Origin of the sequence: Williamsia sp. D3, from assembly GCF_000506245.1 — a bacterium.
GTDB lineage: Bacteria > Actinomycetota > Actinomycetes > Mycobacteriales > Mycobacteriaceae > Williamsia > Williamsia muralis.
This window is the reverse complement of the sequence record NZ_AYTE01000023.1, coordinates 1-57,671: the sequence shown is the minus strand read 5'-3', so window position 1 is coordinate 57,671 and position 57,671 is coordinate 1. Positions and strand designations below refer to the sequence as shown.

General features: G+C 61.5%; 50 protein-coding genes and 5 pseudogenes (1 of these 55 running past the window's edge). 22 read left to right on the top strand and 33 right to left on the bottom strand.

Annotated features, from left to right (window positions below):
* On the top strand, nt 1–2,236 hold the 3' portion of the coding sequence (locus W823_RS44850; RefSeq protein WP_051406546.1) for an RND family transporter. Its footprint begins 875 nt before the window's first position; the window shows 2,236 of its 3,111 coding nt (coding positions 876–3,111); the start codon falls outside the window, past its left edge; its stop codon occupies nt 2,234–2,236.
* 253 nt (nt 2,237–2,489) lie between these two features.
* On the opposite strand, the gene W823_RS44845 is transcribed toward W823_RS44850, so the two are convergent.
* The 11 genes and pseudogenes from W823_RS44845 to W823_RS44800 form a co-directional block, all read right to left on the bottom strand.
* Nucleotides 2,490–4,133 carry a long-chain fatty acid--CoA ligase gene (locus W823_RS44845; RefSeq protein WP_023958994.1) on the bottom strand — a complete coding sequence of 548 codons (1,644 nt, stop codon included), beginning with the start codon at nt 4,131–4,133 and terminating at the stop codon, nt 2,490–2,492.
* Nucleotides 4,134–4,166: 33 nt separating this feature from the next.
* Nucleotides 4,167–4,853 carry a hypothetical protein gene (locus tag W823_RS44840; protein ID WP_023958992.1) on the bottom strand — a complete coding sequence of 229 codons (687 nt, stop codon included), beginning with the start codon at nt 4,851–4,853 and terminating at the stop codon, nt 4,167–4,169.
* A 48-nt stretch (nt 4,854–4,901) separates the two neighbouring features.
* Nucleotides 4,902–5,834 (bottom strand): MlaD family protein, encoded by a 933-nt coding sequence (locus W823_RS44835; RefSeq protein ID WP_023958990.1) that lies wholly within the window; start codon nt 5,832–5,834, stop codon nt 4,902–4,904.
* A gap of 23 nt (nt 5,835–5,857) precedes the next feature.
* A complete protein-coding gene (locus W823_RS44830) occupies nt 5,858–6,895 on the bottom strand; it encodes an MlaD family protein (RefSeq protein ID WP_023958988.1) in 1,038 nt (345 codons plus the stop codon).
* Nucleotides 6,895–7,314 (bottom strand): hypothetical protein, encoded by a 420-nt coding sequence (locus tag W823_RS58905; RefSeq protein WP_235189566.1) that lies wholly within the window; start codon nt 7,312–7,314, stop codon nt 6,895–6,897. Before W823_RS58905 ends, W823_RS44830 begins: the two co-directional genes overlap by 1 nt.
* Nucleotides 7,315–7,675: 361 nt before the next feature.
* Nucleotides 7,676–7,783, bottom strand: a pseudogene (locus W823_RS58900) (MCE family protein); the annotation flags it as partial.
* Between the two features lie 152 nt (nt 7,784–7,935).
* Nucleotides 7,936–8,934, bottom strand: coding sequence for an MlaD family protein (locus tag W823_RS44820; RefSeq protein ID WP_023958986.1), 999 nt, complete (start codon nt 8,932–8,934; stop codon nt 7,936–7,938).
* On the bottom strand, nt 8,931–9,929 hold the full coding sequence (locus W823_RS44815) for an MlaD family protein (protein WP_023958984.1): 999 nt from the start codon (nt 9,927–9,929) through the stop codon (nt 8,931–8,933). Before W823_RS44815 ends, W823_RS44820 begins: the two co-directional genes overlap by 4 nt.
* Entirely contained in the window at nt 9,930–10,964 is a 1,035-nt protein-coding gene (locus tag W823_RS44810) for an MlaD family protein (RefSeq protein ID WP_031332473.1), read from the bottom strand.
* Between the two features lie 8 nt (nt 10,965–10,972).
* Nucleotides 10,973–11,836: an ABC transporter permease gene (locus W823_RS44805; RefSeq protein WP_031332472.1), complete on the bottom strand. Its 864-nt coding sequence runs from the start codon at nt 11,834–11,836 to the stop codon at nt 10,973–10,975.
* Nucleotides 11,837–11,846: 10 nt separating this feature from the next.
* Nucleotides 11,847–12,554, bottom strand: a complete 708-nt coding sequence (locus W823_RS44800; protein WP_023958978.1) for an ABC transporter permease — start codon at nt 12,552–12,554, stop codon at nt 11,847–11,849.
* Between the two features lie 694 nt (nt 12,555–13,248).
* Between W823_RS44800 and W823_RS44795 the strand changes: the two genes are divergently transcribed.
* On the top strand, nt 13,249–14,127 hold the full coding sequence (locus W823_RS44795) for an SDR family NAD(P)-dependent oxidoreductase (protein ID WP_369792625.1): 879 nt from the start codon (nt 13,249–13,251) through the stop codon (nt 14,125–14,127).
* Here the strand turns inward: W823_RS44795 and W823_RS57305 are convergent.
* The 7 genes from W823_RS57305 to W823_RS44760 form a co-directional block, all read right to left on the bottom strand.
* On the bottom strand, nt 14,083–14,541 hold the full coding sequence (locus tag W823_RS57305) for a hypothetical protein (protein ID WP_174548773.1): 459 nt from the start codon (nt 14,539–14,541) through the stop codon (nt 14,083–14,085). The two genes, W823_RS44795 and W823_RS57305, sit on opposite strands and share 45 nt — an antisense overlap.
* A gap of 148 nt (nt 14,542–14,689) precedes the next feature.
* Nucleotides 14,690–15,100, bottom strand: coding sequence for a DUF302 domain-containing protein (locus W823_RS44785; protein WP_023958972.1), 411 nt, complete (start codon nt 15,098–15,100; stop codon nt 14,690–14,692).
* Nucleotides 15,101–15,138: 38 nt separating this feature from the next.
* Nucleotides 15,139–15,369 carry a DUF2892 domain-containing protein gene (locus W823_RS44780; RefSeq protein ID WP_023958970.1) on the bottom strand — a complete coding sequence of 77 codons (231 nt, stop codon included), beginning with the start codon at nt 15,367–15,369 and terminating at the stop codon, nt 15,139–15,141.
* 706 nt (nt 15,370–16,075) lie between these two features.
* On the bottom strand, nt 16,076–17,143 hold the full coding sequence (locus W823_RS44775; RefSeq protein ID WP_023958968.1) for a BtrH N-terminal domain-containing protein: 1,068 nt from the start codon (nt 17,141–17,143) through the stop codon (nt 16,076–16,078).
* Nucleotides 17,144–17,279: 136 nt separating this feature from the next.
* On the bottom strand, nt 17,280–18,482 hold the full coding sequence (locus W823_RS44770) for an NAD(P)/FAD-dependent oxidoreductase (RefSeq protein ID WP_023958966.1): 1,203 nt from the start codon (nt 18,480–18,482) through the stop codon (nt 17,280–17,282).
* Nucleotides 18,479–19,867 carry a cytochrome P450 gene (locus W823_RS44765; RefSeq protein WP_023958964.1) on the bottom strand — a complete coding sequence of 463 codons (1,389 nt, stop codon included), beginning with the start codon at nt 19,865–19,867 and terminating at the stop codon, nt 18,479–18,481. Before W823_RS44765 ends, W823_RS44770 begins: the two co-directional genes overlap by 4 nt.
* Nucleotides 19,868–19,890: 23 nt before the next feature.
* A complete protein-coding gene (locus W823_RS44760; RefSeq protein ID WP_023958962.1) occupies nt 19,891–20,211 on the bottom strand; it encodes a 2Fe-2S iron-sulfur cluster-binding protein in 321 nt (106 codons plus the stop codon).
* Nucleotides 20,212–20,331: 120 nt separating this feature from the next.
* On the opposite strand from W823_RS44760, the gene W823_RS44755 reads away from it, so the two are divergent.
* A complete protein-coding gene (locus W823_RS44755) occupies nt 20,332–21,342 on the top strand; it encodes an AraC family transcriptional regulator (protein ID WP_031332468.1) in 1,011 nt (336 codons plus the stop codon).
* 105 nt (nt 21,343–21,447) lie between these two features.
* Here W823_RS44755 and W823_RS44750 read toward each other — a convergent pair whose 3' ends face one another.
* Entirely contained in the window at nt 21,448–22,038 is a 591-nt protein-coding gene (locus tag W823_RS44750) for a TetR/AcrR family transcriptional regulator (protein ID WP_031332467.1), read from the bottom strand.
* Between the two features lie 308 nt (nt 22,039–22,346).
* On the opposite strand from W823_RS44750, the gene W823_RS44745 reads away from it, so the two are divergent.
* From W823_RS44745 to istB, 7 genes and pseudogenes are all read left to right on the top strand, one after another.
* The gene (locus W823_RS44745) at nt 22,347–22,799 is read left to right on the top strand and encodes a PaaI family thioesterase (protein ID WP_023958954.1); all 453 of its coding nucleotides are present in this window, start codon (nt 22,347–22,349) and stop codon (nt 22,797–22,799) included.
* On the top strand, nt 22,796–23,986 hold the full coding sequence (locus W823_RS44740) for a cytochrome P450 (protein ID WP_235189561.1): 1,191 nt from the start codon (nt 22,796–22,798) through the stop codon (nt 23,984–23,986). Before W823_RS44745 ends, W823_RS44740 begins: the two co-directional genes overlap by 4 nt.
* A 482-nt stretch (nt 23,987–24,468) precedes the next feature.
* A pseudogene (locus W823_RS44735) lies at nt 24,469–25,095 on the top strand (TetR/AcrR family transcriptional regulator).
* A 118-nt stretch (nt 25,096–25,213) separates the two neighbouring features.
* Nucleotides 25,214–28,230: pseudogene (locus W823_RS44730) on the top strand (RND family transporter).
* A 201-nt stretch (nt 28,231–28,431) separates the two neighbouring features.
* Nucleotides 28,432–28,560, top strand: a pseudogene (locus W823_RS44725) (IS256 family transposase); the annotation flags it as partial.
* Nucleotides 28,561–28,698: 138 nt separating this feature from the next.
* Nucleotides 28,699–30,051 carry a DDE-type integrase/transposase/recombinase gene (locus W823_RS44720; protein ID WP_023955293.1) on the top strand — a complete coding sequence of 451 codons (1,353 nt, stop codon included), beginning with the start codon at nt 28,699–28,701 and terminating at the stop codon, nt 30,049–30,051.
* The gene (gene istB / locus W823_RS44715) at nt 30,048–30,899 is read left to right on the top strand and encodes an IS21-like element helper ATPase IstB (RefSeq protein ID WP_023955291.1); all 852 of its coding nucleotides are present in this window, start codon (nt 30,048–30,050) and stop codon (nt 30,897–30,899) included. The genes W823_RS44720 and istB overlap by 4 nt, the downstream gene beginning before the upstream one ends.
* 306 nt (nt 30,900–31,205) lie before the next feature.
* Here istB and W823_RS44710 read toward each other — a convergent pair.
* The 5 genes and pseudogenes from W823_RS44710 to W823_RS44690 form a co-directional block, all read right to left on the bottom strand.
* Nucleotides 31,206–31,493 (bottom strand): annotated as a pseudogene (locus tag W823_RS44710) (MarR family transcriptional regulator); the annotation flags it as partial.
* Nucleotides 31,494–32,128: 635 nt separating this feature from the next.
* Nucleotides 32,129–33,079 (bottom strand): acyltransferase, encoded by a 951-nt coding sequence (locus W823_RS59650; protein ID WP_161634018.1) that lies wholly within the window; start codon nt 33,077–33,079, stop codon nt 32,129–32,131.
* A 54-nt stretch (nt 33,080–33,133) separates the two neighbouring features.
* The gene (locus tag W823_RS44700) at nt 33,134–33,892 is read right to left on the bottom strand and encodes an SGNH/GDSL hydrolase family protein (protein WP_081729784.1); all 759 of its coding nucleotides are present in this window, start codon (nt 33,890–33,892) and stop codon (nt 33,134–33,136) included.
* A gap of 51 nt (nt 33,893–33,943) precedes the next feature.
* On the bottom strand, nt 33,944–34,141 hold the full coding sequence (locus W823_RS44695) for a hypothetical protein (protein ID WP_152538084.1): 198 nt from the start codon (nt 34,139–34,141) through the stop codon (nt 33,944–33,946).
* Between the two features lie 63 nt (nt 34,142–34,204).
* On the bottom strand, nt 34,205–34,423 hold the full coding sequence (locus W823_RS44690) for a hypothetical protein (protein ID WP_023958942.1): 219 nt from the start codon (nt 34,421–34,423) through the stop codon (nt 34,205–34,207).
* An 884-nt stretch (nt 34,424–35,307) separates the two neighbouring features.
* Here W823_RS44690 and W823_RS44685 point away from each other — a divergent pair.
* Nucleotides 35,308–35,787 (top strand): protein-tyrosine-phosphatase, encoded by a 480-nt coding sequence (locus tag W823_RS44685; protein ID WP_235189560.1) that lies wholly within the window; start codon nt 35,308–35,310, stop codon nt 35,785–35,787.
* Nucleotides 35,788–36,390: 603 nt separating this feature from the next.
* Here W823_RS44685 and W823_RS44675 read toward each other — a convergent pair.
* The 3 genes from W823_RS44675 to W823_RS44665 form a co-directional block, all read right to left on the bottom strand.
* Nucleotides 36,391–37,167, bottom strand: a complete 777-nt coding sequence (locus tag W823_RS44675) for an enoyl-CoA hydratase (protein ID WP_023958933.1) — start codon at nt 37,165–37,167, stop codon at nt 36,391–36,393.
* Complete coding sequence (locus tag W823_RS44670) at nt 37,167–38,237, bottom strand: enoyl-CoA hydratase/isomerase family protein (RefSeq protein ID WP_023958931.1); 1,071 nt, start codon at nt 38,235–38,237, stop codon at nt 37,167–37,169. Before W823_RS44670 ends, W823_RS44675 begins: the two co-directional genes overlap by 1 nt.
* Before the next feature lie 126 nt (nt 38,238–38,363).
* The gene (locus tag W823_RS44665) at nt 38,364–39,035 is read right to left on the bottom strand and encodes a PaaI family thioesterase (RefSeq protein WP_023958929.1); all 672 of its coding nucleotides are present in this window, start codon (nt 39,033–39,035) and stop codon (nt 38,364–38,366) included.
* Between the two features lie 241 nt (nt 39,036–39,276).
* On the opposite strand from W823_RS44665, the gene W823_RS56650 reads away from it, so the two are divergent.
* From W823_RS56650 to W823_RS44645, 4 genes are all read left to right on the top strand, one after another.
* Nucleotides 39,277–40,086, top strand: coding sequence for an SGNH/GDSL hydrolase family protein (locus tag W823_RS56650; RefSeq protein ID WP_023958927.1), 810 nt, complete (start codon nt 39,277–39,279; stop codon nt 40,084–40,086).
* A gap of 855 nt (nt 40,087–40,941) precedes the next feature.
* Nucleotides 40,942–41,610, top strand: coding sequence for a response regulator transcription factor (locus W823_RS44655; protein WP_038253448.1), 669 nt, complete (start codon nt 40,942–40,944; stop codon nt 41,608–41,610).
* Nucleotides 41,571–42,794 carry a sensor histidine kinase gene (locus tag W823_RS44650; protein WP_023958921.1) on the top strand — a complete coding sequence of 408 codons (1,224 nt, stop codon included), beginning with the start codon at nt 41,571–41,573 and terminating at the stop codon, nt 42,792–42,794. Before W823_RS44655 ends, W823_RS44650 begins: the two co-directional genes overlap by 40 nt.
* Nucleotides 42,791–43,870 carry a hypothetical protein gene (locus W823_RS44645; RefSeq protein ID WP_023958919.1) on the top strand — a complete coding sequence of 360 codons (1,080 nt, stop codon included), beginning with the start codon at nt 42,791–42,793 and terminating at the stop codon, nt 43,868–43,870. The genes W823_RS44650 and W823_RS44645 overlap by 4 nt, the downstream gene beginning before the upstream one ends.
* Before the next feature lie 33 nt (nt 43,871–43,903).
* Here the strand turns inward: W823_RS44645 and W823_RS44640 are convergent, their stop codons facing one another.
* Together W823_RS44640 and W823_RS44635 are read right to left on the bottom strand one after the other, a co-directional pair.
* A complete protein-coding gene (locus W823_RS44640) occupies nt 43,904–44,149 on the bottom strand; it encodes a LuxR C-terminal-related transcriptional regulator (RefSeq protein WP_031332464.1) in 246 nt (81 codons plus the stop codon).
* 201 nt (nt 44,150–44,350) lie between these two features.
* Nucleotides 44,351–44,956, bottom strand: a complete 606-nt coding sequence (locus W823_RS44635) for a sigma-70 family RNA polymerase sigma factor (protein ID WP_152538083.1) — start codon at nt 44,954–44,956, stop codon at nt 44,351–44,353.
* A 1,055-nt stretch (nt 44,957–46,011) separates the two neighbouring features.
* Here W823_RS44635 and W823_RS58430 point away from each other — a divergent pair.
* Nucleotides 46,012–47,271 carry a hypothetical protein gene (locus W823_RS58430; protein ID WP_152538082.1) on the top strand — a complete coding sequence of 420 codons (1,260 nt, stop codon included), beginning with the start codon at nt 46,012–46,014 and terminating at the stop codon, nt 47,269–47,271.
* A gap of 563 nt (nt 47,272–47,834) precedes the next feature.
* Here W823_RS58430 and W823_RS59315 read toward each other — a convergent pair.
* Nucleotides 47,835–47,966, bottom strand: coding sequence for a hypothetical protein (locus tag W823_RS59315; RefSeq protein ID WP_255326198.1), 132 nt, complete (start codon nt 47,964–47,966; stop codon nt 47,835–47,837).
* Nucleotides 47,967–48,083: 117 nt separating this feature from the next.
* On the opposite strand from W823_RS59315, the gene W823_RS58140 reads away from it, so the two are divergent.
* The 4 genes from W823_RS58140 to W823_RS44615 all read left to right on the top strand — a co-directional run bounded on the left by W823_RS58140 (nt 48,084) and on the right by W823_RS44615 (nt 50,408).
* Nucleotides 48,084–48,233, top strand: coding sequence for a hypothetical protein (locus W823_RS58140; protein ID WP_023958903.1), 150 nt, complete (start codon nt 48,084–48,086; stop codon nt 48,231–48,233).
* Nucleotides 48,234–48,321: 88 nt separating this feature from the next.
* Nucleotides 48,322–48,780 carry a VanZ family protein gene (locus W823_RS59645; protein ID WP_152538081.1) on the top strand — a complete coding sequence of 153 codons (459 nt, stop codon included), beginning with the start codon at nt 48,322–48,324 and terminating at the stop codon, nt 48,778–48,780.
* Between the two features lie 360 nt (nt 48,781–49,140).
* A complete protein-coding gene (locus tag W823_RS44620) occupies nt 49,141–50,076 on the top strand; it encodes a 1,4-dihydroxy-2-naphthoyl-CoA synthase (protein ID WP_023958901.1) in 936 nt (311 codons plus the stop codon).
* Nucleotides 50,077–50,144: 68 nt separating this feature from the next.
* Nucleotides 50,145–50,408, top strand: a complete 264-nt coding sequence (locus tag W823_RS44615; RefSeq protein WP_023958899.1) for a hypothetical protein — start codon at nt 50,145–50,147, stop codon at nt 50,406–50,408.
* A gap of 351 nt (nt 50,409–50,759) precedes the next feature.
* Here W823_RS44615 and W823_RS44610 read toward each other — a convergent pair whose 3' ends face one another.
* Both W823_RS44610 and W823_RS58135 read right to left on the bottom strand, forming a co-directional pair.
* Nucleotides 50,760–51,719: an alpha/beta hydrolase family protein gene (locus W823_RS44610; protein ID WP_051406547.1), complete on the bottom strand. Its 960-nt coding sequence runs from the start codon at nt 51,717–51,719 to the stop codon at nt 50,760–50,762.
* Between the two features lie 533 nt (nt 51,720–52,252).
* Nucleotides 52,253–52,396, bottom strand: a complete 144-nt coding sequence (locus W823_RS58135) for a hypothetical protein (RefSeq protein ID WP_161634017.1) — start codon at nt 52,394–52,396, stop codon at nt 52,253–52,255.
* A gap of 388 nt (nt 52,397–52,784) precedes the next feature.
* On the opposite strand from W823_RS58135, the gene W823_RS44600 reads away from it, so the two are divergent.
* Nucleotides 52,785–54,530, top strand: coding sequence for an ABC transporter ATP-binding protein (locus W823_RS44600; protein ID WP_023958893.1), 1,746 nt, complete (start codon nt 52,785–52,787; stop codon nt 54,528–54,530).
* Nucleotides 54,527–56,401, top strand: coding sequence for an ABC transporter ATP-binding protein (locus tag W823_RS44595; protein WP_023958891.1), 1,875 nt, complete (start codon nt 54,527–54,529; stop codon nt 56,399–56,401). Before W823_RS44600 ends, W823_RS44595 begins: the two co-directional genes overlap by 4 nt.
* Nucleotides 56,402–56,406: 5 nt before the next feature.
* Here W823_RS44595 and W823_RS44590 read toward each other — a convergent pair whose 3' ends face one another.
* Nucleotides 56,407–57,261 (bottom strand): oxygenase MpaB family protein, encoded by an 855-nt coding sequence (locus tag W823_RS44590; protein ID WP_031332458.1) that lies wholly within the window; start codon nt 57,259–57,261, stop codon nt 56,407–56,409.
* Between the last annotated feature and the right edge of the window lie 410 nt (nt 57,262–57,671).

The window sequence follows — 57,671 nt, the reverse complement described above, 5'->3', positions numbered from 1 at the left end:
TATAAGCCGGTATCACGAGGGCATCCGGGCGGGCGATGCCCCTGACGTGGCCATTGCGAACGCCACGGCAACGATCGGTCGCGTGGTGCTCGCGTCCGCAGCCACAGTTGCCTTTGCTTTCTTAGCGATGGCGTTCGCCAAGCTCAGCGTGTTCAACACGCTCGGCCCGGCGTGCGCGATCTCTATCGCCTTTGGCTTCCTGGCAACCGTCACTTTGCTGCCCCCCGTGCTGTCGTTCGCGGCGAAGCGTGGTGCGGGGCTACCTCGTCGTGACCTCACCAGGCGGTACTGGCATCGGGTGGGAACGGGGGTGATCCGGCGGCCGGTCCCGCTGCTCGCGGTGAGTCTAGTGGCACTGATCGCTCTCGGCCTTATCGCGACCACCATGACAATCACCTATGACGATCGGGAAGGTCAGCCGTCGGATACCGGAAGCAACGAGGGATACGCGCTGCTGAACCGGCATTTTGCCAAAGACACCATCATCTCCGAGTTCCTTCTGGTGGAGTCGAACAAAGACATGCGCACCGGCCAGGGACTGGCCGATCTTGAACAGATGGCGTCGCGCGTCGCGCAGACGCCCGGTGTCACCCGCGTCATCGGGGTGACTCGCCCGACGGGCGAGAAGCTTGAGCAGGCTGAGTTGTCATGGCAGAACGACCAGATCGGTAGTGGTATCACCGAACAGACCGGTGACGCACAGTCACGGAAGGGCGAACTGGAGCTACTGAGGACCGGGTCCTCACAACTCGCCGACGGTCTTGCTTTGCTGAACGAACAAATCACCACCAACCTCGCGCCGCTGTCGGGGTTGCTCGAGCAGGCCTCGTCGGCCGGCGAGGAACTCAGCCAGTATCGTCCGCTCGTCGATCAGCTGGCTGCTGCGGCGCCCGCACTCGATGAGTTCTCCCAACAAGCTCCTGAACTGTCTCGAGTGGCACGACAGGCACAGTCGGCTGCCGACTCCGTCGCACCTGCGTTGAGTGCACTCGATGCTCCCTGGTGCGTTCAGATCCCGCAGTGTTCGGCCTTGCAGGCACAGACCTCGGATATCCGCGCATTGGCCGACAACCAGTCCCTCGGTCGTTTCGCGGACTTCGCTACCCAGCTCGGTGGAGTTGAGGGCCCGGGAACGGCGGACCTCGCGCAGTTGCAGAGCTCATTGAACGTCCTCGACTCCGCGCTGCAGACGATCAACGGCCAGGACCTCGGCAGTCGGTTGTCACAGCTCCAGACGGGCGTCCGAGCGCTCGCCGACGGGTCCCGACAGCTTTCCGGCGGTGTGAGCGCATTGGTGGACAGCAACCTGCAACTGCTGGCGGGCCTGTCTCAAGTGGCCGCCCAGCTACGCGCGCCCGCCCGGGACATCGGCAACTCTGACTCGGCAACGGGGTTCTACCTACCCGCCGACGCGTTCAAGGATCAGCAGTTCAGCCAAGTGGCGCGCCAGTTCATCTCGCCGGATGGCAAGACTGCTCGCTTTGTAGTGCAGACCGCCTACGATCCGTATACCGCGGATGCTATGACGTTGGCGAACAGTCTGTCGAAGGTGGCCGAGGACGCCATGCCGAACACCACGCTGCAGGGTGCGCGCGCATCTGTCGCCGGGTTCCCGGCGATCAACGCCGACATCCAACGACTTCTGGCGTACGATTTCAAGTTACTCGGATTCGGAACGCTCCTGATAGTCGGCTTGATCCTAATGCTCTTACTCAGGGCGATCGTCGCACCGATCTATCTACTGGCCACCGTTGTACTCAACTACGCAGCCGCTCTGGGCATCGGTGTCCTTGTCCTCCAACACATTTTCGGCAATGAAATAGCGTGGCCCGTCCCGCTGGTGTCCTTTATCGTCCTGGTTGCAGTGGGGGCCGACTACAACATGCTGTTGGTTTCCCGGCTCAGAGAGGAATCGACGGCCAATGTCCGGCTCGGAGTGCTACGCACCGTTGCATACACCGGCTCGGTCATCACCTCGGCCGGTTTGATTTTCGCGGCGAGCATGTTCGGACTCATGCTGGGATCGATCGACGTGATGGTCCAGATCGGCTTTATCATCGGTATCGGGTTACTCCTGGACACCTTTCTCGTTCGCACTATTGTCGTCCCTGCGCTGGCAGCATTGCTCGGTGAGGCGAGCTGGTGGCCAGGGCGGCTGCACCGCGCGGCCGTGAGCCGGGATTCCACCGAGGTAGGACCCTATGCCAGAGGACCTTTGACGACGTCTAATCGCTGATGGCGGGGTGAATCTACATCAGGCGCGCGAGGGTTGACAGGAACTCTCGGTTCCTGCTGTGAAACGGACCCACGATCAATTGCCCATTCTCGCTAACGCTTTCGCTACACCCGTGCCGTGGTGCTCGGTAGCAGTGTGAGTCATCGCTGCGGACGCCTGGCCTGAGTACTTCTAAGCGCACCGGCCCGGGCCGAGGCGGTGAACACCAGACGGCGGCGGTTCAGCGAACCGCCGCCGTCAGCGAGAAACGTGTTCAGTTCGGCACGACGACCAGACTCCCGTCGGCATGTTGGGAACGCAAAGCTCTTTTGTCGAACTTGCCCACGCTGGTGCGGGGCACCTGGTCCACGAACGCCCAGTTCTTGGGAATCCACCAACGAGGGATCTCGTCGGGGCAATTCTCGAGGAACCACTGGCCGAGTTGATCGGCGGTAACCTCGCTGCCGTGCGTCCGGACGACCACGGCTAGGGCCGTCTCCTGCCATCGATCGTGAGGGATAGCGATCACGGCAGCCTCGGCCACCTGAGGATGGCCCATTATGGTGTTCTCGAGCTCCACCGATGAGACCCACTCGCCACCCGACTTGATGACGTCCTTCGTTCGATCGGTGAGCGTCAAATAACCGTCTTGGCTGATGTGGCCAACGTCGCCGGTTCGCAGCCAGCCGTCACGGAAGTTGTCGCTGTCTTCGTCCATGTTGTAATAGCTACCGGTGATCCACGGCCCCCTCACTTCCAATTCCCCCACGGACCTGTCGTCACGTGGAACCGGCATACCTGCCTCGTCGGTAAGACGCATCTCAACGCCACAGATGGCACGGCCCTGACGCTTGCGATACGACATATCGGATTCCGATGCGACACCGGCCGGTGGTCGACTCACCGCGGCGAGTGGCGAAGTTTCCGTCATCCCCCACGCTTGGATAATCGGGACGCCGAACCTGTCCGCGAATCCCTCGATCAACGACTGCGGCACCGCCGCACCCCCGCAGGCGACCAGACTGATCGACGACAAATCCAGGTCGGGGTGCGATGACCCAAACTGCAATAGATCGTTCCAGATGGTCGGAACGGCACCCGCTTTCGTGGGCCGATGTGTCTGAATCATGTCCGCCAGAGGAGCCGCTTGCAGGAATCGGTCGGGCAGAAGCAAGTCGGCACCCGCCATAAGGGCCGCATAGGGGAGGCCCCAGGCACTGGCGTGGAACATCGGCACCACGGGCAGGACTCGGTCACCTTCCTCCACGGCGAGCGCATTGCCGGTACAGGCTGCCATCGAGTGAAGGAACACCGAACGGTGGCTGTAGACAACGCCTTTGGGGTCTCCCGTGGTTCCGCTGGTGTAGCACATAGCCGCCGCCGATCTCTCATCGGGTTCTGCCCACGGAAAGGCCGGGGACTCCGCAGCGAGCGCGTCCTCATAACGAATGATTTCGACGCCGTTGCCCTCCAGCGCCGACACCTCCCCACCGCCGGCGACGAACACGACACGTACGGTCGACAGGCCCGGCAGCAGCGGCGCCAGCAACGGCACCAGCGAACTATCCGTAATGATGACCCGGTCCTCAGCGTGGTTCGCGATGAACGACAGTTGGGACGCAGACAACCGCAGATTCAGGGTGTGCAGGACGGCACCCATGGCGGGAACCGCAGCGTACGCCTCGAGGTGCTCCTGATTGTTCCACAGCAAAGTGGCGACCCGGTCATCGTCGCCCACACCGGCACGACGCAGAGCATTGGCCAGCTGCCCGCAGCGTTCCTCAAGGGGCCCGTAAGTCGTGGTTCGAGCCGGTTCGGCGCCGCCGTAGGTGATCACCTGCCTGCCGGCGTGATTCGTCGCGACGTGGCGAAGGATCGACGACACCGTCAAAGGTACGTCCTGCATCGTGCTCTTCATGAATAGAAATACTCCTTCTGCGGCACAGCCGCCTTATTCAGCTGGGCCGTAGTCCTGGATCTGCCAGCTCCCAGCCGTTTTCGACACAATTACCTTTAACAACGTCGGCAGTTCACTCGGTTGTGGGTTCTGCACGTTCTGCGTCTTCTGGCTCGCGAAGACCATCACCGTGTACTCGCCGTCGGTGTCACCGGTGACGCTGGTGGCCAGAACGCGGCCCGACGCTTGCACCTGGGCTTGCTGCATGATTTGCGTCAGCGTCGGTCGAACCTCGTCGTAGCGCTTGATAAGCGCCTCACCTGCGTTCTCCTTGACCGCTGCAAAAAAGGCGTCGGTGTTTTCGTAGCTGTAGGTCAGGGACTTGGTCGTGTAATCCGAGGCGGCCTCCGCCGCCGCGGCCCGTTGCGCGGCTTCGTTTTCCAATGTCGACTTCGCGTCGTCGGCCTCGAGGTAGAGGTAGGCGAACACGCCGACCAGCACAGCGAGCACCACGATCACGGCCGAAACGGCCACGGCAGCACGTGATTGCGGCAATGCTGACCAGCGCCGCGCACTCGGCGAGAGGGGGGCGACGTCGCTGTCGTCAACCCCCGCCGTGGCTACAGAAGCAGTTGGGGCGTTTTCGTCCACCAGTAGATCGCCATCCGTCGTCGCTGCTGCCGAGCCGTCCTCGACCTCAGTGGGCTCAGTAGGCGGATTGGTCTGCTCGTCATTTGTCATCTGGACCTTCTTGTTACTTGCGGTGGATAGTCGCTCGCGGACAAGTCGTCATCGTGGTGACTGCGACACCGTGATGGGGACCTCGGCACGACCTGGTCGCGACGTCGGGAAGGTTCGGGCGAGGAGGTCGCCGATCGATCCGAAGTCGACGTAGGTGTCCGCGACCTTCTCGGTCGCCGGTTTCACCGCACGGGTGATCGTCAGCAGATCCGGCTGCAGGATCTGGATATAGCCGCTGAGCTTTTCCACAAGCTTCAACACGGGAGGCCACTTGTCGTACGAGGTGGTTGTGAACTCGATGAACGCCCGCTGAATTCTCGCCAATCCGTTCACGGCGTCAGGGGTACGCACAGCTGCCTCAGTGAGGACGTCCCCGACGTTGGACATGAGGCCGAGCAGGAACTCGGCGTTGTCCGCGGTCACCCGGACGGACCCATCCTTGCCGACGAAATCGACTAGGCGGTACATCATGTCGCCGATCATGTCGAGGTCTCCCTGCTGTCCGGCGACGGCCTCGGCGACGGTCTTGTTGATGGACTCGATCGATGCTGGGTCGAGCCCATCTGCCACTGCAGCCATCTTCGGCAACACCTGGGGCACCGATTGCGACACGTGCACCGCCTCAGCGGGCACCACGTCTCCGTTGCGGAAGTACCCGCTGGTAGCCGTGCCCGCGGGCACGAAGTTGATGTACTGTTCCCCCGCAAGTGACAGATTCTGGATAGACATCACACTGTCCTGGGGAATCTTGTTATCGGAATCGATCGCCATCTCGACCTTAAGTGCCGAATCCACGACGTTGATGGAGGCCACCCTTCCGACGGGTATCCCCCGCACCATCACCGGCGACGTGTCCAGCAGACCGCCCGAGCTGTCGATGAAGGCGGTTAACGAGTACTCGGAGCGGGTGGGGTTCACGCGAGCCACGCCGACGACAAGGTAGCCAAGCCCTACAACGAACACGACGGCCAAAGCCACCATAGATATGAGCGTGCTGCTGCGGTTCACGGCATCATTCCGATCGATTTCAACACGGTAATAAACGATTCGGCGTCCCGCCGCGCCAGGTTCCGGCCATCGATGGAGATGTCCGAAAGGTTGATGTCGGGCGACCCCACGAATGGAATCAGTTTGTCGCGGATGACGCGTGTTGCCTGCTCCGTGAAGGACTTTGAGTAAATGTCGGAGTTGGCGATCGAAGCAATCACCGGGGCGATCGCAGCCACCGACTCCTTGATGCGTGAGTACTCCGGATCCACGATCCTGCCCGCGGCCACAGCGAAATCACGCAAGTTGGCGATGAGTAACGCGACGTCGATCAGGGAGTAGCCGAGGCCATAAAAGTTGCGTCCACCCTTAGTCAGCATCCGGTCGATTCCCGATGGATCAGCCAAGATCACCTTCAGAGTCCGATCAGCCGACCTCAACACTACGTCGAGCTTGTCAGTGTTCGAGGAGACCTCCGAAACGGTCTCCAGCGTTGTCCGATACAGGGCGTCGAATTCCTGCGGGTCCTTGGGGAACGTGGTGTTCAATGTCGAGATGGCGGTGTGGATCTTGTCGAGCTCACCGCCGCCGAGGACATTCGCCATTCCGCGCATGACGTCCTCGACATTTGCTGCCGGCTCGGTCCGTGCCAGCGGGATCACCGAACCCGACCGCAGCAAGGCACCCGTCGACGGCTCGGCTGGGGGAAGGATGGCAACGTAGATCTCACCGAGGAGAGTGTCTTGACGCAGTTCGGCTCGCGATTCGCCCGGCAGCTGAGTCTTGTGATCGATGCGAGCTTTGACGACCGCATGCCCGTTCTCGTACGTGACATCTTCGACGGTTCCGACGCTGATCCCCTCCGACAGGACTTTAGCGAGGGCTGGCAGGTTGAGTGCGCTGGTGAACTCCATCTGGATGTCGTAGCCGTTGCCGTCGGAGGTCCCTATGGTCGGCGGATTGTCGGCGTTGATCCCACATGACGTGACGAACACCATCGCTGCCATCAGTGCGACTATCGTGGGTCCGAGGCGTGCCCGGTTGACCGAGATCATCAGGCCCCTCCACCCATCATCCCGGCGATCGTTTTTGATGCATCGCCGGGCCTGCAGACGCCGTTTGCCACTGGCGCGGCGCAGCCACTGACGAGGCTTCGCAAAGGCAGCGACACTGCGAACGCCTGCACGATCGACTTGGCATCGGGGTGTTTGACGATGAGGTCTGCCGTGCGGGCTGCTACTGCTGCCATCATGTCCGGCTGCTCTCCCATGCCGGCGATGAGCGGAACGGCAGCATCACCGATCGCGAATACCGGGGGGCCGAAATCTGTTGCGAGCCGCGAGAGAATCGGTACGAACGTCCCCGCGTACTCGACTGCTGCACCGAACGTCTGGCCGAACGCGACGATGACATTGATGGCACCGACGAAGTTGTCGAAGAGGGCGGTCAGCTCTTTGTCGTTCTCGGTTGCCACCCCCGTCAGTGTTGCGAGGTTCCCGACGATCCTGCGAATCTGTCCATCCCGCTTGGCCGGGTCGTGATGAGCGTGGCAGAGTCCTTGATGATCCCGGCCACGTCGCCCTGTGTCCCTTCCAGATTGCGGGAGACGAGCTTGAGGGACTGCAGGACGCGTCGGTGTTTCTACCGTTGTCCTTGACCAGGTCCTCGGACAAGTTGCTGATCGAGTCGAGCGTCTGACTGACGCCTAGCGGGGTTCTCGTCTTACTCAACGAAATGCACTGATTCGTCTCGTATCGGGCTCCACCGGAGTACGGCTTGGTGAACTCTATCTGACGTTCGGTCACGATGGATGTCGACACCATAGTCGCGCCGACGTCGGCGGACAGCGGCACGCTCTTGTCGACCCGCATCTCGACCCTTACACCGGACTGACCTTTATTCTGTTGCACCCCAACGACGCTGCCCACCTTCTTGCCGAGCATGGCGACTGCGTTGCCTTCGAAGAGGCCCGATGCATCGGTGAACTCTGCGCACAAGGCACGCGTGTCGTCGGACGCTGTCCGCCCTATCCCGATACCAGCGATGACCACAACCACCACGGCGATCAAGAGCAGCAGCCTCCGGACCCAGGTGGTCAACATTTGTCGTCACCACTCGGAATGCACACACGAACCTCTGGTTCTGTGGTGGCCGGCGCACCCACCGGCGCTGCCTGGAGGAGTACGCCGAGGCGCTGAGTGATCTGATCGACCTGTGTTAGGGCATTGGAGTAGCCCGGCAGCTCTGTCGACACCTTGTCCAGGAGCGTCTTGAACTGTTGCACGGACGGTTCGATCCCATCGCGGTACGCCACGAGCGGCCTCGTCAGAAGTTTGAACAGACGCCTGAGGTAGTCGAACCCGTCGCGGACGTTCTGGATATCAGGTCCCAGAGTGCTGGCCAGGAAGCTGAGTTGACGGAGAAAGTCGACCAGCACCTGCTTTTGGTCGGCGAAAGCTTCGACGTATTCATCGGACAGAGCGACCGTTTTGTCGAGCTGACCGTACTGTCGCTCTAGGAGGTCCATCAGACTGCTGGTGTTCCTCAGTGCGTCGGGAATGTTTGTGTTGCCGTCGGAGAACGCATTCTGCAGCAGTGTTGCGGTTTGACGGAGATCGACGCCGTTCACATCACGAAACACCGGCGTCGTCGTCTCCAGCGTGTTCGAGATGTCGTAAGTACTCGATGTCTGAACAAGGGGGATTGCCCCCGAGAGCGCGGTCGGTCCTGACCCTGGGTCCAGATCGAGAACTCGCCCGCCGATCGGCGTGATCAGGCGAACCGCTGCGGTAGCGTCCGAACGGACCGATACCGAGTCGTCGAGTCGAAATTTGACTGTGATGAACGTTCCTGTGAGGTCCACCGACGACACCTTCCCTTGTCTTATCCCCGCTATACGCACCTGATTACCCGACTCCAGCCCGCCGGTGTTGACCAGCTGGGCCGAGTACACTTTTTGGCCGGGCGGTGCGATATACACGGCCCCTGCGATCACCAGACCGACCACCACGGTCACCACCACCACACCGGCGACGATGAGGTCGCGCCTGCGTTCAGGCTGGTGATGCGATCGATTTCGACTAAACAACCTCACTTACACACCACCAATCGTTGCCCCATAAGCGCGATCCTCGCTGTATCCGGCAGAGGCAGAGGACCTTTCGAACATCGCGCCTCGCTCGGCGTGGAGTTCGTCGCAGCGGCCAGCGAGTCCATAAGGGGCTTGAGCAGTACCGCGCCGTTGAGTAGACCCTCCAACTCCCCGGGTTCTCGCGTCAGACGCTGATAAATCGTCGCGAAACTCTGGTCGTACGTTGACTCAAGTTGCTCGCCGGTGATGACCGTCTTCGACATGGACCGGTTGACCTCGCGTAGCGACTCTCGCAGCCGGTCACTCACGCGGCTGAAGGCGTCGACGATCGATCCCAGCTTGTCGACAAGTTCGACCATCTCCGCCGAGCGGCCTTCGAGCTGGTCGGAGACCTGGCCAAGGCTCGTCACAATATTCGTGATGATCTCAGACCGCTGGTTCCCGTAGGCAGTGATGTTGGCGACCTGCTTCAAAACAGGCGATATGCCCCTTCCATCACCTTGAGCAACGCGCAACAAATTGGACTGCAGTTCATTGATCTCGTCGGCATTAAGCGTGTCGAACACCGGCTTGAACCCGTTGAACAAGGTGGACACATCAAATGAGGGAACGGTCTTGTCGAGCGCCACCTGTGTGAGTGCCCCCTGTGTTTTTCCCTGTGCCGCACCGATCAATTCGACATATCGCTGTCCGAGAAGATTCTGATACCGCACGGCGGCGGTGGTGTTCGATGTGATCGTGACGTCGTCGTTCAGTTGGAAATGAACGACCGCCGTGGGTCCTTTCAGGTCGATCGCCGTCACATAACCGACCTTGACTCCCGCCAACCGCACACCGTCGCGAGGCTTGAGCCCGGATGCATCGGAGAAGACCGCAGATCGTTCAGAACTCGGTCCGTCCGAGCTGGGTTCGAGGATGGCGATGATCACGTAGGTGAGAACGCCGATGACTGCGGCGAACGCAACGATCTTGATGATGGTGGGAGTTAACGACTTCATCTACCTCGGTCCTCCTGCTGCAAGCGCGCTCTGCAGCGCAGGTGACGTCTGCACTACCAGGGCGACCTGAAGCTGTACTCGCTCGCCGACCTGCGGCGTGGCTTTGTCGATGCTGTCCAAGATTTGCGGGATGGTGTACACGGTTCGCACCAGCCCCGATGCCGACCTGGCGACCGGCCTCGCCAGATCGAGACCCACGTCCAGTAGTGAACTCAACGCCGGATAGTTTTTGCTCAACAGTCCCCCGAGTCCGCCGAACAAGACCGCGCCGGTGTCGTTGAGGTTGCCCTTTGTCTGTTTGATGGCTTCGTCAGTGGCGAAGAAATCAGCGACGTCAACGTTTATCAGAATGCCTGGAACGAACGGCGTCATGAAATCGGCTACACCCTGGGACAGATCTGCTGCGATCGCCAAATCCTGGCCCACTGGCCGCTGTTGAACGTCCCGAGTGATCTGTGCAATCTGGAACATGAGCTTGCCGGCGTCGGCAAACGTTTGGGAATCATCGACAACAAACTTAACCACGGAATTGAACGCCGGCTGATCGAGAGCATTGACAAGCTTGGAAAGCTTACGAATCAGTGTCGAAACCGACGTTTGTTCGGACTGCTGCTTGTTGACATAGACACTGCCGCCATCACTGATTAACTCTCCCCGTCCGGGGTCAACAATCTCCAGTGCCGTTGGCCCCAGCGCGCTGGCAGACGTGTAATTCACCGCCAGGCCCTGACGCAACCGGATGTCGTCGTTAGCTCCGGTGAGCTCAATTCTCACAGATGTGCTTTGGTCGCGCACCGACACCGAGGACACCTTGCCCACGGTAAAGCCCCGATACTTCACCTCCGATCCGCCCTTCAGCCCGTCACCAATCGCGTCGGTGGTTATCGTCACTGTCTTGCTGTCTACAAATTTTCCGGTTGCGTTTCCCACCAGAAAATAGGCGGCAACCACCACGACGACCAGGACACCGATCCCACGCAGGGTCAAATTTGTTATTGATGGCGCGCGCCCTGACGGATCTTTATAAACAGCCACTTCAACCCCTACCCCGAAATCCTGACGCCCGAATCGAAGCCCCACATCAGCAGGGTCAAGATCATGTCCTCCACAACAATGATGATGAGACTGCTACGGATCGCTCGACCAGACGCGCGGCCGACGCCCTCTGCTCCACCGGTGGCGTAGAAACCCTGGTAGCTGTGGACGATGACGACCGATACTACGAAAATGAGGACCTTGATGACCGAGAACACCAGATCCTGCGGTTTGAGGAACGCATTGAAATAGAAGTCGTAGGTGCCACCTGACTGGCCGTGCAGAAGGATGACGACCAGCTTGGCTGCGGCGAAACTGAGTATCAGCGTCACGATGTAGAGCGGGATGATGGTGGTGATCGCTGCAACCACGCGCGTGCTGACGACATATGGAATCGGCCGCACCGCCATCGATTCGAGTGCGTCTATCTCTTCGGCGATGCGCATCGATCCGATCTCCGCAGTGAGACGACAGCCGGCCTGGGCTGCGAAGCCGATCGCGGCGATAATCGGTGCCAACTCCCGAGTGTTGGCGTACGACGAGATGAACCCGGTAAGAGATCCCATCCCCACCAGGTCCAGCGAGGCGTAACCCTGGATGCCGATGGATGCCCCGACAGCCATTCCGAGAATGACAAGCACGACTGCGGTACCCCCGCCGACCAGAATAGCGCCTCGCCCCCAGGCAAACTCCTGTATGTACAAGAGCGTCTGTCGTCGATATGTGGTCGCGACGTGGCGGATTCCGGCCACGGTGTCAAAGGTGAACGTGGTGATGTGCCCGAGTTGTGCGGGGACTTCGGCGAGGGGCGTCACAGAACGAGCGATCGGACGAGTGACAGAAGTCAAGCGGGTGGAAGGTACTGCGGTCACGTATTCTCCGTCATCCGATGGTCTGCGGGACGAACATGATCGTTAGCTGGGTGATGAATACGTTGATGACGAAGCACGCCACCACCCCCAGAACTACGGTGGCGTTGACAGATTGGGCCACACCCTTCGGGCCGCCTTTTGTGGACAGACCCCGGTGACATGCGATTGCCACGACAACGAGACCGAATACCAACGACTTGACCAGTGCCACAAGGATGTCCGCCGATGACGCGAACGAGGCGAACGAGGCGACGTAACTTCCGGGCGTGATGCCTTGGACGTTGACGCTCAGGATGTAGCCGGCCACGAGGCCGGTAAACACGATGAGCATGCACAACATTGGAGCGACGATGAGAACCGCGACGAACCGCGGTGCGACGACTCGACGGGTCGGATTGAGTCCGAGAGTTTCCATAGCATCGATTTCTTCACGGACGGTCCGTGCGCCAAGGTCAGAGGCGATGGCCGACCCTGCCGCACCACCGAGCAGTAGGGCTGTGACGATCGGTGCCCCCTGCTGAATGATCCCGAGTCCACCAGCGGCTCCGGCGATCGACGTGGCCCCGACCTGCTGGGTCAGACTTCCGACCTGCACCGAGACGATGACGCCGAACGGAATTGCCACCAGGATCGCCGGCAACGTCGTGACGGTGATGACGAACCAGGTCTGTGTGACAACCTCCCGAAAAGGAAACCGTCCGGTGACAATGTCGCGCACGGCCCACCGCAGTGCCTGGCCGGCGAGGGCAATCGTATTTCCGAAGGTCGCAAGACTGTCTGTCGCACGACCAGCAAGTTCCGTAGCGATACTGATTCTCCTTCACCTTGCTGAACATCCCACCGCGATGGGTGTTCGCACGGTACCAGGTACTTGCAGTACTCCATTCGCGGTTTGGATATTTCTGCCCGAACTAACCAGCCGCACGACGGAACACCGGCCCCGTTGACCCTCGATGACGCACCGACCCGTCCCTGTGTGCGGCAGTGGCTCTGCGGGGCTGGCAGGTCTGCTCCGAGTTCGTTATTTCGGTTGAGCACGACCGGGCTGACCTAAAGCATCGGATGCACGCGTGTTCGTGTGAGCAGCGCGTAACGTAGGGTCGCCCGCCGGTTCTGAGTTCGACTTTTCAGGTCCCCTCGTTGCAAGCCGGGACCTGTGGCCACAGCGGTCCACGTTTACATTCTTTGATCGCCAGCGCTCGCCTGACGTACAGAGATCGACACTTTGTGCCGTCAGGCATGTAAATCACCTGCAGCACAACTTTGTTCGGGGAAAAGATGCGGAATCGGTTCCGGCTGCGCTGGATTCGCTAGTGAAGCCAGCGGCAGCGATCGCGCCGACAGACAGCGTTTGCACCCCAGCGGACGGCGGGCACTGGTGCTGCGGGGCCTCGTGATCTACGGTTCCACCCATGGTGACAGTAGCCGTGAAATACGTGCCAGCCCGAGTCGCGCATACAGCTTTACAACGGCCACGCACGCCGGTCGAGCTCGTCAACACACTTCGCACCAGATCGCCGGCTAGACGGTTACAAAACTTGACCGTCCTCGTCACTGGCTCGTCGTCGGGCATCGGCGCTGCGGCAGCTGAAGAGTTCGCCCGTCGTGGAGCCCACGTCCTGACGGTGGCGCGTCGTGCCGACAGCCTCGACGAACTCGTCACGCGTATCCGGGCCGCGGGCGGCTATGCCGACACCTGTCCGGCGGATCTCTCCGATACCGACGACACAGCTCGCTTGATCCAGTACGTGCTCGAGGAATACGGCTGCCCGGACATCGTCGTGAACAACGCCGGGCGGTCGATTCGCCGCGAGGTCCTCGACTCGACTGATCGGCTACACGATTATCAGCGCACCATGGCGGTCAACTACTTCGGTCCCGTGCAACTGACGTTAGGGTTCCTACCTGCCATGAAGGAGCGTGGCAGCGGTCACTTCATCAACGTGTCCACCTGGGGTATCCCGATGGGCGCCATGCCGAAGTTCTCGGCATACGCGGGATCGAAGGCCGCGATTACCGCTTTCGGACGCAGCATAGCGTCGGAGTTGCGCGGCACAGGGGTCTCTGTGACGACAGTCTTTTTCCCGCTCGTCCGGACACCGATGATCGAGCCCACCGACGAATACCACCACACTCCCGCGCTCACTGCGGCTGAAGCTGCGGCCTGGCTTGTGCACGCGGCTGTGTACCGCGATCTGGAGGTCATGCCGCGAGTGGCACGGCTTCTCCGACAAGTGGGCGCGGCATCATCGAGAATCGCGGACGGGCTTGTAGAACGCAATGCGCCCTGACGTGTGTGCCCCAGATAGTGGCCCCGGCGAGGTGATTAACTTGCTCGGGGGCCGATATGCGCGGACACGGGATAGCTGACTCATTCGGTGCGATCCACCGGAGCCGCCGAGACCGTCTTGGCTTTCCCGGTGAGCGACGCACACTGCGCTGACGTAGGTGTCGTGGAGATTGTCGGCGAGCTGGGGATCGAGGCCGCTTTCGGAGAGCGCGTCGGCCACCATTGCTGTGGTGACGTCGGCGCTCTGGTGGTGCACACGCTGCCCCGGGGCGGTGTAGATCGGTCCGAGTGCGCTGTCGCCGGTCTTGTCATGTGCAGCGGCAAAGACACGACGCAGCCTGCGAGAGACCTCTATGTGGTGCTGTTGCTGGTGCTCGGGAACATCTGCGCCCTCGTTGAGCACTGCCAAACTCATTTGCTGCCAATCAATCTCGATGTCGGCGCCGCGCGGCGTTGAGCAGCCACCGTGAGGCGGCCAAGGCGAACGGGCATGCCGGGTCAAGATAGAATGTCCCTGCGCTCATAGGTACTCGTTGCGGTCGCGGACTGTTGGACGTGTTTGCTCACGTGGAGGCTATGGCTTCCAATGCGGCGATAGCGGCCGAGAGTTTGGCTGACGCGTCGGTGGCCACCGGTGCAAGTTCGGCTTCCCCGGAGACCTCGACCATCAGGTCGGGATTCATCGCTTCGACGATCTCGTTTGATCGATTGGTGGCGTCGGTGCGGACCACGACATTGCAGGGCAACAGCAGACCGATCTGCCGATTGACTCCCAGAGCGCGATGAGCCAATGGTGGATTACAAGCCCCCAGGATCAGGTAATTTTCCATGTCCACATCGAGCTTTGTTTTCAGGGTGTCTTTGACGTTGATCTCGGTGAGGATCCCAAAACCCTGATCGGCCAATGCGGCGCGGGTTCGTGCGACCGCCTCGTCGAACGGGAGGTTGAGGACGGTGGAGATTGCCAGTGACATAACAGCTTTCCTTCAGGGCGGGTTGAACGTGATCGGATTTAGCGGAGGTCGGCGCGGCGTTGTAGTCCCAGGCGGTGCATCAGCAGGCTGGCCGGGCACCAGCCCACGGCGGCGAAGAGCAGCAGGTTCACCGCTACGAAGGCGGTCAGCACCAGCCACCAGCTCGACACACCGGCCGCCAGGGCCACGCTGAGGAGAATCATCAATCCCGCGAGCAGTGGCACCGCTCGTTCGACGGTCCACGTAGGTGCGGTTGTTCGACTGTTCATCGCGCCCTTGACCGCAGCCGAACTGGAGAAACTGTTCCTAGCCCTAGCCTAACCAGGCTGGCCAAGCGTTGGCGCCCAGCATGGCCTTGACCTTTTGCGACGGAACGACCCAACATTATGAAAGTGCCCAAGCTAAGAGCCTCGTGTCGCAAGTCCGCGCTTTCTACAATGCCGGACTTTTCGGAGCACCGCGCCTCAGCGATCGACATCGGCGAGGTGGCACGGGGTTCGCAGTTAAGAATCTTCGAGCTGCGCACGCAGCGCGACGAAATGAACAGCCGGATCAAGCGTTCGCACCCCCCGCCTTCGGTCGTTCTTGAAGCAAGTTGGGCGAGGGGGCAGAACTCGTAGGAGCTGTTCAACACGGAGAAGTCTATCGACGGGTCACCAATCGTAGCGTAGTACAAGATGTTTGGCCTAGTCGTCGCAAACTTCCCTCCGTCTCGGGCGGGAGCGGAGCAGCGACACTGGACCTTTGCGCTGTCGGGATCGGACGGTAAATCCGTTGGCGCCGCTCGATATACTGAGTTCAATGTGTGGAGGTCACCCATGAATGGTCGATGTCTGTTGCGAGGCAGCGCGCCACTTTGAGCCCGGTCGAAGACCAGTTCCGTTCAGGCGGTGAGGAATTCGCGTGTGCGCAATGTGCTCGGGCAGAATAGTCCAGGGTCATACGCACCGGGGTGTGTGCGGGATAGTACTGAGGTCAGCGTGCTATTGCACTCAGCGAGCTCGAAGCGGACTCAAGGGACTCGACTAGGTTCAGTTCGAGCTCTGGCATACGGCCGGCCGACATGGCCACTGTTTCCGCGCGAGCTTGCGCGTCGATTTCGCGTTGGACCCCCGCACGTGCGGTGTCGGTCCATGCCTGTGCACAACGGTCGGCGGCCACGGCGAGGTCTGCTGTTGCGGGGTCGCCGGTCAGGCGCGCGATGTCGGCACATCCGTCGGCGAGCAAGCGGCGGAACAGTCCTCCGCCAGTCCCTGCTTTTTCGATGAAGGCGCTTAGGCTGAACAGGAATATCTCGAGCTGGTCTACGGGGAGGTCGGTCCAAATCGGGATGTCGGCCGCGAGTTGAGCGGCCGCAGCTAGGCCTTCGGCGCCCTCGGCCGTTGCAGTCGGGTCGACGATTCCTGGCTGTGACGGGTGCCGCATGCTGGCGGCCGATTGGCTAAACGCTTCTGCTGCCACTTGCGCCAAGTCTGGCAGTTCGTCTGACCACGTGATGCGGTACGTGCAGTGGCGTGTCGGTTGCGGAAAGGATGTCGAGGATCGAGCGCGCGCCAGTGCCTCGAGTGGGACCTGCTGCACCTCGGCGCGGTCATTGTCTACGACGTAGGCGATACCTCTAGCCTCGTCGTAGCCGATAATCACGATGTCGTGTCGACTCATCTGTAGCTGGACCCGCAGGTATGGCAGCTCGGCGATGTCGCCCCATATGAGACTGGGTCTGCCTGTGTCGATCTCGTCGCGGATCCACGACCATCCTTCCTCGGGGTCGTCGGTGGTAAGCATTTGGACCTTCGCACCGAGGCGGCGGGGCAGATCGAGCTCGAAGTCGGCGCCTCGGCCCACCAGGTAGAGCGGTGGGACGAGGTCGTCCGATCGGAGGTAGGACAGTCCTAGAGCGCCGCCGAGGGCGAACACCAGGCCTTCATCGGGTGGGCCATCCCATCCCAAACCGTGCCAGTGCAGAAGATCGCGCATTGCGCCCGAACCACAGTGTCCCCCCATCCGGTGGGGGTAATCCTCGATCACGGTTGGGCGTTGCATCCGTACTCCTCACGGGGTCAGTCGGTCAGGGCTTGGTCGGGCGGGCAGGCATTGGTCGGCGTTCGTCGCTGGAGGTTTCTTCGACGCTTGCCGTGTGTACCTCTCATCGTGCTGGTGAGTCAGGGGATGTACTGGGTCATACCGGTATTGGTGAGCTCAGTTCGGTTCGGTCGGTGGGGAGTTGCTGGGTGATGGCCCGTTTACTGAACATGAAGTCCCGCGGTCGGTTGATGCAGTCGGCGGCGAGGAGTTCACCTGCGCGCAGGTAAAAGCACGTGAAGTCGCCGTCTCGGGTCGGATCGCCGCGCAGGACAATTTCATCGTACCCGGAGTTGAGACCGGCGATCTGGAGTTTGAGGTGGTATTGATCGGACCAGAACCATGGAAGCGCGGCTATTTTCTTGTGTTTGCCGCAAATTGTGGCGGCGGCGACTTTGGCCTGCTCGCCAGCGCTCGGCACGGACTCTAAGCGTATGCGGCGGCCGTAGCGGGCCATGTCGTGAATTGCGCAATCTCCGGCGGCCACGATATCGGGGTCGCTGGTGCGTGCTTGGTCGTCGATAACGACGCCGTTGTCCACGGCAAGCCCTGCGGCGGCTGCCAAATCGGTGTTCGGCTCAATACCGATGCCGACGATGACGAGGTCGGCAGGAATTGATTCCCCATCGGCCAGGATCACCTCTCGGACCCTCCCGTCGCCGGACATGGCCTCGACGAGCGTGTCCGTTCTGATGTTGACGCCTTTCTCCCGGTGGATCCGGTCGAAGAATGCCGACACCTCAGGCGCGGTGACACGCTCGAGCACGCGGCCGGTCGCTTCGAGCACGGTGACCTCCAGACCCAGCGCTCGCAACGAGGCCGCCGTCTCGAGACCGATGTAGCCACCTCCGACGATCACGGCGTGGCAACCGGGGCGGGTGGCCTCACGGATCCTGGTGACGTCCGCTGCAGTGCGTAGGTAGTCGACCCCGGCCAGGCCGGCTCCCGTGGTAAGTAGTCGTCGAGGACGGGCACCGGTGCACAGCGCGAGCTTGTCGTACCGCAGTGTGTCGCCGTTATCTAGGATCACATGACTAGCCGCGCGATCAATCGTTTCTACGGTTGCATCGAGGAGATGGATGCGCTGCTTGGCGTAGAAGTCTGGGCTGCGGATCGCGAGGTCGGCGAGTGCGCTGCGGTCGGCGAGGTAAGCCTTCGATAGCGGAGGGCGATGGTAGGGCAGGGTCGACTCGTCCCCGATGAGGACGATCTCGTCGGTCCACTTTTCCTGGCGCAGGCTGGCTGCGAGCTGGGCGCCGGCGTGGCTGGCCCCGACGATGATGGTTCGCTGCATTGTCATGTGCTCGATTTCGGGGTGAGGCGGACCATCATCTTGCTGATGCCTCGAACGAAGTTGGACTGCACATATTCAGGTTCACCGATGACCTCGATGTTCTCGAAGCGAGGGAGCAGTTCCTCCCAGAGAATCCGCAGTTGCAATTCGGCCAGCCGGTTGCCCATACAACGGTGGACCCCAAAGCCGAAGGAGATGTGGTTGCGGACGTTGGCTCGGTCGATGATGAAGTCATCCGGGCGATCGAACACGCGCTCGTCGCGGTTGCCCGAGGCGTACCACATGACCACTTTGTCGCCCTTGCGAATGAACTGCCCGTTCAGCACGGTGTTGCGTGTGGCGATCCGACGCATATAGGCCAACGGTGTCTGCCACCGGATGATCTCCGAGTTCATGTTGGGGATCAGGTCGGGGTTTGCTTTGAGCTTCTCGAATTGATCCGGGAACCGGTTCAAGGCGAGCACACCGCCACTCATCGAGTTCCTAGTCGTGTCGTTGCCTCCGACGATCAGCAACAAGAGGTTACCCAGGAACTCCATCGGTCGGTTGATCAAATCCTTGGTGTTGTCGTTGCTTTGCAGCATTGTGATCAGATCGAACCCGGGTTCTTCTCCGGCAGCGGTCCGGGCAGCTTTGTCGTGCCAGTGCTCGCTGAGACCTCGCGCCATCTCGCGCATGCCCACGAAAGTCTCGTCAAGGTCGGACGGACCGCCGTTGGTCTGTTCCATCGAGGTCGCGAGATCTGACCACTCGACGAGCTTGCGACGATGCTCGTACGGAAAGTCCAGGAGAGTCGCGAGCATTCGAGCGGTCAACTCGATCGAGACCCTTTGTACCCAGTCGAACGGCTCGTCCACGGGAAGGTCATCGAGGACCTCTTGGACGCGCGATCGAATCAGCCCTTCCATTTCCCGCAGATTCTTTGGCGCAACCACACCCTGCACGGCGGCCCGCTGCCGGTCGTGGCGTGGCGGGTCCATAGCAATAAACATCGTGATGTCCAGAAAACGAGGCGGGGTCCCGATTACGATCAGTGGTTCGGCGGAGAAGACCTCGTGGTTCTTGTCGACCGCGACAATGTCGGCATGGCGGGTGATGGACCAGAACGGTCCGAACGCGCTATCGGGCAGGTAGTGCACCGGCGCTTCGTTGCGCAGGCGTTCATAGTAAGACTGCCAGCGTCCCTGCCGGTAGAGGAAGGGGTTGCTGAGGTCGATGTCGGCGAGGTCGACGTCCTCGACCGGGGGTATGGGCCGCTCGACGAAGATCTTCTCCCCGTCCGTTCTGGTCACCCACCGGCGGGTCTTGTCGTACAGGTGCGCTCCCTGGATCTGCAGATCCACCGGGATGACCGACTGGACTTGTGCGGTGATTGTTTCAGAAACCTTCACGATGACTGTCCGTTCTCTCGTCGTTACAGCTGGTACTCGGGGAGTTCGACGATCAACCCGTCCCACTGCTCAGTTGCCGTCATCTGGCAGGACAGCCGCGAGGTCGGTTGACGCTCGGGGTGCATCGCGAGCATCTCCTCCTCACCTGGGCCAGAGCGGCCGACGTGCTCGGACCACTGCGGATCGACGATCACATGGCAGGTGCCGCATGCTGCCTCACCTCCGCAGTCGCCGTCGATGCCGGGCACCGCGTTGTTGGTCGCGATCCGCATCAATGACTGGCCTGCTTCGACGGGCGCTTGGTGCTTCTCGCCGTCGTAGGAGACAAAGGTGACAATTGCCATAACCAACTCCTGTTACGTTGTCCTTGGTGTGGGGACTACTTCAAAGTGTCGTGGAGCACAAGCGCCGCGGCTATGTTCACTCAAGTCATTAAGTTGTGAATTCGGGTCAGGACCCACCATATGAACAGGGATTCGTTAGTTCCCCCGCTGGTGTTCGTGCAGATGCTCGAGAGCCAGGCGCTCGACCCGGACGCCATCGCGCGGCTTCGCGCCATCATGACTCGCGCCGGCGCTGACGAGGCGACGCTGCTCGAGCGTGACATCCCGGCACCGCTGCAGTGGTTTCGGCAGGTCTATCCCGAGCTCGACATCGACCAGGCAACGCTGCTGGGTTTTGCGTTCGCCGAACAGGCCCGTCTGACGTCGTTTGGAGCCCTGAGTGTTCCGCTGGTCAGTGCGGGCTCGATCACCGAGGTCGTAGAATTACTCACCTACCTGCCGTTGATTTCGACAGCTCTTCGCCCGCAGTTGCATCCTGGTGACCATGGCCTCACGGTCGGGCTCACCGCATACACCGGCGACCGAGCCCTGGACTGCCTTACTGTCACGTACAGCGGCGCAACGTTGTTGCGGCTGCTCGACATGCTCGTCGGTGACGCCCCGACCGTCACACTCCACATGAACTGGTCAGCACCCACCGCCCTGGCCACGCATGAAAAGGATCTGGCCGTCGCCGGGCGCCTGCACTTTGACGCTCCGATGTCCTACCTGTACGTCCCCGCTGACACGCTCGACGAGGTGTGCCGGTTCTCCGATCCCCTCGCCTATCGGCTCGCGGTCGCGGACCTGAAGCGGACCCTTGACCAGAGAAGCGGAGATGTGTCGTTCTCCGAAAAGGTCAGGCAGCTGTTAGAGAAAGATCCCAGACAGCCCCATAGCCAGTGGGTCGCGGACGAGTTGGCGGTATCGACAAGCACACTCAAGCGGCGCCTGTCTGCGGAAGGGACGACCTTTCGTGAGCTGCGCGAGTCGTGTCTGCGTGAGAACGCGATGCTGATGTTGCTCACCCGATCAATGTCGGCAAGTCAGATCGCCACCGAGCTCGGATACAGCGATCTGACCAGCTTCTCGCACGCCTTCAAGCGGTGGACCGGCCACTCTCCGAGCGAGTTTTTACACTCCCGTCCGTGAGCAATCCCCACCACCCATTGTGATTTGCCGCGGTGTCGGCCTTTTGGCTGTTGGTACTCGTGGGTCTGGGTGCGCTTCAGTTGGTGCCAAGGGCCGCGATCTTTGTCAGCCTGGCGCGGGAGGTTCCTCGAGTCCTAAATAGCGCAGTGCAACTCGTGAGATCTGGCGTCCTGTTGTCTGACGATCGCCAGCAGGCAAGACAAGGTGACTCACGGTCAGCCGGACGAGCGCGTCGACTCCGTCAGCGACATCGTCACCGTCCAGTTGCGGAAAGTGCGCGGCGAACCAGCGCACCAGCTCGTGCGAGGCGATCTGAAGCAAAGTGGTCGAGGACGTCAACAGCGGCAACATCCCTGTGCCGCGTGCGGTTTCCTCGCTGACGTCGGCAGGATTGGATGTCAGGACCGCTTTGAGCAGAGGGCTGGCAGTGGCCTCATCCAGCGTGAATCGCACCGAACAGACGATGGCCTCTGCGGCATCGCCGCTGTGTTCATCGAGAACTCGACGAATCCCCGTCAGGAACCGTTCTCCCTCACGCACCACCAGGGCGTCACCCAACCCCTGCTTGTCCCCGAACTCTTTGTACAACGTCGGCCGAGAGACCCCGACCCGCGCGGCTATCTCAGCCACGCGCACCCGATCCCACCCCTTTTCCACGGTCAATATGTGAGCTGCCGAGAGCACTTGCTCGCGCATGTGCCGTCGGAACGACATGCGCATCGTCTCGCTCGCCATGGCGACACTCTAAACACATGACCGATTTTGTCCATTCTTGACCAGAATGCAGTGTTCAGCGCGGTGCCGCGCCAGGCGGCCCGACGTTGACATTCTAGGTAGATCTGACTGCACTGTTGACAGTTATGGTTCATTTGTAGTGCTGTTACATCAGCGAACTTCCTCGGCCCGATTGGAGCGGTGTGACAGATGGCCCAAGTGGGATAACAGGTTCGCCGGATTCACCTGCCGATCATATCGACCCCGTGCTGGCTGGCTGGGCGGCTGGAATGGTAGCTGACCTGCCCGACGGTACGCAGCTACCTGCGCACTCCCCTGGCTGCCTTGGTTGCGGGCCTGACAATCCTCACGGACATCACCTCGAGGTACATCGCGACGGCGACCGCGTGCATGCGGCGCTCACCTTCGACGAACGCCACGTGGGAGCGCCCGGTATAGCCCATGGCGGTGCGGTGGCCACCGTCTTTGATGACCTGTTCGGATTTACGCTTTTCATCGTCGGCGAGCTAGCCGTCACCCGCTCGCTGCAGGTCGAGTACCTCGCACCCGTGCGACTGGGAACTGACTACACGGTCGTTGCAAAACTGGACCGACGCGAGGGCCGTCGACTCCATGTCGATGCGCACCTATCCGAGCCGGGCGGCCGCGAGATCGCCACGGCATCAGCGTTGTTCATGACGGTGACCCTTGAGCACTTCGCGCGCGCACTCGAGCAGCCATGAGCACCGACGCGAACGGCGCTAGTCTGCTCAGGGAAGCACTTCTAACCGACCACGGCAGTGCCGGCCCCTACGAGTCCTACCAGCGACTACGCGCCGCTCATCCAGTCCTACAGACGAGTTCAGGGGTAGTGGTGCTCAGCCGACACCGCGACTGCGACAGCGCTCTGCGCGACCGCACCTTGGGCAAGGCCGACGAGTCACTGGGGTTTGGGCTCACTGAGGTGCCCGACGCGCTACAGCGCAGAGCCATGCACCGCTTCCGACGCACTATGCTTTTCCGCAACCCTCCCGATCACACCCGGCTTCGCCGGTTGATCACCGACGTCTTCACCACGCGCCACGTCGAGTTGCTGCGCGCCGGTATCGTCGCGACCATCGAGCACCTGCTCAGTGAGATGGCAGGCAAATCGACCGTCGATGTGATGACCGATCTCGCACTGCCCCTTCCCGTGAACGTCATCGGCGATCTGCTCGGCGTGCCCGCCGAAGGACGAGATCTAGCCGCCAACTTGGTGCGCGACCTGGTAGCACCCTTGGAGCCGATGTCCGATGCACAAGCCATTCGGCAAGCGGCCCACGCCGAGGATCAACTGGCTGAATACCTTGGAACGCTGCTCGCAGACAAGCGCATTCACCCCGCCGACGATTTACTCAGCAGACTTGCCGCAGCGCACGGCGAGGACAGCCTCGACGACGACGAATGCGTCGGTACCGCAATCTTGCTGTTCGCCGCCGGCTTCGAGACCACCACCAATCTCATCGGCAACGGGCTGGCAGCACTCCTGGCCAACCCTGATCAAGCCGACCTCCTACGCCGACGACCTGCGTTGTCCGCCAATGCTGTCGAGGAGCTCTTGCGCTATGACGCCCCCATTCAGACGAACGGACGTACCGTACTCGAACCGACTCAGATTGCCGGGGTCGACCTTGAGCCAGGCCAGGTCGTACTCATCTTGCTCGGTGCAGCCAATCGCGACCCTGACCACATCAAATGCCCCGACACCCTCGACATCACCCGCACTGTCTGGCGGCCGCTGTCGTTCGGTGCAGGCATCCACTTCTGCCTCGGTGCCGCGCTCGCCCGTATGGAAGGCGCGGAGCTGTTTCCGCGACTACTGAACCGATTCCCCGAGCTCGCCGCAACTGGAGAGGCGACATGCGACCGGGGCTCTCGTTCCGCGGTCTGATCTCACTCCCAGTGACCACCCAATGACAACTTCCGCGCCGGCTAACCTCGACAGGCTAGATGAGTCTGCGGCTGCGCAACGCGACGCGTCCGGACGCCCTGCACCCGACCCGGCCTGTGCCCGGTTCGCCCTCCTGCCCAAGACGTCCTCACCAGAGCTGGATACTCGGATTCACTTGTGTGCGCGTGCAACCATGGCGCGCTGCCAGGCCCTTGCTGCACACCCGGACAAACCCTTCAGCAGTACCCACCCCAGCCCTGCCGCCAAGCCCCGAATTGATCTACCAACCCTTCGCCGAAGGTACCCCGGAGGCGGGCACCGTGGCGCCGACCTTCCTGCCGGGTCGGGGTGTCGAACAGGTGAATTGCACGACTAGCCCGGCGGACACTCCTCGACTTTCGCTACTATCAGTAGCACTTCGTGCGAACGAAGATCGCCAGGCGCCCGAGAGCAGTCTCGGGGATGGGAGTGTGGGTGCGGTGATGGCGGCCAGGCGCGACGCGGGTCCTCGGTCCAAGGACGTGATGGATGACAAAGACCCGCGTTTGGTTCGTTCACGCAATCGGTTGGTTGATGCGGCATCTGCCCTGTTGAAGACCGGCGGGGTTGATGCAGTCACGGTCGGGGCGGTCTCCCGGATGTCGTGGGTGGCTCGAACGACGTTTTACCGGCATTCGACGGCAGCACCGATTTGTTGGCTGCGGCGTTCGAACGATTGTTGCCCCCACGCCGACGTCCCTGACGCGCACGGACCAATCCGCGACAGTTTGGTGCGGTTGGTCCGTGCTCAGGCTGCGTTGATCGAGCAGGCGCCACTGCAATTGACCACCTTGGCGTGGCTGGCGATGGTGCCCGAGGAGCCCGGGGAGCAGCAGAACACCCTCGCGCCGCTGCGCGCTCGTGTCATCGCGCAGTACCGGGAACCGTTCGATCAGGTGTTGCAGAGCGCCGCCGCCCAGAAGGAACTCGACGAGTTCGATCCCGGCGTGGCCATCACCCAGCTCGTGGGCCCGCTGGTCTTCGCGCGGCTGTCCGGCCTTCGCTCGATGAGTGGCGCAGACTGCGAACAGCTTGTCGACGATTCTCTGGCCGCCCACCGTCGCGACTGACCGAAGTCCCGCGTGCCGAACCATCCCTCCTTTTCGCTACATGTTGTAGCGTAGTGATACCGATTGATTCATTTGTCGAAGGGTGTGCGATGCCAACGCAGCGATGGATGCGTGAGCAGTGGTGAAGCTTCGGCGATCAACCGGCCGCGGTGAGTACAGCCGGTCGCTGGGTCAGGTGGGACGCTTCGTCTTGTCGCACAAAGCGCTGGTAGCGGGCGTCTGGGTGGCTGTTGCCGTGGTGTTGGCTGTGCTGTTTCCCCAGTTGGAAACAGTTGTGCGCCAGCAGTCGGTGGACCCAATTCCTAAGGGAGTGCCGTCGTTTCAGGCGCTCGATCGCATGGGCGAGGCGTTCGACGAAAAGGGCGCAAAGACCACGGTGTTCGTGGCAATGGAAGACCCGGCCGGACTCACCGAGCCCGCCCGCCAACGCTATGACGACCTCGTGGTCCGGCTCCGCGCCGACCGCGACGATGTGCAGGCCGTACGCGACCTGCTCGCCGACCCGATCACTGCCCGACAAGCGCTCAGCGAAGACGGCAACGCCTGGTACCTGCCCGTCGGGGTCAGCGGCAGCCTCGGCGGGCCGACGGCGGCCCACGCTGTGGAATCGATCCGCGAGACTGCAGCAGAGGTCTTCGCCGGCACCAGCACCACGGTCCACGTGACTGGACCAACAGCGACCTTCAGCGATCAAATCGTCACTGCTGAAAAGGATCTGGTGATCATCACCATCGCCACCGTCGTGCTGATCGCCATAATCTTGCTGATCGTATATCGGTCAGTATTCACTGCGTTGCTGCCGCTTTTGGTCATCGGTATCAGTCTCGCCGTAGCCCGCGGAGTCCTGTCTGCGTTAGGTGAACTGGGCATGCCAGTCTCGCAATTCACCGTTGCGTTCATGACTGTCATCTTGCTTGGCGCCGGTGTGGACTATTCGGTTTTTCTGGTCAGCAGATACCACGAACGGCTGCGCCAAGGCGCCGCCGCGTCCGACGCTCTCATCGATGCCACCGCCACCATCGGCCGGGTGATCCTTGCGTCGGCAAGCACTGTTGCTCTCGCGTTCTTAGCCATGGTCTTCGGGCAGCTCAGCGTCTTCGCCACCCTCGGCCCCGCCTGCGCGGTGGCGATCCTCATCGGATTCCTCGCCACCGTGACATTGTTGCCGCCAGTGCTGTTGTGGGCTGCGCGTTGGGGGTGGGGTGCCCCGCGCAAAGATCTCACGCGGCGCTACTGGAACCGCATCGCGGTCCTCGTCGTACGCCGCCCGGTGCCGTTGCTGGCCGTCAGCCTCGTCGGGTTGACGTTCCTCAGCCTCACCGCGCTGGGCATTCAGATCACCTACGACGACCGAGACGGTCAACCGAAAACCACCGACAGCAACGAAGGTTACGCACTGCTCAACCGGCACTTCCCGCAAGACATCACCATCGCCGAATTTGTCGTCGTGGATTCGCCCACCGATCTGAGAACAACCAACGGACTTGCCGACCTTGATCAGATGGCAGCTCGGATTGCGCAGATCCCCGGCGTCACCCGTGTGGTCGGTGTCACTCGCCCGACCGGGGCCAAACTCGAACAAGCCCAACTCTCCTGGCAGAACGGGCAGATCGGCGATCGCCTGTCCGGCTCAGTAGGTGAGGGCCAAGCCCGCAAAGGCGACCTCGAACAATTGCGTTCTGGTGCAGACCAACTCGCCGACGGCCTCGAACAACTCGACATACAGATCCGCACCAATCTCACCCCACTGGCCGGCATTCTTAACCAAGTCACCACCATCGGGGCCGAAATAGGTCAATACCAACCACTTCTACAAACACTGACCGCCGCCGCACCCCAACTCGACCAAGCCGCGCAGAACGCCCCTCAGCTAGCAGCCCTGGCCGAACAGTCATCAGCCGCCATAGCCACAATCACCTCAGTGCTCCCGTTACTGGATAACTCAGCGCTGTGCACTCAACTACCCCAATGCAGCACCCTGCGCCAACAAGCCCGCGATCTCGCCGCACTCCGCGACAGCGGGTTCTTCACCCAGATCACGACACTGTCCACCCAGCTCGCGCAGATGGACACCCCCCTCACCGCGGTCACCAACCAACTCAACGCCACCGTCGCCACCCTCGAGACCACTCTGGGAACCATCGGGGCCCAAGACCTGCCAACCAAACTCGCCCAACTGCAGACCGGGGTCTCCCAACTCGCCGCCGGCTCGCGAACACTCGTCGAAGGCGTATCTGCACTCGTCGACAGCAACCTTCAACAACTCGCCGGCATGGCCACCCTCGCCGCCCAACTACAGACCACCGCGCGCGAAACCCGCGGCTCGGACTCGGCCACCGGCTTCTACTTACCCAAAGATGCTTTCGCTGACCAGCAATTCGCCGACGTTGCGCGCCAATTCATCTCCCCGGACGGACACACCGTGCGCTACGCCGTCCAGACAAGCTTCGACCCCTACAGCGCGGACGCCATGCGCCTGGCCAGCACCATCGCCACCGTCGCCAACGACGCAAAACCCAACACCACCCTGACCGACTCCACCGTCTCCGTCGCCGGCTTCCCCGCCATCAACGCCGACCTGCAACGACTGCTCACCAACGACTTCCGCCTCCTGGCCCTGGCCACCCTGGCCATCGTCGGCATCATCCTGATCATCCTGCTGCGCTCACTGGTCGCACCCATCTACCTACTCGGCACCGTCGTACTCAACTACACCGCAGCATTGGGCATAGGCGTCCTGATCTTTCAGCACATACTCCACACCGACATCGCTTGGCCCGTACCACTATTAGCGTTCATCGTCCTGGTAGCCGTCGGCGCCGACTACAACATGCTGCTGGTCTCACGATTGCGCGAAGAATCACATCACACGTCCGAGTCGGAGTGCTCCGCACCGTCACCAACACCGGCTCAGTCATCACCTCAGCAGGCCTCATCTTCGCCGCCAGCATGTTCGGCCTCATCGCCGGCTCCATCGGCATCATGACCCAAGTCGGACTCATCATCGGCGTAGGTCTTCTTATCGATACTTTCATCGTCCGCACCATCGTGGTACCGGCCATCGCCACACTCCTCGGCAACGCGAGCTGGTGGCCCCAAAAACCAACGCCCACTCCCACCCACCACCGCCACTGACCCCACCCCGCAGACAAGAGTAGGCCGACGTCGACGAACAGATCCAGTACTTCCCGGACCCGACCAGGGCCTTCGAACACTTCCGCCACTTGACAAACACAGAGGCACCAAATTCTCAGGCCCCACCGGGACTGTCTGAATAACGGTGGATCCGGTCCTTGATTCAACACGCCGAGCTGAGCTTGGCGGGAAGGATCGACGATGACCGAAACACTTGATCCCATGGCAGAGACTGAGGTGGATCAGAAGCAGTTGGCCGAGCAGCTCCTGGCTCAGGCCAAGGAGCAGGGCGTGGAGTTGATGGGCCCGAACGGACTCCTCAATCAACTCTGACGGCGCTCATTGAAATTCCCCAGTAACGCTCACTGAAATTCCCCACCCGTGTGGCACCGCCAACGAGGGCGGGTCTCCCTCGATGCTGATGGTCTCTGACCACTCATCAGCTACTCGAAGGAGACCCGCTTTCTCATGCTTACATGGGAGGACGATATGGAAGTACACGCCCTGCACAAACGAGGGTTGACGATCTCGGCGATCGCCCGCCACACCGGCCGAGACCGCAAAACGGTCCGCGCCTATCTCAACGGCACCCGCTCGCCCGGCGAGCGGGCGCGCAGCGCCGTCGATGCGTTCGAGGTGTTCGTCGCCTACATCACCGCACGCTTGATCGACGACCCACATTTATGGGCCCGAACGTTGTGCGATGAGCTCGAAGACCTCGGCTACACCCAGTCCTATCAAACGCTGACCCGCCAAATCCGCGCTCGGAACCTGCGCCCGGTCTGCCCGCAATGTCAGACCGCGACCAGCCGACCGAACGCGATCATCGACCACCCTGCGGGTGAAGAGACGCAATGGGATTGGGTGGACCTACCGGACCCACCGCCGTCGTGGGGCTGGGGTAAGACTGCGCATCTGCTGGTTGGGTCGCTGGCCCACTCGGGGCGTTGGCGGGGCTTCCTGGCCGCCGATATGACCCAGCCGACGTTGATCGCCGGCCTCGACCGGGTCACCCGCCAGCATGGCGGCCTCACGAAGGTGTGGCGGTTCGACCGGATGGCCACGGTCTGCCATCCCGATTCGGGTTCGGTGACAGCATCTTTCGCAGGCGTGGCCAAGTACTACGGAGTCAGTGTCGCGATCTGCCCGCCCCGGCGCGGGAACCGCAAAGGCGTCGTGGAGGCAGCCAACCGGGTCGCCGCCCAGCGGTGGTGGCGGACCCTGGGCGATGACGTCACCGCCGAGCAAGCCCAGAAGAGTCTGGACACGTTCTGCACCCGCCGAGGAGACACCCGCGTCCGGGTCACCGCTGACGGAAGGTCCACCGTCGCAACAGTTGCCGATCGTGAACCCCTAGCATCGCTGCCGAGTGCACCCTATCCGGCGATGATGACCGAGACCCGGAAGGTGAACCGGCAGGCGTTGGTGGCGTGGAAAGGCAATCAGTATTCGGTGCCGCCGGAGCTCGCGATGGGCGAGGTGACCGTAACCCATCAGCTCGGCGACGCCCACATCGATATCGCCACCGCCGGCGGGATCGTCGTCGCCCGCCACCGCCTCGCCGCTGAGGGGTCGGGGGTGATGGTCCGCGATCACGGCCACGTCCATGCGCTGAACACCGAGGCGATGGCCACGGCCAACACCGGTGGACCTCCGCACCGCCGCAAACAACGGATCCCACCCGGCAAGAGCGCGCTCGCTGCTGCAGATCTATTGCTGAACAACAACTCCCACACGGTAGCCACGGCCGACGAGTCTGCCACCGTGATCGACATGAGCGCTTATGAGCGCGCCGCACAGAACAGGACCACGCTGCGATGACCCGCACCAAAACAACAACCACCACCAACGCGGTGCCTGAGCCGGCGACGCAAGCTGAGATCTCGGTCTACCAGCAACTGCGGCACCACCTGGCGGTGCTCAAACTCCACGCCGCCGCGGAGGCCTTACCGGGGATGCTCGAGCGGGCACAGGGCGAGGGGTGGTCGATGACCAGCACCCTCGAACAACTCCTGGCCGTAGAAGTCGAAGAGAACCAGGCCCGGCGCCTGGCCGGCCGGTTGCGGTTCGCGAGCCTGCCCACCCCAGCCACCCTGGACGGGTTCGACTACGACGCCGCTCCCGGCGTGGACCGCCAGCTGATCGCCGAACTCGGCACCTGCGGATACCTCGAATCAGCGACAAACGTCCTGCTCATGGGTCCGCCAGGCACAGGAAAGACACATCTGGCGGTCGGGCTTGCCCGAGCGGCGGTGCACGCCGGGTACCGCACCTACGTCACCACCGCTGCCGATCTGGCGGCCCGCTGCCACAAAGCGGCTATCGAAGGCAGGTGGGCCACCTGCATGCGGTTCTATGCCGGGCCGACACTCTTGGTGATTGATGAGCTGGGGTATCTGCCGTTGCCTGCCGAGGCTGCCTCTGCGTTGTTTCAGGTTGTGGCACAACGATATTTGAAGACGTCGATCGTGATCACCACCAACCGCAGCATCTCCGAATGGGGCGAAGTCCTCGGCGACACGACCGTCGCAGCGGCCATGCTCGATCGGCTCCTGCATCGCTCGGTAGTCCTCAAACTCGACGGCGATTCCTATCGCCTGCGAGACCACCACGCCCGATCAGAAAACCACCGCACCGCCGCCGGAACCATCCGCCGGCCGCTACAGTAGACCCACCTCACGGGTGGGGAATTTCGATGAGCACCACTGGGGAATTTTCCTGAGCCCCGTCATCGCCAACTACTAGTTGGCGCCCACCGGGCTGAGAAGACTTGACTGCTGCGGCGCCTCGCCCGGTAACCACCTCGCGGCGCCAACCACACACGGCCTGATTCACAGACACTGCACGCGCGATCTCGGAATCCAACCGTTCAAGAGACCCGACACTCGCGAAACGTACTGTCCATCGAAGCGGTCAGTACGACATATTGCCGTCGCATCGATCAGCGAGCTGCCCTTGTGTGGGCACCGGGAGCGTCACGCTCGTGGTCGTCGAGGTGGGTGACCAGGTAGGCGCGCACCGCGAGCACATGACCCCTTGGCCGCCACGTGCAACTTCTCGCGACCCACGTCGGTGACGCGGCATTCCCGGTTGCGCAGGGTCCGGCACTGGTCTTTGGCCGTCCGCTCGATGAATCCGGCCTCCACCAGCCTGTCCACCCGGCGAGAGATGGTGCGTTCGCTGGTGAGCGCGCCATCAGCGAAATGGCTCATCCGCATGTGGTCGTGTTCGGACAGAAGAACCAGGATGCAGTAATCGGCAAAGGTGAGCCCCGACGCGGTGGCTCAAAGCGAGCGTTCTCTGCGCGCCACACATTTGAAATACCTTACCGCCTTTCTAGATCAAGCTGGCCGGCTGCATGGCTCCCTCATAGGGGTTCAACATTTCGGCTGTCGCCGCAAGGCGCCGCTCATAAGCGGCGTTGCACTTCAAGCCATTAGCGACCTTCCAGCATAAAGATGCGTTAGGTGCAGTTTGGGGGAACTGTCGAAGACGTCAACGACTGCGTCAACTTGACTCAGGTCGAGACGTTCACCAACTCATCAGCAACGTCCGCTAAGGCCACTAGATTGAGGCGGTCCGTCCAAAGATCCCGTCGCCCTGAGACGGTGGTGCCACCTAATGCACGCCGCAGGACGCGGTGGTCGGCAAGCCCTTGATTCAGAACACCTGGACGATCACCCTGGTGAACCGCTGTGCTTAGGCGTCGGCCGCTCGCGCGAACGTGTGTTTGAATCGGTCAACCCCGTGGTCGCACTCGGCGCGGGTGTGGAGTCGCCATGTTTGCCCGACGTTCTCGATGCCCCGGACCCCACTTTCCATCGGAGTGCCGGCTTCTCTACAAGAAACCAACTGGCCACCGCGAGCGGGATTGTGCCGGCGATGCTCGCGCCGACCATCACGACGACACCGTATTCGTGCAAACCGGCGAGGACAACGAGCTGTTGCACCACCCAGCCGTAGATGTAGACGCCATAACTGATGTCGATCTGGCCGCCGTCCACGCGCTCGACAAGCATGCGGGGGAACTTCGCTGCGATCCAGATGCACGCGTACGCGATACCCAGCGGCGCGACGACGCTGCCCAAACCCGCCAAGACGGCGCCCACAGAAACGATGAGCGCGCCGACCATGACCCACGGTGACGCCGAGATACGTTCCCGAAACATGTACACGGCGGCGCCGGCGAAGAAGTAGGTGCCGAGCAGCATATTGTTGAGATGTCCGTTGCCGGGGTAGCGTCCGAATGCCGGGCGATGCTGGCGAGGGTGAAAGCTGCGAAGACCCCAAGCACGACCCATCTGTTGCGGAACGGAGGGATCGTGAACAGCGCGGCGATCATTATGTAGCAGGCGAATTCGTACACCAGCGTCCACAGTGGACCGTTCCATGCGCCGGGGTAGGGCGCTCCGTCGAGGGTGTCTCCGACCGTCCACTGCCGGATCAACAGAGTGACGTTCTTGACGACGTAGCTGATCGCACTGTCGATCGACCAGCCACCCCGGACTGCGCCAGCAATCGGGGCCGCCACGAACGCGGTGAGGACGAGGCACACCCAGAAACCAGGGAAGATGCGGAGGACTCGGGCGCGAAAGTATGGCACGAGGTCGTTGCGAATCGTGCCGCCGGGCTTCTCATTGAACCTCTGCTTGCTCGCCGTAATGAGGAACCCGCTGATCGCAAAGAATGCCGCGACCGCGAACTCCCCGAGTTTGAGATCCCCCAGCTTCGGGTCGCTACCGAACCCACCCACGGGCCACGAATGAGACACAATTACCAACGCCGCAAACAGCAACCGCAGCGAGTTCAAACTGTTTGCACGCGAGTTGAAGAAATCCCCCAGAGTCATGCGCAGCATGATGCCGTACCTACGGTTACGGCGCCCACCGAGAAGCAACACCGCTCATCCATCTGACGCGTCCTCCCAGTCGATGTTGGGTTTGCAGGCGTCGCGGATCATCAGACCCCGATTGACTAGGGCCGACCGAAGTCCCTTAGCGTAAAGCTCGTTGCCTTCCCTGTTGAGGTGCAGCTCGTCGGCCGTGTAAAACGAACCGTCTGGTATCCATCGGAGGTCGATGGGGTCAATAAACGGGACACCCGTTGCCGCAGCGCCCGACCGGATCGCGTCGCGCAATTGCTTCACGTGAGCTTCTGACTGCCCCGGTGCAAGTATTGGCCCAACCGCGACGATCTGCGCGTCCGGTGCCTGGGTTTTCAGTTCGGTAAGTGTGTGTGCGGCCTGCCGCTGTACGTCAGCCTTCCCTACGTCAGAGTTGCCACCTTGCACGATGAGCAGGTCGGGGTCGCTCTTTACCACCTCAACGACGCGACCGGCGAAGCGTCGTGTTCCTGCGCCCGTCCCCGAGTTGATATACCCCGTACCGGGCTCCCCTTGCAGATTCAGGTTCCAGCACAACTGCGATGCTAGCTTTCTTGCCCAGACGTCAGCGGACCCTGGATCGACTCCAAGACTGTAGGAATCGCCGAGGACCGAGGCTTCGATGTAGTCGTACCGAGTGGGCTGGGCAACAGGTGTGTCCGAACCGCGGCTTGCCCCACCCTTGGACGGTGCGTCGCGAATGACCGCGAACAGGAGTAGCCCTAGGAACGCCATCGCGAGAACTACAACCGAACTGGCGGCCAGGCGTCGAGAACTCATGCTTTGAAATTATCCCTGCTATTCGTCTCTCAAGCACATCGGGATAACGACTCATCCCTCAACGACTTCCTCGGTCGTGAGGATCTGACGCAGAGCATCCTCGTATTCGGTTGCGAGTTGGCGCGAGGGCACGGCGATGCGGGCCGGCAGCCGACGGGCAGGGCCTGGCCTTTGGCGTGAGGGGGAAAATGGTACCCACTTGGCCCATTCCTGCGCGAGGTTCAGCAGACGTTCCTCGACGTCGCTCACGACTTGCATCGTCCCGACTGCGCAAGCTATTGGCGCTGCTAACCGTCCTATTCTCTATTCCGACTACAAGAATCGTTCGGCGACAACGATTCCCGCGCCTGCCATGGCAAACGCCAGGCAGACCAGGAGTACGCCGGAGATCGCCTTCGCTGGGTGGGTCGTTCGGATTGTCTGATGTACGGGCTCGTTGGGGAGGATGAAGACCCTGCAGATCAGGAGACTCCCCGCCAGCGAGATCGGTACGGTCACAGCGAGGATGGCAAGCGCGATCCAGATAGACACGCCCGAATGATCGCACACGCTCGCCTGAGAGGGTATTGCGGACAGATCGTTCACCCTTCGTGCTACGAGCCTGTCCGGCCATGACGTGTCAACAGGCACAGCAATTGACCACCCGTTTCTTAGTCCGGGACCCGTCAAGCCCAGACTCATTTACAAACGACAATCAACTGCGGATCCGCGAACAGTAGTCGCGTTCCGACACCAGACGAAAACCCTGATAGGTCGTCACGATTTAGTTCGTCGCCGGTTGGGTGTAGAGGAACCCTGCGAGGTGCCCGGCACAGTGCTTTGAGAGACCAACTGCCCGAACCCGAATCGCGCGCGTCCTGCCACGGCGCCGTCTACCTGGCGAACTTTCCCTGGCTGTATAGCGGAGAATTCGGCTGTCTGAGTTGATTACCCGAGACGACGTTACCGCAGGCCGGCAATGAGGACGTCGCACGCGTCAGCGTCCGCGTGCCGTGCGGTGGCCAGGGCAGTCGCAGTCACACCGACGCTACCGCCTTGCTGGACAGTGTTTTTCGAATGGTGCCGCGCATGAGAGTCGGACCCACTCTCGCGGCCATCCTGAGTAACGGACGAAAAGCCACGGTGTCCGCTCGTCGCGACCATGGCAACGGAGCGCCTGGGTGAGACCGTACAAGCCACAGACCGCCACTGGACGCAGTACCCGTGAGCACTGCACTGGACCGGCGGAGCGGCCAGCCTCCCAAAATCACGTGCTCGAGCTAGTGTTGACAGCCACAGAGGAGGTTGGCACGTGAAGTACGGGGTCGTCTTATCGATTGCTTGCACTGCCCAAGCCTAATCTCTCGTGAATGATCTGCTGGCGGTCGTGGCACCTGGCATCGTCGTTTCATCCGCTGAGACCGCATACTGAACCGGTGAAAATTCTTGTGGTGTGCACCGGGAACATCTGCCGGTCGCCGATTGCGCAGCGGATGCTCGAGCAGCGGAGCACTGACCTCGGCTTGGACTGGACTGTCTCCAGCGCCGGCACCCGCGCAATGAACGGCCACGACATGCACCCCGAGAGCGCCCGGGCTCTGAGGGACCTCGGTCTCGATCCGGGCACCTTTGCCTCCCGGCTCCTGACTCCGCCCCTCATCGCCGACAACGACCTCGTCCTGTGCCTGGCCCGCGAACACCGGGCCGCCGCCCGCCAGCTGGCGCCGATCCGCTGGCGCAGCATCATCACTCTTCGCGAAGCGGGGCTCGACCCAGCTCTCGGCACCGACCCCAACGCCGCGTCCCTCGACATAGCCGACCCTCTGGGCAAACCCGCCGCCGAGTTCGACAGGGCAGCAGCTGAGATCGCTGACGCGGTCGAGGCGGCGATCGCAGTGATCGGCCCGAGGCGGTAGCTGCCACTCAGCGCGTATCGGCCGCACACACCTCACACAGCTCGTAAGCGGATCGTGGCCGTCTGCTGCACACGATGCACCAGGCATCCGCGACCACCGCAAACCGTCGATGCGCCCAGTAGAAGCCAGCGAGCAGGATCGTCAATGATACGGCGATCAACATCACGCCCCCTAGGATCACCGACCCAGTTGCCAGGAGGCAGAACCCAGCGACAAATGGCACGCCGCCAATGATCACCGGCATGTAGACGGCCGGGTTTCGCGGGTCCAGTGGACTCGGTCGCTTGGCGGGTGCCACTAACTGGGCGAGTAGGTGTACGCGACGAACATTATCGCGGTGATCCCCGCGAGCAAGATCGCACCTGTCAAGATGCGTACGCGCTGAGCCTGCTTGTAGATCTTTCGTGAACTCACGGCGATGATCATTGCCGTACTGAGACACGTTGCGCCACTTGTGATCTCTTTTTAGTACGAACGTGCTACACCGGTATGACTCTTACGTTCACAAGCGAGCTTCACGGGCAGCTTTTGACTCACCACTGGAATTGCAAATTCCTTGCGCGCGTTTGCAAGTACAACATTCTGCGATGCAGACAGATCACCTCAGCGATGGCCGAACCGCGCCTCGCGCTTCTCCACAAATGCAGCCATACCCTCGGTCTGATCATCGGTCGCGAACGTAGAGTGAAATACGCGCCGCTCGAACAGGACGCCTTCGGTCAGTCCCACTTCCTGTGAGCGGTTCACTGCCTGCTTGGCCAACATGGTGATCGGCAGCGACAACTCCGCGATGGTGTTGGCCACCTCGATCGCATCTTCTAGGTACGACTCGGTGGGTACCACCCGCGAGACGAGCCCTGCGCGCTCAGCCTCGTCGACCTTCATACGCCGGCCTGTCAGCACCATGTCCATGGCCTTGGCTTTACCGATAGCGCGTGTAAGTCGCTGTGAGCCACCGATTCCCGGAATCACACCCAGGTTGATCTCGGGCTGGCCGAATACAGCGTTCTCTGCGGCGATGATTATGTCGCACATCATGGCCAGCTCGCATCCGCCGCCGAGGGCGAACCCGGCCACCGCAGCAACCACCGGAGTGCGGACCTCGGTGAGGTGTCCCCAAGCGCTGAAGAAGTCTTCGGAGAGCATGTCGACGTACGACTTGTCGGCCATCTCCTTGATGTCAGCGCCAGCGGCAAAGGCACGTTCGGAGCCCGCGATCACGATGGCACCCACAGACGCATCGGCGTCATACGCCTGCGCGGCTCCAACCACCTCGGTCATCAGCTGAGAGTTCAACGCGTTGAGGGCTTTTGGCCTGTTCAACGTGATGATGCCGACTCGGCCCCGCTGCTCGGTGGTGATGGTCTCAAAGCTGCTCATCAGAACGCTCCATTCGTCAGTACAAGATCGTTGGGCACGGGGGCGAAGAAGTCGGCAACCACGGCGGGATCAACCTCGGTCAGTCCTCGCGGTGACCACTTCGGCGAGCGGTCCTTGTCGATCACCTGGGCCCGGATCCCTTCCGCGAGGTCGGGATGGGTCAGGAAGTGGATCGACACCCGGAACTCGCTCTCCAGGGCTTCTTCGAGAGTCGTGTCGGCCGATATCTGCCGCAACGACCGGATGGTCACCTCCACTGACGTGGGCGATTTGGCTCCCACCACGTTCGCTGTGTCGTGAGCATCGGTTTCGTCGTGTCCGCGCAGGCGTTCGACGATGCCGATTCCGGTGTCGGCCGTGAAGGCATCGTCAATCCAGTGGCGCTTGGTGAGCAGATCGGATTCAGGAGGAGCAACACAGAACTCTGCGATCGCTTCATCAACAGGCTGAGACGTGAGAGCGGACACAAACTTCTCGATGTTCTCCGACGGCAGGAAATGGTCGGCAAATCCGATGGCGATGGCATCGGCGCCGCCGATCTGTGCCGCAGTCAGGGCCAGGTAGGTGCCCAGCTCGCCCGGCGCGCGCGCAAGCAGGTAGGTGCCACCCACGTCCGGGGAGAATCCGATCCCCACCTCGGGCATTGCCATCCTCGTCCGATCGGTGACGATCCGAGTGTTGGCGTGAGCGGACACTCCTACTCCCCCGCCCATGACGATCCCGTCCATCAGGGCTACGTACGGCTTTGGATAGTGGGAGATGTACGCGTTGAGGATGTACTCGTCCCGCCAGAAGTGCCCTGAGGGGGTATTGACTGCATCGTCCAAAGTGGTTGCAGCCGAGGCGTCTCGGTGGATGGCGACGATATCTCCGCCGGCACACAATCCGCGTTCGCCGGCGCCATCGAGCAACACGGCCTCGACCGCGTCGTCATCGGCCCACTCTCGCAGCGCCGCGTGGATGGCGGTCACCATCTCGTGCGTCAGCGCGTTGATCGCCTTCGGCCGGTTCAGGGTGATGCGGCCGATCCGACCCTCGGTTCGAACAAGGACGCTGCTCTCGTCTGACATGACTCTCCATTGATCGACTGCCGGGCGCCTCACATAGTTGCATATCCTAGTATTGGCAGTCCAGGGCACCTGAGGAGCCGCACATCGCGTTGCTGGCCGCCAAGCACCCGACAGCGCGGCGAGCGATCAGGGTTGGCCCGGTTTCAGCTTGATGAACAGCCCATCGGCTTCGGCGCACAGCACATCCCCGTTGTGCAGAGTGGCCTTGATGAAAACCTTGCGTCCTTCGATCCGGTCTACCCACGACCGGATCGCGAGCTCGGTGTTGAGCGGGGTGATCGCGCGGTAGTTGACAGTCAGATATGCCGTCCTCGTGACACCACCCGAACCGAGTGCACCGGCCATACCCATCAAGTCGTCGAACGCCACCGCCACCTGACCACCGTGGGCAGCGTTGTTGCCGCCGAGGTGGTAGCGGCGGAATGTCATACGCGCGCTGACGTTTTCGGCACTCGCCTCGTCCAGTTCATACGGAGGCAGTGTGATGTTGCCTCGCGCCGGCAGATCGATCCGCCCGCCGGACGGTGCACGCCACTCATCGATTGCGACCTCGTCCAGCTTCTTGTTCAAAACCTGGAGCGTCTCGATCACCTCGGTGGTGAGTTCTTCGCTGGGACACGCCGCCTTCACCCGGTCCATGAAGGTACGGACTTCCTCGATGAACTCGCCGTACCGCGGACCTCCGCGCGTCAGGTCGATGTCGAACGTCGGCCGGAAACCACCCTCGTGGTGCACCTCATCCGCCTGAGCGCTTTCGAACTTGGCGGCAGATTCTTCGAGCGGGCTGTCCTGAGTCATGACCTCGACACTATAGATCTGGGTAGAACACGTTTCGCCTGCCTCTCCTCGTCATGCCGACAGTCGGATCGTCCATGGACTGATGCCGTTCGCAGCTCGACGTGCGTCGGAAGCTCGACGTGTTGATCGGCAGACGCAGAGTATGTTTGTGACCGTCAGTGTCACGGACGCGTAGCTCGAATGGATGACATCCAGGCTCTGATTAGGCCATCAAGAGTGAGCACATAGAAGATGTCTGGTTGTGAGTTCATCGAAGGTGCGGCGCCGCCGACAGATCCGCGACGCGTTTATCGGCAGCATGTTGATCCTCGGAATAGCCACGGTAGTCGGCCTCGCAGTATGGGTTGACAAGCACCGTGCTGGGCAATCGGACAGCAGTGCTCCAGTGGTTTCCGCAGAATCGCTGAACCCAGAAGAACCTCTGCGCCCGGCATTCGCGTTCATCGGTGACTCCTACGCATATGGCGAGCGATCGAGCAGCTCGGCCCGCAGCTACCCCCGTCTCGTCTGCGCTGCCCGCAACACCTTGTGCGACGTGAATGGTCAGGTCGGAACTGGCTACGTCAACAAGAGCGCGATCGCAGGTCAGCAGGTGTTCGCTGACCGCATTCAATATCTAGCTCTAAACGGGCGTGCACCGGACTTGATCGTCGTCCAAGGCGGCGTCAACGATTCAGGCAAGGCCGACGAAGTACGGGCTGCAGCGTCGAAGACGTTTGCTGCGATCAAAGCGGCATTTCCGAATGCGAGGGTGCTCGTCGTAGGCCCGGTGATCGCACCGGGCGCCAGGGCCGCGGACATGGTCCGGGTGCGCGACGCGATACGCGCTGCCACGCGGACGGCTGGGGGCACGTTCCTTGACCCCATCGCCGAGAAGTGGGTTCTCGACCCAGCGTTGTTCGACGCCGACCGCGTCAGCCTGAACGACAGAGGCCACAAGGTTTTTGCTGATCGGCTTCTTGAGGGAATCCCGTCATTGGTCCCGATCCAGTCTGCGCCCCGCACACCGTCACAAGCATCGATTGCGCCAAGGCCATCGCCAGGCCGATAGCGCGCTGAAACGAACATGCCGCATTCACGGGTGACAGATTCAGCCGGACGAAGAGCTGCTTCCGGCTACAAACGCCAGGAGCGAACTGCGCACCCGGGGTAATTCCTGAGCAGAGGAAACCATCAAGAATCCTAGATCCGACGGGCGTCCGAAATCCGCTACTCATCGCTTTTGTGAGCGTCTGTGTCACTTCCGGTCCCGGCGGGCCATATTTCGAATGCGCCAGTTGCACAGTCGATCTCGTGGGTGAATGATCGCGCCATGAGCTCACGCGAGATGTACAAGCAGGCCCGTCGAATACGGATTGCGATTGGTTTGATTCTGTTAGGCGGGATCGTTGCGATCGCTATGATCGCCATGACGTACAACCCGGGCTGAGACCGGCCTCTGCATCCGCCTGTCTGACTTAAGGACTCGAATCGTGCCCCTGCCTCAGCACCATCGACCCAGCAGGCACCAAGACTCGTGATCTGACCCTGCATACATGAGGCGGGCGCCTACGGTGGTTCGATCAGACGATCGCCGAAAGCATGCGTACGGTGCACGCTGGGATCTGAGTCTCGCCAGCTCAAGCGTTCGTCGGCGCCCGTTCGCTTCAAGTGGTGACGTGAGGCCCCGGCGCCGCTTTGATGCCGGGGTCTCACGTCCGGTTCTTGAGAAATCAGTCCCGATAGTTATCGGTCTTCGAAAGCACGCGGGCTAGTCCCGTTCAAGCTGCGTTTAATGTGCCGCGATGACCTACCCGCCCGTAAAGGCGGTGATGCGAACAGAATCCGAGGCCGCGGGGCCACACGCGGGAAGGAAGAGTCTGCGGTTACACAGTGCGCGACGACGCCGTAGTTCATGATTGTCGCCATGACGTCACACCCGGAAGGTCAGCGAGGACGGATTGGGGTGGTCGACGATCACCCCTCTATCGTGACCGGCCTACGTGCAATCCTCAAAGAGCAAGCTGATCTCCACTTCGTCGCGGGCGCAGCGACCGTGCCAGAGCTGCTGCAGCAGACGCACGAGCTGGATCTGGTGGTCCTCGACCTGCGGCTCGAGGATGGGTCATCACCGCAAGCCAACGTCGAAGCCCTCCTCGATGTAGGTATCCCCGCCATCGCATACACCTCCGGCGACGAGGCGTATCTCGTGCGGCTGGCTGCCAGCGCTGGCGTTCGGGCCGTTTTGCGTAAAAATGTGCCCGATGAGGTGCTGTTGGAGGCGCTGCGGGCAGCGTTGGCCGGTCAAGAAGCTCCGACGGTGGATTGGGCGGCAGCGATCGACGCCGACGAGGACTTTGTCGATCTGTCACCCCAGCTACGACGCGTGCTCGAGTTGTACGCGACCGGCGAATCCACCGCTGGTGTAGCGAAGGCGATGAACCTGTCGGCGGAAACCGTGGCCGATTACGTCGGCCGCATCCGAAGAAAGTATGTGGCGGTGGGTCGACCGGCCCCAACACGATCCCATCTGGTGCTGCGAGCGATTGAGGATGGATGGCTACCGATTCCACGACGTACACGCCGCCGGCGCTGACGACCGACGGCCCGAACGCGGCTCTCGACCGCACCGCCGGGCGACGGATCCTGCGGCAATTCGCTGTATTCATCGCCTGCGGCTATTTGGCCTACCTGGTCTTGACTCTGCCGGCGATCACCGCGTCGCTGGAGGTCATGCACCTTGGGTGGACGATCCCCGCATTGCTCTGTGTGTTTGGGCCAGGACTGGCCCTTGGTCCGTTGGCGTGGCGGGCGCCCACCCGCCGACTCAAAGTCGCTGCCGCGGCCACCGCTCTGGGCTACATCGTTGCGGTGGCCACGTGGTGGTTCGGGTGGACCGGGGAACATCTCACCGGCAACACCGACATCTGGTTCTCGTTGTTTTGCGGGCTAGCCGCAATCGCTGCCGCACTGGCATTGCCGCCGCGGTACTCCTTCATCGTGCTGGTCGTTGTTGTGGTTGCTGCCACCGTGATCAACCACGCCGTCCGAGCGCCAGAAGCCAACGGGCCGTTGGTGCCCGACATCGCGTGGGCGTTCGCCTTTTCCCTGGTGTATTTCGCCGCTGCCGTGATGGGGATGCGCACGGCCGCGGTTCTCGATGACACTCGCGCACAAGCGTATTCGGTCACCGCCGAGGCCGCCGCAGCTCAGGCCCGCAGCACAGAACGGCAGCGGTTCAATCAGCTCACCCATGACGGCGTCATGTCGACACTGCTCGCCGCATCCCGCCAAGGAAACTCCAGCCAACTAGCCCAGCAAGCGCACGCCACACTCACTGACCTCGACGCCATGCGCGAGGGCACCGACACCACCGAAACACTGACCGCCGAGGCCGCCATGGCGCACATCCGCCTCACCATCGCCACGGCCGATCCTCAAGCGCGACTGCAGGTTCACGAGCAAGACCACCCCGCGAGGCCATTGCCGGGCGCAGTCATCCGTACGATCGCCGCCGCAGCGGCCGAGGCAGTGCGCAACAGCAACCGTCACGCACACAGCACCACACCCACCGCTGTCACCGTGTTCCTTAAAGGGCCGACGCTTACGGTCGTCGTCGCTGACGAGGGTAGCGGCTTCAACCCGCAGACCGTACCCGCCGATCGGCTCGGAATCACCGTCAGCATCCGCGACCGCATGTCCGTCATTGGTGGGTCCGCGGACATCGACTCAGCGCCGGGGCGCGGCACCCGAGTTACTCTGCGGTGGGTGCTGAAATGATGATCACTCCACCCCAACGTGGCAACGAGGACGTCCGCGACCTGCTGGGTATGCGAACGCGCGGCGCATGGCTCATCGTCGCCGCCTACATCACCGCGATCGTTGTCGTCACCGTTGCGACAAGGAACAGTTTCACCAGCGCCTGGCCGGCCGTCCTCGGAGCGCTCATTCTGATCGCCGCGACCGTCGCCTTGATACTCGTTCCCGGTGACCCACTCCCGGTCTGGCCCACCGTCGCACTGACCGCGGCCGGCCCGATCGCCTGCGCCCTGGTGTTGTCGGTGACCCCCGCCGTGCTGGACTCCTCGCTGCAGACCTGGATTCACGGAGCCGGCACCACCATCTACTGCTACATGAATGTCCGGGGTCGCCGAATCGCTCCCTGGATCGGATTTGTCGGCATGGTCGCGGTGTTCGCAGTCTGGTCCATCCGCACCGGGCACGGAGCCGGCTACGGGGCCAGCCTGGTCATCATCGACGCCGCACCTCTAACCATGGCAGCGTTGTTGTCATTCACCTTGCGACCAACCGCGAAAGCCGTCTTCTCCCTTCGCAATCAAACCACCGAACGAATCGCTGAACTATCAGCTCAAACCGCAGCGGCCCAAGAACGCAGCCGCCAAGTACGCCACCTCGACACGCTGGCGCGGCCACTCATGGAACGCATCGCCAGCGGCGACACCCTCACCATGGCCGAACGAAACCAATGCGCCCTGCTCGAGGCACATCTGCGCGATCGCTTACGCGCACCCATCCTCTCGACGCTCGATCTCGATGACGCCGCCTACCAGGCCCGCATTCGCGGGGTGGAAGTCGTGTTCCTCGACGACTCCGGACCCGCCGGACCCGACCCCGCCGTTGTCGACACCGTCCACGCCGTCGCCTCCCGAGCCCTCAACGAGGCTGATGAGGGAACGGTCTGCGTCCGGATGTGGCCGCCTGGGCGTCCAGTCGTGGCGTCAGTGTTCACCACCGACAGCAGCGGCAGTGAACGCGCAGAAATCGAGGCTTCGGGCACCGTGCAACGAACAATCAGCACGATGCATCCAGATCTGGACAGCGACAGCATCAGGTGAATGTCCAAGCTGCGGGCTCGCCCTACGAGGTACTCACAGGTCGTCGAGGTCGATAACACCGTCTTGGATGGCCCTGGCCAGGAGCGCGGCTTTGGTGGTCGCCGGCCGACCGACCTCGGCGTATTTGTTTCGTATTCGCGTGATGTGGGTGTTGACCGTCGATGACGTGATGAACAGGCGCGAACCGGCTGCCTGCTTGCTGTCGGTGAGGACCCACGCCCTCAAAACTTCGATCTCGCGATTGCTTAGCTGGGGTTTCTGCGGGGGGTCTGACGCCATGACTAAGGCGGGTTCTGTCGGCGCGAGCTGTGCTGTGTACATGGTTACTCGATTCGTGCGAGGCACCGCATCTGCGGTAGTTCAAGGTTCGAATCGAAGACTAGGTTTGTGGGCGAGATACGAATAGAACCCTATTCGAGGGGCCCCCGGCCAAGGGGCTTGCTTACCGTGTCTAAACAACGGTGTATTCGGCAGACGTTATCAGGCGCAGGCGGCTTTACAGTCGGTGGTGGCGTGCAACCCGCGCAACTGATTGAGCCCGTCTCGAAGACGGGTTTTGAAGGTCGGCACCGGAACGTTGAGGCGTTCAGCGCCCTCTTTGTGGGTCAGGCCCGCGTAGTAAACCAGCGTGATGCTCTGTTGCTGCAGCACGCTGAGTGTGGCTACGTGGCAACGTACCTGGCGATGTTCCTCCCGCAAGAGCGCCTGTTCGTCGGCGCCACCGGCGTGAGGGACCTCGGCCGCACTTACAGTGAACGTCTCGGTGCGGCGCTTTTCGCGTTCTTCAGTCCGGACCCGGTCGATCGCACGGCGATGACATATCATTATCAGCCACGACAAGGGTTTACCCATCGCAGGTTGGTATAAGTGGGCCTTCTGCCATACCTCCAGAAAAGCTTCTTGCAGGACTTCTTCGGCATATCCGGTGTCTCGGACAGTCTGGTAGATCAATCCCTGCAGCCGCGATCGCGTAGCGAGGTAGAGGCGATCGAAAGCAGCGGTGTCGCCCTCTCCCACGCCACGCAGAAGCATCTCTAGGTAATTGGTTAGATCAGCGTCGGCGTCGCCGGGTGGCACTGCGGTCACGCTCGGTAATCGACGCCCGCCGCCGGCCTGTTACCGGGCACCACCACAACAACACTCATTCTCCGTCCCAATCACTGTGAGTCGATGAAGAAAAGTGCTTCTTCCACGTAGTCAGGATCGAGTCGACATCACCCTGTGCCCGGCGCCAAGACCCCCGCTCGGCAGCCATACCCGCAGGTCGACGCGTTGGAGCCCCTGAAACGTTGGGTCAGCGAGACGCTCACCTTGAAAGCTCAGCAACGCGGGGCGGTAGATCGTTCGTATGAACTTCTATTGGGCGGCGCAACAACAGCTTTGCGCTTCCTCATAAGTACGCTGCAAACTACTGCGGTCCCAAAGCCCAACGACGAGGATGAGCACGGTCGGTATTGCCTGAATGGCGTTGCCGGGAAGCTGATTCAGAATCATAAGGCGGCGAAGATCGGCGCCGGATTTCCGTTGACGCAAACGTCCATTTGTGTAGTACGAATGCGCGCTTTCGCCGCCGGCCCGTTGATGATGTGCTGCTTGCGGGCGGGTACTGATAGGAGTCGTCGGTGAAGAATCCGTGGTTGCGGAGTGTCTCTATGGCCTTAGTAGTCGGACTCATGTCATTGCTTCTACCGGCGCATCTAGCTCATGCGGGTCCGGAACCGACTCTGTCGGATGTTGACCCCCAAGCTACAACCGAAATGGAGACCGAACCTCCCGTCGAGCTCCCGGCCCTTCCCGACGTCGACAGCGCGACGCTCCCTTCTCCGTCAGTCACTTTGACAGGCGTCCCTGTGAGCTCCGCCAGCGAGGCCGAGGACAGCGCGTCCGTAGCGCCTCCCGCATCTGTTCCGCCGGTTTAACCGGACAGCGAAGACGAATCGAATAACCCAAGAAATAGGCCGGTGCCGACAACTGCGACGCCGATCGTGGAGTTGGCAACTTCTGAATCGACGACGAGGGCCCCCATAAGCGCCCCGCCGAGTCCGTCCCCAGAAAGTCCAGTGTCGCCTCGGGCACTGGCGTCCAACTTGGCAACAGGTGCTGCCACCGTAACGGTCCCCGCGTCAAACTCCGATGCAACGGTGTATGAAAACCGCACTGGCGCAGAGATCATGGTCGACGTCAACGTCGACGGCGTTAGAACCAACCACGTTTATCCGGCGGGCGACACTGTTTCGATTCCAGGATGTCCGGCGACGGCGCAATCGTGTTCGGTCGGCTTTTTCGACCTGCGCGACACGAATACACCTCTAATGTATCGATCGCTCGATAATCTTCCTCCGGTCCAAGTCGGGAACTACGTAACGGACGCGATGGCGACCGGGCCGGGAGTCGGAACGGGATTCTCGGGCGATCAGCACGCCTTGATCTACTCAAATCGGACTGGTCGCCAGATGGAGGTTTCGTTCGATGATGCGAGTGGCGAGTTGCAGACCTTTGTTGTTCGTGACGGGGAATCGGTAGCGCTTCCCGAGTGCAATATCAATACCGGCGCCCGGTGTCATTACATAGTCGGCAGCGGGAACGCCGACTCAGACCCGTCGAACGATGTTGTCGAGTCGGTCACCGCGGTAGACCAATCCGGAACGTCGTACGTGAACATGTCGGAAAAGAACAGCCCTTTCCTGGTGACGAGCGCAGGCGTGCTGTATTCCAATAACTCGTCTGACGTGGTGCAAGTTTCATTCGAGGACCCTGCGTCGGGTAATCAGACCTTGGTCCAGCTTCTGCCTGGCGAGGCGGTCGCATTGCCGCAATGCACGCTGTCGCCGGGAAATAGGTGCATGTACATTACGGGAGAGCCACCGTACCTAAATAATCCCGTAACGCTCAGCATTGGCGTCACTGACGCGTTGAAGGGTAACCCGACGAATACCACGACCATTTCATCAATTCCCGGTACGACTACCAAGACTTCGTCAACGACCACCACAGTTAGACCTAGTAAGACTACAACCAAAAAGCCCTCGACTCCGAAACCGACAACTTCAAAACCGGCAACGCCCCCCAAGAAGTCACCCAAGCAGTTGATCGAGTCGTTGACTCAAGCGCAGAAGGAGTTCAATTCTGCCGTTGTTCAATACATCAGCTCGTTGCCTGATATTGTCAAGCTTGCTGTGGAGAGCGCGCAACGGGATCTGAATAAACGGATGACTGATCTGATGAATATCGCGAAAACGGCCGGGTCCTCGATATCGGCCGAAGCTCGCCGAAATATCGAACACCTGGATAGGCAGCTCAAGGACGTAGCCAAAATTATTAAAGTGGCTCGGGGCGCTGGTCCCGTCGGCGTTGTGCTCGGGTTCATATGGGACATATGGGATGCTCCAAAGGCTGGCTAACGCCGCCTTCGTTCTACACCGTTTTCCTGTTTACGCCGGAGGTTACGGAAATCAACCTCCTCCGCCCGTAGGTCCAGGATTGTTTCGGTCCGGATTCTCGGGAGAGGCGCTGGTGGTCCGCCGCTCTCTCAGGGATTGGCAATGGGATCCCGCTCACCCGAACCGCATCGGCACTGCCATGCTTCGCGTGACCTAAGAACCCGCGCGAGGCGCCAATCAGCTACGCCGTCATCCCGGGCGAGCGACACGGCAACGCTTAGCAGCAGAACAGCCCGGCCACCCGAAGCATTTGAACGCGGTCAAAGGCCGCGGCAACGAGACCTGCCGATCGAGTGACGCTCCAGCCCGCAGCGGTCACGTGGGATTTACACGACTCTTGGCTTGGTGCCGAGAGTGCTAGATGCCTCCGTGGATTCCGACGGCCTGGCGTAGATTTCAGTTCGAGGCTCGGCACGTCCGGCTTCTCGTCAGGGCCAGATCCTGCGGGACTGGTGTCAGACAGACTCCGACGCATCGAAGATGGCGGCGATCGTTCGAGCGCCATGCCACCTGCGATGGGCCGGTCACATCAGCAATGGTGGCGGCAATGCGCCGGAGCGCATGAGTTTGGCCACTGTCTCCCGCAGCCGTCCGATCATCCGCTCCGCCACGATTGTCACCCGCGTCCACCGACCTGCGCGCTCTTCATCTGACAACGTCGGCACCTCGTCGAGCGACGTTCCCACCAGCGGCGCGGGTCAGGGCGCCGGGAGGCAGATTGCAGTTAGATAACACAAGGTGTTCTTTTTCTCGATCCGGGGAACCATGGTCACATGACCAGTGCACTCGAGGACTCGCGGTTATTTCGGATTGATCATGTAGAGGGTGCTCGTGTTGCCCGTGGCATTCTCATCGCCGGCGCAGCCTCCGTGGCCGTGTGGGTGGCCGTCTTCGCTGGGCTGGTGGCGTTGTTCGCCTTCTGATCGCTCAATCCTGGTGTGCGGGTCAGAGCTTAATTCGTTCGGCTAGTCGAATGTGTCGCAGAGCCTCCTGCGTGCAAAACTCTGTCGCATGACAACCCGCCGGCGACATCGTCCTATCGTCGGCTCACTCATCGTCTACATCGCGGTCATCGGAGTCATCACACTCTCTCCTCGCAACGACTCTCGAGGCAGTCCTTTGGCTGACGCGGTTCTCGATTTCCTTGATCGTTACGAGGCGACGGCTTGGATAACCTTCTTTACGCTCGAACGCTCTGCCAATGTCTTCCTATTTCTGCCGCTCGGACTCCTTCTTGTTGCCACACTCGGCCGTCGTCATTGGGTTTCGGCAATAGGGTTCGGGATTCTCTACTCGGTAATGATCGAGTCCTGCCAGGCAATGTTTCTGCCAGGACGTGTCGCGGATCCAATCGATGTGTTGATGAACGGTCTTGGGACAGCAATCGGAGCCACTCTGACGAGCGTGACCATCCGGCGATGCCAAACCAAAAGATCGAACGGTGAGATGCGAGGCTCGCCCGCCTCCTAGAGCCGGCTACGATCAGGACGACCAGCATTCGATCCCAGTCCTTCAATCAGCAATAATTGGGCGCCGTCCACGGTGTTGCAATAGCGCTTAGATAATTGCGATTTGAGAAACGCATGTCGTAACTGAAACACTCAGTCTTTTTTTGTAACGTCTACGATATCGCGATGGGATCTCGGGGAATATACAAACGCCGACAGCGGATCCAACTAGCCGTCGGAATAGTTTTGGTAATACTAATCGCTGTGGTTCTTCTCGTCGCGACTACGTATCAGCCTGGGTAGCAAGGGGCAAGCGAACGATGCGTCAGGCATCTCCCCGTCGCGCGATCGCGCACATCACCACGACGTAGGCTCGAACACCATGAGCACACCATCTGATCAGCCTTTTGATCCCACGCAGTGGCGCGTTGTCGACGGTTTCGACGATCTGACCGACATCACCTATCACCGGCATGCCGGTGAAGGCCGGGTCCACGGGATTGTCCGGATCGCGTTCGATCGTCCTGAGGTGCGCAACGCTTTTCGTCCACACACAGTGGACGAGCTCTACCGCGCACTGGATCACGCCCGACGTAGCCCGGATGTGGGAGTCATCCTGCTGACGGGCAACGGCCCCAGCGGAAAGGACGGCGGCTGGGCCTTCTGCAGCGGCGGCGATCAGCGAATCCGCGGGCGTTCCGGCTACCAGTACGCCGGTGGCGACACCGCTGACACTGTCGATTCCGCCCGGGTGAAGGCCGAGGGCGGCCGCCTGCACATCCTGGAAGTTCAGCGACTGATCCGCACCATGCCCAAGGTGGTGATCGCCGTTGTCAACGGGTGGGCGGCCGGCGGTGGTCACTCGCTACACGTGGTGTGCGACCTCACCCTGGCGTCGCGCGAACATGCCCGCTTCAAACAGACCGACGCCGATGTGGGTTCGTTCGACGCCGGGTACGGTAGCGCATACCTCGCGAAACAGGTCGGACAGAAGAACGCTCGAGAGATCTTCTTCCTGGGCCGCGCCTACGACGCAGAAGCCATGCAGCGCATGGGGGCGGTCAACGAGGTCGCCGATCACGCCGAGTTGGAAACCACCGCGATCGAATGGGCCAAGACCATCAACGGGAAATCACCTACGGCTCAACGCATGCTCAAGTTTGCGTTCAATCTGACCGACGATGGTCTGATGGGCCAGCAGGTGTTCGCCGGCGAAGCAACCCGGCTGGCCTATATGACCGACGAAGCCGTCGAGGGCCGGGATGCGTTCTTGGAGAAACGTTCACCGGAGTGGGAAGAGTTCCCGTTCTACTACTGAAACGGGCGTGGCGATTGTCACCCGCTCTAGGGCGAACCCGAGCGCGGTGACGACCACATACTGGTCTGATGATTCCACCAGCTCTGTTCTACGGCCTGGTGCTGCTGAACCTGCTTTTCGTGACCGGCGCGTGGTGCTTGGCTCGCCCCAGCCGCGCGGCGGCAGTGATCCTGATACTTGTCTCGATCCTTTGGGTGTTGTTCAACGGACCGATCGAAGGTCATGTGTTGCTGTCGTACACATACCAAAATGGGCTGACCGAGTCGGATCTGTTGTCGCTGGTGGGCGTGATTATCGCTATGCGCGCTTTCTGGCTTCGCAAACGCTGGTAATTCACTTGTGGTAGGCGCTTTCTGATCACCTGATACAGTCACCAATTCGGTGGACATCAAACAGATGACTTTTGTAACGATTTGCTCATTGAATGACCAAATCGCTCACACAAGATGTGATGGTTGTTTCTGCTGACGTATTCAAAGCTTCGAGTACCGGGGTGGCCTGACGGCACGGTCAGCACAGCCGTATCGACGAAAGGGACTATATGCTTTCCACATTCAATATCGACTTTCTAGAAGTTCTTGCCTTCCTCGTCGGCTTGGCCGCCGGCTAGGCAACAGTCTCCGCAAACCAAAACACGCCCCCAGCAAGCGCTGGGGGCGTGTTTCTGTGCCTATAAGGCCCGCTCAGGCGCCGATCGCTCCGCCGAGCTGCGGCCACGAACGATGCAGCTGGTCCTGCCAGTAACCCCATGAATGGGTGCCCACCGGCGGAACATCAAATGTCGCGGGAATCCGGAGCGTATTGAGGCGGTCCGCAAGCAAAGCCGTGCAGATCCCGGTTGCGGCTTCGATTCCGCCACCAATGACCACCTGATCGGCGAGCTTCGTCGGGTCGTTCACATAAGCCAGGCTTTCGTACGGGCCCGGAAGGCCTGTTGCATTCGAGATGTAGAGCGAATGGCCCCGCAGACCCTCAGCATTGAGGATCGGGTCGTTTTCACGCCATCCCGGGCCGTCGTAGGGGCCCCACATGTTCACAGGGTCACCGCCGCCACGAGCCTCCACAGTGATGCGGATGTATATCTGACCCAATCGGCTCGCCGTGGTGGCACAGCCGCTGTACGAACCCACGGCTTGGTAAAGCTCCGGATGTTCGATGGCGAGATTCAGCACCGAGGTGCCGGACGACGAGATGCCCGCGATCGCGTTACGACCCGAAGTGTTCAGCGCCTTGTCGATGATGGGCGGCAGTTCCTTGCCGAGGAAGGTCGACCACTTGTTGCGGCCGAGCTCCGGATCATCCTGTTGCCAGTCGGTGTAGTAGCTGAACGCGCCGGCGTTGGGGATGACCACGTTTGCGTTCTTGTTGGCGAAGAAGTCGACGACGTCGGTCCTGGCGAGCCACGTGGCCGCATCCTCGCCGCCACCGGCACCGTTGAGCAGGTACAACGTGGGCCGCGGCGCCGATTGGTCCTTCGGCAGGATCACGGACAACGGGATGTCCCGGTTCATGGAAGCGGAGTACACCACCAGATCGAGCCGCTTCGGTCCGACCTTGTTCACCGCTTTGAGAGTCGAGCCGCCCGGGGACGAGATGCCCGGCGTCGGGATCATCTCGGCAGAGGCGGGGGCCGCAGTCAGCATCGATGCACATGCCGCTGTGACCACGGCTGCAGACAGCAGGCCACGCCAGGATCGGGCAGGGAAGTTCAGTCGTCGCACAGTTCGCGTCACGGGGGAACAATATCCTGGTCATCGGTCTCGTGTGCGCCCAGTAGCCGATTCGATATCCACCTGTCCAAAACGCCAGGTCAGGGGCTCGATCGTCAAGCTGCCCTGGCGGCCAACCGCCTTTGCGACAGATCCAAATGCCATTCGCGCCCGGCTGAATCCAGTCCACCGGGAGTTCACCGGACGTTTCAGGATTGTGCACTCTAGACACCAATTCATTAGAATAATTCGCGAGTTGAAAGACTTAATTCTCGCTGGTCAAACGTACTTCAAGGCACCCCTTGGCCTTCTTTTCACATTGCTTTTCCTCGAATGGGGTGACAAAGAGAATCGAAGATGCCATGGTGGATATCGGCTCGGTTAGTCGGGGGATTTAAGTACACGAGCATGCGCCTCGGCAAACTCCGGCCTGTTCATGTATTCAACAGAAGGAGATTGCAATGGGTTCACTCGAAGGAATTGATTTCGTTGCGTTGATCGAGACTCTTCTCGGCCTCCTTGGTGGCGGCGGCGAGACCGAGACGCCCGCTGGCTAGAAGCTTCACCGCGTCCCCGGGATGACCCGTCATCCCGGGGGCGTTTTCTGTCACCCACTCCACAAAAGACAACTCGTCGCTTGTCGGTCGCAGCGACCTGTTGTGGCGCAGCACTTTTGGCGTGACCTGCGTGATCGCTTCCTTGGCGAACTATCCACCCGGAAATGCTGACAAGACGGCCCGGAGATGACATCGTGAGACCGGTTCGCCGCGAACACCGGCGGACAGCTCACCGTCGACGACCTGAGCAGAACACCCCCTCACCACCGAAAGGCACGAAATGACCTCGTCAGAATCGGGTTTGATGTACTTCCTCCAGCTGCTCGGCGGACTTCTCGCCGGCCTCGCCTCGGGAAGCGCGAACTAGAAACTCGAGTCTTAGTTCTCTATTGATTACGCGTCCCCGAAGCGCTTTCTTGCGCTTCGGGGACGTGTGATGCATATGATCAAACCCATCAAGCGACCACTCAGAGCTGTCCTACTGCCGCACCTACGGCCCTTCCGCTGGGCCCTCGTCGTGCTGTTTGTTCTACAACTCACGGCGGCGGCCACCACCCTGTTGCTACCGAACTTGAACGGCCGTCTCGTCGACGACGGCATTGCCCGCGCCGACATGGACGCGATTGTCACCATCGGCACGATCATGCTCGCGCTCGCACTCACCAACCTGTGCGCCTCGGTCTTGGCCACAGTGATCGGGTCCCATATCTCGACCAGCGCCGGCCGGTCCATCCGGAACGCCACGTACTCCCGAGTGCAGTCGTTCTCCGACACCGATCTCCAGAAGTTCGGTATCCCCACTCTGATCACCCGCAGCGCCAGCGACATCAACCAACTTCAGCTGGCTGTGTTCGTCGTGATGACAGTGCTCGCGTCCGCGCCGGTGCTTGTCATCGGCGGAACGGTGATGGCCTTGAGTGAGAACTACAAACTGGCTCCCCTTGTGGTTCTTGTGGCAGCCGCGCTCACTGCCGTGGTCATCGTCATCGTTCGCAAACTCATTCCCTCGTATGAAAAGTTGCAGATGCGCATTGACCGCGTCGGCCGAGTTCTGCGGGAGCAACTCACGGGTATCCGCGTCATCAGGTCGTTCGGCCGCGAGGAACTCGAGATGTCGCGCTTCGATGCCGCGAACACAGACCTCACCGCAACGGCGCGACGTATCGGCGCCCTGCAGGCTGTATTGCTGCCCAGCATCATCTTCATCGCGAATATCGGGGCGGCCGCGGTGATCGGCGTCGGCGCCGTTCTCGTCGACAATCAGACGATGGAGGTCGGCGGCATCATCGCGTTTGTCGGATACCTGACCCAAATCCTCATCGGACTGTCGATCGGCGCCGCGATGATCGCACTCATCCCGCGCGCACAGGTCAGCGCCCGTCGGATCAAGGAAGTGCTCGACACGGAGCCGTCGGTGCAGGATCCACTGACCGACCGGACACCGTCAACGCGGACGGGCTCGCTGCAACTCGAAGGCGTCGGCTTTCGCTATCCCGGCGCGCAGCATGCGGTGCTCATCGACATCGACCTGGTGTGCCGCCCTGGAACGGTCACCGCCGTACTGGGCGGAACCGGCGACGGCAAGAGCACGCTGCTCAAATTGATTCCCCGATTCAGCGACGTCACATCCGGGCGGGTGCTGATCGACGGAGTGGACGTGCGGGAGCGGCGACGAGAGGTGTTGCACGAGAACATCTCATACGTCTCGCAGGTACCGTCGTTGATGTCGGGGACGCTCGAAGCCAATCTGCGGCTCGGATGCCCAGAAGCCACCGACGAGGACCTCCGCGCCGCCCTCACCACGGCGTGCGCGTCCGACTTCGTCTTCTCCCACGAGATGGGTCTTGCACAGCCGGTACGTCACGGCGGCAGGAACTTCTCCGGCGGCCAACGGCAACGCCTCGCCCTCGCCCAGGCCATCGCCGCCAAACCGCGTCTACTACTGCTCGACGACCCGTTCTCGGCCCTCGATGCGGAGATCGAGAGTGTCATCAAACGCCGACTGCGGCAGTCTCTTCCGGAGGCCGTCATCCTCCTGACTGCCCAGCGGGTGTCGTCTGCCAGCGGAGCAGACACCATAGTGATCCTGACCGACGGCCGCATCGACGCCCGCGGCTCGCACGACGAACTGTTGGCCTCCAGTGCCACGTACCGCGAGATCCTCGATTCCCAGGCTGCCCTCGCATGAATCTGAAGTGGTTGCTGGCCAGGCTGACTCATGAACGCCGCAAACTGTTCACCGTCGGGTTGCTGGCATCGACCAACGTCGCGGCACTGATCGCCGGACCGCTGATCTTGGCCGGAATCATCAACGCCCTGTTCACCGGTGCCATCGGCATGACACTCCCCCAGGGGTTGTCAGCCGCCGAGGCGGAGGCCCAGCTGCGCGCCGACGGCCGCGGCAGCTACGCCGACGTGGTGGCCGGGGCCGACGCCGTGCCCGGAGTCGGCATCGACTTCGGCACGGTCGGCACGCTTCTGGCCGTGCTCGTCATCGTCTACGCCATCAGCGCACTGGGTACGTGGACGCAAGCCGCGGCGGTGAACAACCTCACCCAGCGTGCGATGAACCGGTTGCGAGCCGACATCGAGTCGCACATTCACCGTCTTCCTGTCGCCTACTTCGACACCGCTGCGCGGGGCCAGATGCTCACCAAGGTGACCGCCGACATCGACAACGTGTCATCGGTGTTCACACCTCTGTTCGTGAAACTCCCCGGCGCAGTGCTGACCGTTGTCGCGCTTCTCGTCGTGATGCCGATCATCTCCTGGAAGCTGACTCTTGTTGTGCTCGCCTCCATTCCGCTGATCATCCTCGCGGGGGTGTTGATCGCCAAACGCTCACGACCCCACTTCCGAGATCAGATGGAGGCAACGGCCAGACTCACCTCACAGATCGACGAGAGCTACGCCCAACTCCACACCTTGCGGGTCTACGGGGCGCAGAACCGGGCCCGTGACGAGTTCGAGGCCACCACTGAACGGCTCGCACGGTCATCACGCACCGCGCAGTCGTACGCCGGCTCCGTTTCGCCCGTCCTGCAAGCAATCACCGCATTCGGATATCTGACAGTCGCTATCGTCGGCGCAATCCAGGTGGTCGGTGGATCGCTGACCGTCGGGCAGGTCCAGGCCTTCGTGTCGTTCTCGAGGATGTTCAGTCAGCCCGTCAACGAACTCACCTCGATGATGGCTCAACTCCAGGCCGGCCTCGTATCACTCGGCCGCATCAAGTCTTTGCTGGCCGAGCCCGTCGAAGACGCACCGGCGATCGAAGACTCGGCAAAGCAGACCATCGGACGTCACAGTGCACCACCGGCCATCGCATTCGACAAGGTGCGCTTCGGATATCGCCGGTCCACCGAGGACGACACCAAAACCATCGACGTCATCAAGGACCTCTCGATGGAGGTCGAGGCGGGGTCAACGGTAGCGGTGGTCGGGCCCACGGGCGCCGGCAAGACCACACTCACCAACCTGCTTCTGCGGCTCTACGATCCGTCCTCCGGATCAGTCCTCGTGGACGGCGAGCCGATCAACACCGCACCCCGATCGTACGTACGTGGCCAGGCGGCGATGGTCACCCAGGATCGCTGGCTGTTCACCGGCACCATCGCCGAGAACATCGCGTTCGGCAATCCATCTGCCACCCGCGCCGACATCGAGGAAGCAGCTCGCGAGAGTCACGCGCTGCAGATCGTCGAGGCCCTGCCCGAGGGCTTCGACACCGTCATCGGCGACGGCGGAACCACGCTGAGCGAGGGGCAGATGCAGCTCCTCACCATCGCCCGGGCCATGATCGCCCGACCGCGCATACTCGTGCTCGACGAGGCAACCAGTGCCGTCGACTCACGCACCGAGCTGCTCATCGCCCGAGCGCTCGAGGCACTCACCACTCGCACCACCACCATCGTTGTGGCACATCGACTTTCCACCATCCGCGAGGCCGACAGCATCGCGGTCATCGAAGACGGCGTGGTGGCAGAGCAAGGAACCCACGACGAGCTCTTGGCCCGGCAGGGACGTTACTCGGTGATGTACAAGTCCCAGTTCGAGTGATCGGGTCACACCAGCGGTCGGCCCAGTCGGCTACGCATCCGTGCATCCCAGAGAAGTAGTCGGAAACCCAACTGGGAGAGCCATAGTGGCGTCTTGCGTTCTTTCTGGACCAGTTTTTCCACATAGTCGTCGAACCACTCTTGGTCTCCCTGCGTCCACGGAACGCGCAGCGCCTCCCGAAAGGGCTGGGGCAGATACCCGATGGTGCGGCGGTATTTGACCGGCCCGTAACGCTTCTTGATGGCGGGGTGCGCGTAGTCGAAGTTCGCGATCCCGAGGAGGAACTCACGCACCTCGTCGCTGATCGAGATCGTCGCGGTCTGCTCATCCCAGTACTCAGTGAACGCGTCGCGGTTGGCGGGCCAAGCCTCGGCCGGCATCTGCAGGGTGGTTCCGCACACTTTGCCCTGTTGATAGAACACCTCACGCAGCTCACCGGTCAGTGGACCGTGCACGCGTTCATAGATGTCTTCCCAGCCGAAGTACAGACAAGCGGCGACCCACAACTGCAGGTCGATGTTCATGGCGTTGTACGGCACCGGACTGTCATCGTCCGACCTGACTTGCACATGCTGCCGATTGACGGCCTGGCGAAACCGACTGCGGTCGTCGGCGTTGCCGAACACCGCCACCGCCAAATACGACCCCGTGGTTCGCGCACGCTTGATCGGGTGCAGATCAAGACGCCCGTTCTCCACCTTGCTCCGGGCCACGCCATAACCCACCGCCGGATTGGCCAGCTGCATGATGACGTTCGACGTGCTCATCGTGCGCCCCATCGACAATAACGACCTGGCGAACACACTGCTGTCGAGGCTGTCCATCTCCTCCCGGGACATCCTCTGACTGTTCTGGCTCATCCATCCACCCTTCTATCTGATAACAGGTGTTTCCAGATTAGCTGGTGGTGGAGTTTGGTGGGTGGGTGGTGTTGGTCTTGATCTTGTGTGGGGGCCGGGCGGGGCTTCGGCTCCAGTGCGCCAAACTCGTGTTGGCTCGGTCTACAGACCGAGCGAATCCCGGCGGCGCGAGCGCACCTGAGCCCGGGTGCACCAAACTCGCAAACGTTCGCCCTACAGACCGAGCAAACACCAGCACCCCGAGCGCGCGTTACTCGCAGCTCCCCCAACTCGCGTAAGCGCGGTCCGCAGACCGAGCAAATCCCAACTTCCCGAGCCCGCCTGAACCTCAGCTCACCCAACCCGCCAACGCGCACCCCGCAGACCGCGCGAGTCCCAGTATCCCGAGCGGGCCTCACCCCCCAGCCCAC

Excerpts from the sequence above, each read along its gene's own strand:
- W823_RS44760 (WP_023958962.1), bottom strand. The coding sequence starts at position 20,211 with ATGGCAATTGTCACCTTTGTCTCCTACGACGGCGAGAAGCACCAAGCG.
- istB (WP_023955291.1), top strand. The coding sequence starts at position 30,048 with ATGACCCGCACCAAAACAACAACCACCACCAACGCGGTGCCTGAGCCG.
- W823_RS44600 (WP_023958893.1), top strand. The coding sequence starts at position 52,785 with ATGATCAAACCCATCAAGCGACCACTCAGAGCTGTCCTACTGCCGCAC.
- W823_RS44740 (WP_235189561.1), top strand. The coding sequence starts at position 22,796 with ATGAGCACCGACGCGAACGGCGCTAGTCTGCTCAGGGAAGCACTTCTA.
- W823_RS44770 (WP_023958966.1), bottom strand. The coding sequence starts at position 18,482 with ATGACAATGCAGCGAACCATCATCGTCGGGGCCAGCCACGCCGGCGCC.
- W823_RS44835 (WP_023958990.1), bottom strand. The coding sequence starts at position 5,834 with ATGGTGGCTTTGGCCGTCGTGTTCGTTGTAGGGCTTGGCTACCTTGTC.
- W823_RS44700 (WP_081729784.1), bottom strand. The coding sequence starts at position 33,892 with ATGAGTTCTCGACGCCTGGCCGCCAGTTCGGTTGTAGTTCTCGCGATG.
- W823_RS44750 (WP_031332467.1), bottom strand. The coding sequence starts at position 22,038 with ATGCGCGAGCAAGTGCTCTCGGCAGCTCACATATTGACCGTGGAAAAG.
- W823_RS44620 (WP_023958901.1), top strand. The coding sequence starts at position 49,141 with ATGAGCACACCATCTGATCAGCCTTTTGATCCCACGCAGTGGCGCGTT.
- W823_RS59645 (WP_152538081.1), top strand. The coding sequence starts at position 48,322 with ATGACAACCCGCCGGCGACATCGTCCTATCGTCGGCTCACTCATCGTC.
- W823_RS44745 (WP_023958954.1), top strand. The coding sequence starts at position 22,347 with ATGGTAGCTGACCTGCCCGACGGTACGCAGCTACCTGCGCACTCCCCT.
- W823_RS44775 (WP_023958968.1), bottom strand. The coding sequence starts at position 17,143 with ATGCAACGCCCAACCGTGATCGAGGATTACCCCCACCGGATGGGGGGA.
- W823_RS44650 (WP_023958921.1), top strand. The coding sequence starts at position 41,571 with ATGGCTACCGATTCCACGACGTACACGCCGCCGGCGCTGACGACCGAC.
- W823_RS44665 (WP_023958929.1), bottom strand. The coding sequence starts at position 39,035 with ATGACTCAGGACAGCCCGCTCGAAGAATCTGCCGCCAAGTTCGAAAGC.
- W823_RS44830 (WP_023958988.1), bottom strand. The coding sequence starts at position 6,895 with ATGATCTCGGTCAACCGGGCACGCCTCGGACCCACGATAGTCGCACTG.
- W823_RS44645 (WP_023958919.1), top strand. The coding sequence starts at position 42,791 with ATGATGATCACTCCACCCCAACGTGGCAACGAGGACGTCCGCGACCTG.
- W823_RS44720 (WP_023955293.1), top strand. The coding sequence starts at position 28,699 with ATGCTTACATGGGAGGACGATATGGAAGTACACGCCCTGCACAAACGA.
- W823_RS44840 (WP_023958992.1), bottom strand. The coding sequence starts at position 4,853 with ATGACAAATGACGAGCAGACCAATCCGCCTACTGAGCCCACTGAGGTC.
- W823_RS44670 (WP_023958931.1), bottom strand. The coding sequence starts at position 38,237 with ATGTCAGACGAGAGCAGCGTCCTTGTTCGAACCGAGGGTCGGATCGGC.
- W823_RS44610 (WP_051406547.1), bottom strand. The coding sequence starts at position 51,719 with ATGCTGACTGCGGCCCCCGCCTCTGCCGAGATGATCCCGACGCCGGGC.
- W823_RS44655 (WP_038253448.1), top strand. The coding sequence starts at position 40,942 with ATGACGTCACACCCGGAAGGTCAGCGAGGACGGATTGGGGTGGTCGAC.
- W823_RS44755 (WP_031332468.1), top strand. The coding sequence starts at position 20,332 with ATGAACAGGGATTCGTTAGTTCCCCCGCTGGTGTTCGTGCAGATGCTC.
- W823_RS44780 (WP_023958970.1), bottom strand. The coding sequence starts at position 15,369 with ATGAACAGTCGAACAACCGCACCTACGTGGACCGTCGAACGAGCGGTG.
- W823_RS44785 (WP_023958972.1), bottom strand. The coding sequence starts at position 15,100 with ATGTCACTGGCAATCTCCACCGTCCTCAACCTCCCGTTCGACGAGGCG.
- W823_RS44845 (WP_023958994.1), bottom strand. The coding sequence starts at position 4,133 with ATGAAGAGCACGATGCAGGACGTACCTTTGACGGTGTCGTCGATCCTT.
- W823_RS44815 (WP_023958984.1), bottom strand. The coding sequence starts at position 9,929 with ATGAAGTCGTTAACTCCCACCATCATCAAGATCGTTGCGTTCGCCGCA.
- W823_RS59650 (WP_161634018.1), bottom strand. The coding sequence starts at position 33,079 with ATGACTCTGGGGGATTTCTTCAACTCGCGTGCAAACAGTTTGAACTCG.
- W823_RS44795 (WP_369792625.1), top strand. The coding sequence starts at position 13,249 with ATGGTGACAGTAGCCGTGAAATACGTGCCAGCCCGAGTCGCGCATACA.
- W823_RS44675 (WP_023958933.1), bottom strand. The coding sequence starts at position 37,167 with ATGAGCAGCTTTGAGACCATCACCACCGAGCAGCGGGGCCGAGTCGGC.
- W823_RS44615 (WP_023958899.1), top strand. The coding sequence starts at position 50,145 with ATGATTCCACCAGCTCTGTTCTACGGCCTGGTGCTGCTGAACCTGCTT.
- W823_RS57305 (WP_174548773.1), bottom strand. The coding sequence starts at position 14,541 with ATGAGTTTGGCAGTGCTCAACGAGGGCGCAGATGTTCCCGAGCACCAG.
- W823_RS44640 (WP_031332464.1), bottom strand. The coding sequence starts at position 44,149 with ATGGCGTCAGACCCCCCGCAGAAACCCCAGCTAAGCAATCGCGAGATC.
- W823_RS44595 (WP_023958891.1), top strand. The coding sequence starts at position 54,527 with ATGAATCTGAAGTGGTTGCTGGCCAGGCTGACTCATGAACGCCGCAAA.
- W823_RS58140 (WP_023958903.1), top strand. The coding sequence starts at position 48,084 with ATGACCAGTGCACTCGAGGACTCGCGGTTATTTCGGATTGATCATGTA.
- W823_RS44590 (WP_031332458.1), bottom strand. The coding sequence starts at position 57,261 with ATGAGCCAGAACAGTCAGAGGATGTCCCGGGAGGAGATGGACAGCCTC.